At 73.3% G+C, this 55,039-nt stretch carries 57 protein-coding genes (2 of these 57 running past the window's edge); 12 read left to right on the plus strand and 45 right to left on the minus strand.

Annotation, left to right across the window (positions count from 1 at the left end; translation table 11 throughout):
• Nucleotides 1-281: the 5' portion of a glycerophosphodiester phosphodiesterase family protein gene (locus tag FQ330_RS04435; protein ID WP_146355608.1), read on the minus strand. Its footprint begins 694 nt before the window's first position; 281 of the gene's 975 nt are visible here — the first part of the coding sequence; the start codon lies at nt 279-281; the stop codon falls past the left edge of the window.
• 168 nt (nt 282-449) lie between these two features.
• Here FQ330_RS04435 and FQ330_RS04440 point away from each other — a divergent pair, with 168 nt between their 5' ends.
• Nucleotides 450-1,415, plus strand: coding sequence for a Bax inhibitor-1/YccA family protein (locus FQ330_RS04440; protein WP_192575845.1), 966 nt, complete (start codon nt 450-452; stop codon nt 1,413-1,415).
• Between the two features lie 145 nt (nt 1,416-1,560).
• On the opposite strand, the gene FQ330_RS04445 is transcribed toward FQ330_RS04440, so the two are convergent.
• The 15 genes from FQ330_RS04445 to FQ330_RS04515 form a co-directional block, all read right to left on the minus strand.
• A complete protein-coding gene (locus tag FQ330_RS04445; protein ID WP_146355612.1) occupies nt 1,561-1,959 on the minus strand; it encodes a VOC family protein in 399 nt (132 codons plus the stop codon).
• A gap of 98 nt (nt 1,960-2,057) precedes the next feature.
• Nucleotides 2,058-3,047, minus strand: coding sequence for a bile acid:sodium symporter family protein (locus tag FQ330_RS04450; RefSeq protein WP_225792687.1), 990 nt, complete (start codon nt 3,045-3,047; stop codon nt 2,058-2,060).
• Nucleotides 3,048-3,120: 73 nt separating this feature from the next.
• A complete protein-coding gene (gene sufU, locus FQ330_RS04455) occupies nt 3,121-3,561 on the minus strand; it encodes a Fe-S cluster assembly sulfur transfer protein SufU (protein ID WP_146355614.1) in 441 nt (146 codons plus the stop codon).
• Nucleotides 3,558-4,850, minus strand: coding sequence for an aminotransferase class V-fold PLP-dependent enzyme (locus FQ330_RS04460; RefSeq protein WP_225792688.1), 1,293 nt, complete (start codon nt 4,848-4,850; stop codon nt 3,558-3,560). Before FQ330_RS04460 ends, sufU begins: the two co-directional genes overlap by 4 nt.
• A gap of 75 nt (nt 4,851-4,925) precedes the next feature.
• The gene (locus FQ330_RS04465) at nt 4,926-6,215 is read right to left on the minus strand and encodes an RNA polymerase sigma factor (protein WP_146355957.1); all 1,290 of its coding nucleotides are present in this window, start codon (nt 6,213-6,215) and stop codon (nt 4,926-4,928) included.
• An 11-nt stretch (nt 6,216-6,226) separates the two neighbouring features.
• A complete protein-coding gene (locus FQ330_RS04470) occupies nt 6,227-6,589 on the minus strand; it encodes a YciI family protein (protein ID WP_146355616.1) in 363 nt (120 codons plus the stop codon).
• A 21-nt stretch (nt 6,590-6,610) separates the two neighbouring features.
• Complete coding sequence (locus tag FQ330_RS04475) at nt 6,611-7,060, minus strand: YciI family protein (RefSeq protein WP_128190492.1); 450 nt, start codon at nt 7,058-7,060, stop codon at nt 6,611-6,613.
• Nucleotides 7,061-7,102: 42 nt separating this feature from the next.
• Entirely contained in the window at nt 7,103-7,816 is a 714-nt protein-coding gene (locus FQ330_RS04480; RefSeq protein WP_128190491.1) for a hypothetical protein, read from the minus strand.
• 24 nt (nt 7,817-7,840) lie between these two features.
• On the minus strand, nt 7,841-9,412 hold the full coding sequence (gene guaA / locus FQ330_RS04485; protein ID WP_146355618.1) for a glutamine-hydrolyzing GMP synthase: 1,572 nt from the start codon (nt 9,410-9,412) through the stop codon (nt 7,841-7,843).
• Nucleotides 9,412-9,939: a DUF3817 domain-containing protein gene (locus FQ330_RS04490; RefSeq protein WP_225792689.1), complete on the minus strand. Its 528-nt coding sequence runs from the start codon at nt 9,937-9,939 to the stop codon at nt 9,412-9,414. The genes guaA and FQ330_RS04490 overlap by 1 nt, the downstream gene beginning before the upstream one ends.
• 10 nt (nt 9,940-9,949) lie before the next feature.
• Nucleotides 9,950-10,795, minus strand: a complete 846-nt coding sequence (locus tag FQ330_RS04495) for an SURF1 family cytochrome oxidase biogenesis protein (protein WP_164877203.1) — start codon at nt 10,793-10,795, stop codon at nt 9,950-9,952.
• Nucleotides 10,796-10,819: 24 nt separating this feature from the next.
• Entirely contained in the window at nt 10,820-12,604 is a 1,785-nt protein-coding gene (locus FQ330_RS04500) for a glycerol-3-phosphate dehydrogenase/oxidase (RefSeq protein ID WP_146355620.1), read from the minus strand.
• 38 nt (nt 12,605-12,642) lie between these two features.
• Entirely contained in the window at nt 12,643-13,767 is a 1,125-nt protein-coding gene (locus FQ330_RS04505; RefSeq protein ID WP_146355622.1) for a GuaB3 family IMP dehydrogenase-related protein, read from the minus strand.
• Between the two features lie 75 nt (nt 13,768-13,842).
• Nucleotides 13,843-14,559: a PadR family transcriptional regulator gene (locus tag FQ330_RS04510; protein ID WP_146355624.1), complete on the minus strand. Its 717-nt coding sequence runs from the start codon at nt 14,557-14,559 to the stop codon at nt 13,843-13,845.
• A complete protein-coding gene (locus FQ330_RS04515) occupies nt 14,556-15,422 on the minus strand; it encodes a DUF4097 family beta strand repeat-containing protein (RefSeq protein WP_146355626.1) in 867 nt (288 codons plus the stop codon). Before FQ330_RS04515 ends, FQ330_RS04510 begins: the two co-directional genes overlap by 4 nt.
• A 282-nt stretch (nt 15,423-15,704) precedes the next feature.
• On the opposite strand from FQ330_RS04515, the gene FQ330_RS04520 reads away from it, so the two are divergent.
• Complete coding sequence (locus FQ330_RS04520) at nt 15,705-16,604, plus strand: hypothetical protein (protein WP_146355628.1); 900 nt, start codon at nt 15,705-15,707, stop codon at nt 16,602-16,604.
• 118 nt (nt 16,605-16,722) lie between these two features.
• On the opposite strand, the gene guaB is transcribed toward FQ330_RS04520, so the two are convergent.
• On the minus strand, nt 16,723-18,231 hold the full coding sequence (guaB, locus tag FQ330_RS04525) for an IMP dehydrogenase (protein ID WP_128190092.1): 1,509 nt from the start codon (nt 18,229-18,231) through the stop codon (nt 16,723-16,725).
• Between the two features lie 243 nt (nt 18,232-18,474).
• Here guaB and FQ330_RS04530 point away from each other — a divergent pair, with 243 nt between their 5' ends.
• The 4 genes from FQ330_RS04530 to FQ330_RS04545 are packed head-to-tail and all read left to right on the plus strand — an operon-like array spanning nt 18,475 to nt 22,618.
• Nucleotides 18,475-19,848: a branched-chain amino acid ABC transporter permease gene (locus FQ330_RS04530; RefSeq protein WP_128190091.1), complete on the plus strand. Its 1,374-nt coding sequence runs from the start codon at nt 18,475-18,477 to the stop codon at nt 19,846-19,848.
• A gap of 1 nt (nt 19,849) precedes the next feature.
• Nucleotides 19,850-20,866 (plus strand): branched-chain amino acid ABC transporter permease, encoded by a 1,017-nt coding sequence (locus tag FQ330_RS04535; RefSeq protein ID WP_128190090.1) that lies wholly within the window; start codon nt 19,850-19,852, stop codon nt 20,864-20,866.
• Complete coding sequence (locus tag FQ330_RS04540) at nt 20,859-21,842, plus strand: ABC transporter ATP-binding protein (RefSeq protein WP_128190089.1); 984 nt, start codon at nt 20,859-20,861, stop codon at nt 21,840-21,842. The genes FQ330_RS04535 and FQ330_RS04540 overlap by 8 nt, the downstream gene beginning before the upstream one ends.
• Nucleotides 21,839-22,618, plus strand: a complete 780-nt coding sequence (locus FQ330_RS04545) for an ABC transporter ATP-binding protein (protein ID WP_146355630.1) — start codon at nt 21,839-21,841, stop codon at nt 22,616-22,618. Before FQ330_RS04540 ends, FQ330_RS04545 begins: the two co-directional genes overlap by 4 nt.
• A gap of 167 nt (nt 22,619-22,785) precedes the next feature.
• Here FQ330_RS04545 and FQ330_RS04550 read toward each other — a convergent pair whose 3' ends face one another.
• Nucleotides 22,786-24,060 (minus strand): ABC transporter substrate-binding protein, encoded by a 1,275-nt coding sequence (locus FQ330_RS04550; protein ID WP_128190087.1) that lies wholly within the window; start codon nt 24,058-24,060, stop codon nt 22,786-22,788.
• Nucleotides 24,061-24,301: 241 nt separating this feature from the next.
• On the opposite strand from FQ330_RS04550, the gene FQ330_RS04555 reads away from it, so the two are divergent.
• The gene (locus FQ330_RS04555; protein WP_128190086.1) at nt 24,302-25,435 is read left to right on the plus strand and encodes an AI-2E family transporter; all 1,134 of its coding nucleotides are present in this window, start codon (nt 24,302-24,304) and stop codon (nt 25,433-25,435) included.
• Between the two features lie 33 nt (nt 25,436-25,468).
• Here FQ330_RS04555 and rarD read toward each other — a convergent pair whose 3' ends face one another.
• Together rarD and groES are read right to left on the minus strand one after the other, a co-directional pair.
• On the minus strand, nt 25,469-26,392 hold the full coding sequence (gene rarD, locus FQ330_RS04560; protein ID WP_146355632.1) for an EamA family transporter RarD: 924 nt from the start codon (nt 26,390-26,392) through the stop codon (nt 25,469-25,471).
• A gap of 86 nt (nt 26,393-26,478) precedes the next feature.
• Complete coding sequence (gene groES, locus FQ330_RS04565) at nt 26,479-26,775, minus strand: co-chaperone GroES (protein ID WP_128190084.1); 297 nt, start codon at nt 26,773-26,775, stop codon at nt 26,479-26,481.
• A 127-nt stretch (nt 26,776-26,902) separates the two neighbouring features.
• Between groES and FQ330_RS04570 the strand changes: the two genes are divergently transcribed.
• Nucleotides 26,903-28,063: a class I SAM-dependent methyltransferase gene (locus FQ330_RS04570; protein WP_146355634.1), complete on the plus strand. Its 1,161-nt coding sequence runs from the start codon at nt 26,903-26,905 to the stop codon at nt 28,061-28,063.
• Between the two features lie 146 nt (nt 28,064-28,209).
• Here the strand turns inward: FQ330_RS04570 and FQ330_RS13505 are convergent, their stop codons facing one another.
• The 8 genes from FQ330_RS13505 to glmS form a co-directional block, all read right to left on the minus strand.
• Nucleotides 28,210-29,139 carry a hypothetical protein gene (locus FQ330_RS13505; RefSeq protein WP_225792690.1) on the minus strand — a complete coding sequence of 310 codons (930 nt, stop codon included), beginning with the start codon at nt 29,137-29,139 and terminating at the stop codon, nt 28,210-28,212.
• Between the two features lie 102 nt (nt 29,140-29,241).
• On the minus strand, nt 29,242-29,598 hold the full coding sequence (locus FQ330_RS04580; protein WP_146355636.1) for a DUF4190 domain-containing protein: 357 nt from the start codon (nt 29,596-29,598) through the stop codon (nt 29,242-29,244).
• A gap of 97 nt (nt 29,599-29,695) precedes the next feature.
• Nucleotides 29,696-30,757 (minus strand): tRNA (adenosine(37)-N6)-threonylcarbamoyltransferase complex transferase subunit TsaD, encoded by a 1,062-nt coding sequence (tsaD, locus tag FQ330_RS04585; protein WP_146355961.1) that lies wholly within the window; start codon nt 30,755-30,757, stop codon nt 29,696-29,698.
• A complete protein-coding gene (gene rimI / locus FQ330_RS04590) occupies nt 30,757-31,212 on the minus strand; it encodes a ribosomal protein S18-alanine N-acetyltransferase (protein WP_225792691.1) in 456 nt (151 codons plus the stop codon). Before rimI ends, tsaD begins: the two co-directional genes overlap by 1 nt.
• Nucleotides 31,209-31,775, minus strand: coding sequence for a tRNA (adenosine(37)-N6)-threonylcarbamoyltransferase complex dimerization subunit type 1 TsaB (tsaB, locus tag FQ330_RS04595; RefSeq protein WP_146355638.1), 567 nt, complete (start codon nt 31,773-31,775; stop codon nt 31,209-31,211). Before tsaB ends, rimI begins: the two co-directional genes overlap by 4 nt.
• Nucleotides 31,772-33,631, minus strand: a complete 1,860-nt coding sequence (gene tsaE, locus FQ330_RS04600; protein ID WP_146355640.1) for a tRNA (adenosine(37)-N6)-threonylcarbamoyltransferase complex ATPase subunit type 1 TsaE — start codon at nt 33,629-33,631, stop codon at nt 31,772-31,774. Before tsaE ends, tsaB begins: the two co-directional genes overlap by 4 nt.
• Entirely contained in the window at nt 33,631-33,996 is a 366-nt protein-coding gene (locus tag FQ330_RS04605; RefSeq protein WP_146355965.1) for a holo-ACP synthase, read from the minus strand. The genes tsaE and FQ330_RS04605 overlap by 1 nt, the downstream gene beginning before the upstream one ends.
• A gap of 33 nt (nt 33,997-34,029) precedes the next feature.
• Nucleotides 34,030-35,877 (minus strand): glutamine--fructose-6-phosphate transaminase (isomerizing), encoded by a 1,848-nt coding sequence (glmS, locus tag FQ330_RS04610; RefSeq protein WP_146355642.1) that lies wholly within the window; start codon nt 35,875-35,877, stop codon nt 34,030-34,032.
• Between the two features lie 33 nt (nt 35,878-35,910).
• On the opposite strand from glmS, the gene coaA reads away from it, so the two are divergent.
• Complete coding sequence (gene coaA, locus FQ330_RS04615) at nt 35,911-36,843, plus strand: type I pantothenate kinase (protein ID WP_128190450.1); 933 nt, start codon at nt 35,911-35,913, stop codon at nt 36,841-36,843.
• A gap of 153 nt (nt 36,844-36,996) precedes the next feature.
• Here the strand turns inward: coaA and FQ330_RS04620 are convergent, their stop codons facing one another.
• Nucleotides 36,997-37,950: an EamA family transporter gene (locus FQ330_RS04620; RefSeq protein ID WP_146355645.1), complete on the minus strand. Its 954-nt coding sequence runs from the start codon at nt 37,948-37,950 to the stop codon at nt 36,997-36,999.
• A gap of 95 nt (nt 37,951-38,045) precedes the next feature.
• On the opposite strand from FQ330_RS04620, the gene FQ330_RS04625 reads away from it, so the two are divergent.
• Entirely contained in the window at nt 38,046-38,600 is a 555-nt protein-coding gene (locus FQ330_RS04625) for a CGNR zinc finger domain-containing protein (protein ID WP_164877164.1), read from the plus strand.
• On the opposite strand, the gene glmM is transcribed toward FQ330_RS04625, so the two are convergent.
• The 4 genes from glmM to FQ330_RS04645 form a co-directional block, all read right to left on the minus strand.
• Entirely contained in the window at nt 38,590-39,942 is a 1,353-nt protein-coding gene (gene glmM / locus FQ330_RS04630; RefSeq protein ID WP_128190185.1) for a phosphoglucosamine mutase, read from the minus strand. The two genes, FQ330_RS04625 and glmM, sit on opposite strands and share 11 nt — an antisense overlap.
• A 3-nt stretch (nt 39,943-39,945) precedes the next feature.
• Nucleotides 39,946-40,425 (minus strand): 30S ribosomal protein S9, encoded by a 480-nt coding sequence (gene rpsI / locus FQ330_RS04635; RefSeq protein ID WP_128190184.1) that lies wholly within the window; start codon nt 40,423-40,425, stop codon nt 39,946-39,948.
• A gap of 20 nt (nt 40,426-40,445) precedes the next feature.
• Complete coding sequence (gene rplM / locus FQ330_RS04640; RefSeq protein ID WP_128190183.1) at nt 40,446-40,892, minus strand: 50S ribosomal protein L13; 447 nt, start codon at nt 40,890-40,892, stop codon at nt 40,446-40,448.
• Nucleotides 40,893-41,066: 174 nt separating this feature from the next.
• Complete coding sequence (locus FQ330_RS04645) at nt 41,067-42,512, minus strand: DivIVA domain-containing protein (RefSeq protein WP_146355647.1); 1,446 nt, start codon at nt 42,510-42,512, stop codon at nt 41,067-41,069.
• Nucleotides 42,513-42,616: 104 nt separating this feature from the next.
• Between FQ330_RS04645 and FQ330_RS04650 the strand changes: the two genes are divergently transcribed.
• Nucleotides 42,617-43,261, plus strand: coding sequence for an HAD hydrolase-like protein (locus tag FQ330_RS04650; protein ID WP_146355649.1), 645 nt, complete (start codon nt 42,617-42,619; stop codon nt 43,259-43,261).
• Between the two features lie 20 nt (nt 43,262-43,281).
• Here the strand turns inward: FQ330_RS04650 and truA are convergent, their stop codons facing one another.
• Nucleotides 43,282-44,106 (minus strand): tRNA pseudouridine(38-40) synthase TruA, encoded by an 825-nt coding sequence (gene truA, locus FQ330_RS04655; RefSeq protein WP_146355651.1) that lies wholly within the window; start codon nt 44,104-44,106, stop codon nt 43,282-43,284.
• Nucleotides 44,107-44,169: 63 nt separating this feature from the next.
• Between truA and FQ330_RS04660 the strand changes: the two genes are divergently transcribed.
• Entirely contained in the window at nt 44,170-45,948 is a 1,779-nt protein-coding gene (locus FQ330_RS04660; RefSeq protein WP_146355653.1) for a glycoside hydrolase family 15 protein, read from the plus strand.
• A gap of 50 nt (nt 45,949-45,998) precedes the next feature.
• Here FQ330_RS04660 and rplQ read toward each other — a convergent pair whose 3' ends face one another.
• The 11 genes from rplQ to FQ330_RS04715 form a co-directional block, all read right to left on the minus strand.
• The gene (gene rplQ / locus FQ330_RS04665) at nt 45,999-46,685 is read right to left on the minus strand and encodes a 50S ribosomal protein L17, sunset domain variant (protein WP_146355655.1); all 687 of its coding nucleotides are present in this window, start codon (nt 46,683-46,685) and stop codon (nt 45,999-46,001) included.
• A 36-nt stretch (nt 46,686-46,721) separates the two neighbouring features.
• Nucleotides 46,722-47,711 (minus strand): DNA-directed RNA polymerase subunit alpha, encoded by a 990-nt coding sequence (locus tag FQ330_RS04670; protein ID WP_128190177.1) that lies wholly within the window; start codon nt 47,709-47,711, stop codon nt 46,722-46,724.
• Between the two features lie 98 nt (nt 47,712-47,809).
• Nucleotides 47,810-48,208, minus strand: a complete 399-nt coding sequence (rpsK, locus tag FQ330_RS04675; RefSeq protein WP_128190176.1) for a 30S ribosomal protein S11 — start codon at nt 48,206-48,208, stop codon at nt 47,810-47,812.
• A 22-nt stretch (nt 48,209-48,230) separates the two neighbouring features.
• On the minus strand, nt 48,231-48,608 hold the full coding sequence (gene rpsM, locus FQ330_RS04680; RefSeq protein WP_128190175.1) for a 30S ribosomal protein S13: 378 nt from the start codon (nt 48,606-48,608) through the stop codon (nt 48,231-48,233).
• A gap of 142 nt (nt 48,609-48,750) precedes the next feature.
• Nucleotides 48,751-48,864, minus strand: coding sequence for a 50S ribosomal protein L36 (gene rpmJ, locus FQ330_RS04685; RefSeq protein ID WP_038503151.1), 114 nt, complete (start codon nt 48,862-48,864; stop codon nt 48,751-48,753).
• A 66-nt stretch (nt 48,865-48,930) separates the two neighbouring features.
• Nucleotides 48,931-49,152, minus strand: coding sequence for a translation initiation factor IF-1 (infA, locus tag FQ330_RS04690; RefSeq protein ID WP_128190174.1), 222 nt, complete (start codon nt 49,150-49,152; stop codon nt 48,931-48,933).
• 118 nt (nt 49,153-49,270) lie between these two features.
• Complete coding sequence (locus FQ330_RS04695; RefSeq protein ID WP_146355657.1) at nt 49,271-50,173, minus strand: methyltransferase domain-containing protein; 903 nt, start codon at nt 50,171-50,173, stop codon at nt 49,271-49,273.
• A 39-nt stretch (nt 50,174-50,212) separates the two neighbouring features.
• Complete coding sequence (locus FQ330_RS04700) at nt 50,213-52,093, minus strand: heavy metal translocating P-type ATPase (protein WP_146355659.1); 1,881 nt, start codon at nt 52,091-52,093, stop codon at nt 50,213-50,215.
• A gap of 88 nt (nt 52,094-52,181) precedes the next feature.
• Entirely contained in the window at nt 52,182-53,306 is a 1,125-nt protein-coding gene (locus tag FQ330_RS04705; RefSeq protein ID WP_146355661.1) for a mannitol-1-phosphate 5-dehydrogenase, read from the minus strand.
• A complete protein-coding gene (locus FQ330_RS04710; RefSeq protein WP_128189872.1) occupies nt 53,306-53,737 on the minus strand; it encodes a PTS sugar transporter subunit IIA in 432 nt (143 codons plus the stop codon). Before FQ330_RS04710 ends, FQ330_RS04705 begins: the two co-directional genes overlap by 1 nt.
• A gap of 8 nt (nt 53,738-53,745) precedes the next feature.
• Nucleotides 53,746-55,039, minus strand: the 3' portion of a protein-coding gene (locus FQ330_RS04715) for a PTS mannitol transporter subunit IICB (RefSeq protein ID WP_146355663.1). 281 nt of this gene lie beyond the right edge of the window; only the last 1,294 of its 1,575 coding nucleotides appear in the window; the start codon falls outside the window, past its right edge; its stop codon occupies nt 53,746-53,748.

Consider the following 55,039-nt stretch of genomic DNA (forward strand, 5'->3'; position numbering starts at 1 on the left):
ACCTCGGCCCAGGTGCAGTCCTCGACGAACCAGCCGGCGACCTCCTCGCCGTCGATCGTCTGCGTGCGGCGCCGGTCGGCGAGCTCCGGCCGGTCGGCGATGTCGGTGGTGGAGCCGAGCTCGCTGTCGTGCCGCACGACGAGCACGCCGTCGCGGGTGGCGACGAGGTCGGGCTCGACCGCGTCGGCGCCGAGCCGCGCGGCCAGCCGCACGGCCGTCTCGGTGTGCTCGGGCGCCCAGCCGGACGCGCCCCGGTGGGCGATGAGTCGAGTGGGCTGCACGGCGCCAGGCTAGGGCGCGCGGGTGAACGATCGGCGCGGTGCGGGTGAACGGCCTGCGCCTGGCGCGAACATGCCCGGATCCACAGGGAGATCTGGGCATCCGTCGCTACGCTGAACGCGTCCGCCCATGCGGCGGCAGCTCGACCTTCTCGAACAGGAGACCTTCCCTTGGCAGGCAACCCGGCGTTCCGCAACTCGCCCGCGTTCACCGAGAACACCCAGCGCGCCGCGCAGGCTGCTCCCGGTGGCCAGCAGGCGCCCTACGGCCAGCAGCAGTACGGCCAGCAGCCCTTCGGTCAGCAGCAGTACGGCCAGCAGCCCTACGGGCAGCCGATGCAGTACGGCCAGGCCCCTTACGGCCAGCCCTCGCCCGACCAGCTCGACCAGCAGTTCAACCGGCCGGCGGCGTCGCCGCTCGAGACCGAGCGGCTGACCTACGAGGGCGTCATCACGAAGACCGTGGTCACGCTCGGCGTCACCGCGCTCGGCTTCATCGTGACGCTCGGCATGCTGCTGATGACGGGCACCTCGCTGCCCTTCTACGTGCTCACGTACGGCGGCGCGCTCGTCGGCTTCGTGCTGGCGCTCGTCAACATCTTCAAGAAGGAGCCGAGCCCGGCGCTCGTGCTCGCCTACGCCGGCGCCCAGGGCCTCTTCCTCGGCGGCTTCTCGGGCCTGCTCGAGTTCGGCATGGGCCTCGACGGCATCATCTTCCAGGCGCTGCTCGCGACCGCCTGCGTGATCGCCGCGACGCTCGCGCTCTACGCGTTCCGCATCGTGCGCACGTCGCCGCGGATGAACAAGATCTTCTTCATCGTGCTGATCGGCTACGGCCTGTTCTCGCTGGTCAACTTCGGCATGATGCTCTTCGGCGCCACGGGCGACCTCGCCTTCGGCATGCGCTCGGCGCCGAGCCCGATCTTCGGCATCCCGTGGGGCGTGCTGCTCGGCGGCCTCGCGGTGCTGCTGGGCGCCTACTCGCTCGTCATGGACTTCGAGGGCATCGAGCTGGGCGTGAAGCGCGGCGTGCACAAGAAGTACGGCTGGTCGGCGGCGTTCGGCCTGACGATGACGATCATCTGGCTCTACGTCGAGATCCTGCGCATCATCGCGATCCTCCGCGGCAACAACTAGCGTCCGGAGCGCTCAACTTCGCGCAGCGAAGTTCAGCGCGGAGGACGCTAGATCGAGGAGCGCGCGACGAAGTCGCACGCGTATCGAGATCTCCCGCTCCGCAGGAAGGGCCCCCGGCACACCCCGGGGGCCCTTCCTCATGCCCTCACTGCTCCCGCGACGACAGCACGCAGAACTCGTTCCCATCGATGTCGGCGAGCACCGTCCACGACACGTCTGGCCCCTGGCCGACATCGATGCGACGTGCGCCGAGCCCCTCGAGCCGGGCGATCTCGGCGTCGCGGTCGTCGCTCGTGTGCGGCGCGAGATCCATGTGGATGCGGTTCTTCGTCGCCTTCTCGTGGTCGACGCGCACGAAGACGAGCCCGGGCGGGAACTGGTGGAACGTCAGCCGCTCGCCGAGTTCCTGCGCCCACTTCGGGATCACCACCGACTCGTCGTCGGTCTCGTAGATGACGTCCCAGTCGAGCGCGTCGGCCCACCAACTGGCCAGCCGCACGACATCGGTCGTCTCGATCACGTTCGAATACCAGCGCAGCGCCATCGCGGCCTCCTCGGAGTCGATGGGGCAACGCTACGCCCCGCCGCCCACAGCGGGGCGACGGGGCGGGGCGGGAGCGTGCGGGACGCGGAGCGGATGCCTCAGCTGGCGACCGGCTGGTCGTCGAGCGCGGGCGTCGTCGAGGCCGCGCCCTTCGGCGGGCGCCGCGACCAGTACGAGGCCAGCAGCGAGCCCGACACGTTGTGCCAGACGGAGAAGATGGCCGCCGGCAGCGCCGACTCGGGCGTGAAGTGGGTTCGGGCGAGTCCCGCGGCGAGGCCCGAGTTCTGCATGCCGACCTCGATCGCGACGGCGCGGCGGGCGCTCTCGTCGAGGTCCACGGCCTTCGCGGCGAGGAAGCCGAGGCCGTAGCCGATGCCGTTGTGGAGGATGACGACGAGCGCGACGAGCAGGCCGACCGAGAGGATCGTCGCGGCGGAGCCGGCGACGACCGCGAGCACGACGAGGGTGATGCCGACGACCGACACGAGCGGCAGCCACGGCAGGATGGCCCGCACGACCTTCGGCAGCAGCATCCGGAGCACGAGGCCGGCGATCACCGGCAGCAGCACGATCATGATGATCGACTGGAACAGGCCCCACGCGTCGACCGGCAGGTAGGAGCCGGCGAGCCACAGCACGAGCAGCGGCGTGAGCACCGGCGCGAGCAGCGTGGAGGCGGTCGTCATCGCCACCGAGAGCGCGGTGTCGCCCTTGGCGAGGTAGACCATCACGTTGGAGGCGGTGCCGCCGGGCGCCGAGCCGACGAGGACGACGCCGACGAGCAGCTCGGGCGGCAGCTGGAAGGCGAGCGCGAGCGCGATCGCGGCGAGCGGCATGACGACGTACTGCGCCACGACGCCGACGGCGAAGGCCTTGGGCTTCTTGGCGATGACGGCGAAGTCGACCGGCTGCAGCGTGAGGCCCATGCCGAGCATGATGATGCCGAGCAGCGTGTTGATCCACGGCCCGATCGGCAGGAAGGCCTGCGGGACGAGGATCGCGATCGCGCCGGCGGCGAGGACGATGAGCGGGAACCAGGTGCCGGCGACGCGCCCCACGCGCTCGCCGATCGTCATGGTGCGGGACATGGCAGACCTCCTATGGTGCTATCAGACAGCGAACCACAGCATGCATGCCGCTCGCGCGCAGGAGGCTTCGGCGTCAGCGCCCGAGCTCGGTGAGCGCCTCCTCGAGCGCGACCCACGCGAGCATCGCGCACTTCACCCGCATCGGGAACCTCGCGACCCCGGCGAACGCGACCGCGTCGCCGAGCACCGCCTCGTCGGGCTCGACCGCGCCGCGCGAGCGCAGCAGCTCGCGCAGCGCCTCGATGCGCGAGCGCACGTCGGCGATCGTGAGGCCGGGCGCGAGCTCGGCGAGCACCGACGCCGACGCCTGCGAGATCGAGCAGCCCTGCCCCTCCCAGCCGAGCGCGTCGATCGCGTCGCCGTCGAGCCGCACGCGCAGCCGGATCTCGTCGCCGCACGTGGGGTTGCGCAGGAAGCGCTCGCCGTCGAACGGCTCGAGCGCGCCCTCCCCCTCGCGGCGCTTCGCGTGCTCGAGGATGAGCTCCTGGTAGAGCCCCGCCAGCGGATCGCTCATGCTCGCCCCGCCCCGAAGTAGCCGCGCACGGTCGAGAGCACGTCGAGGAACCGGTCGACCTCGGCCTCCGTGGTGTGGAGGTAGGTGGATGCGCGGGTCGTCGCGGCGACGCCGAGGCGGCGGTGCAGAGGCTGGGCGCAGTGGTGGCCGACGCGCGCCGCGATGCCCGCGGCGTCGAGCACCTGGCCGACGTCGTGCGCGTGCACGCCGTCGACGACGACGCTCGCGAGCCCCGCGCGCTCGACGCCGGGCGGCGGCCCCACGAGCCGCACGCCCTCGATCGCGACGGCACCGGCCGCGAGCCGTTCGCCGAGCGCGACCTCGTGCGCCTCGATCGCCGCCATGCCGACGCCCTCGAGGTAGTCGACCGCTGCGGCGAGGCCCACGATCGCCGACACCGGCTGCGTGCCGGCCTCGAAGCGCTGCGGCGCGGGCAGGAACTCGCGCTCGGTCATCGTCACGGTCGTGATCATCGAGCCGCCCACGCGCGCAGGCGGCAGCGCGGCGCCGAGGCGCTCGGCGAGGTAGAGCACGCCGATGCCGCCGGGGCCGAGCATCTTGTGGCCGCTGAACGCGGCGGCGTCGACGCCGAGCGCGCCGAGGTCGACCCGGCGGTGCGGCACCGACTGGCACGCGTCGAGCACGACGAGCGCGCCGACGGCGTGCGCGGCGGCGACGATCGGCTCGAGCGGCGCGATGAGGCCCGTGACGTTCGAGACGTGCGCGACCGCGACGACCCGCGTGCGCTCCGTGATGAGCGCGAGCGCCGCATCCGCCGTCCACACCCCGTCGTCGTCGACCTCCACCCAGCGCAGCCGCGCGCCGGTCTCGTCGGCGAGCCGCTGCCAGGGCAGCAGGTTGGCGTGGTGCTCGGCCTCGGTCACGAGGATCTCGTCGCCCTCGCGGAGCGCCAGGGCAGGGTCGACGTCGGCGGCGCGGTTCGCCTCGGCGAGCGACAGCGCGACCGTGTTGAGCGCGTCGGTGGCGTTCATCGCCCAGGAGATCTCGGTCGGGCGGGCGCCGACGAAGCGCGCGACGCGGTCGCGGGCCGACTCGTAGTCGTCGGTCGCGAGCGACGCGAGGGTGTGCGCGCCGCGGTGCACCGCCGCGTTGTGCCGGGTGCGGAAGGCCCACTCGGCCTCGAGCACCTGCCGCGGCTGCTGGCTCGTCGCGCCGGAGTCGAGGTAGACGAGCGGCACACCCACGGGCTGCTCGGCGAGGATCGGGAAGTCGCCGCGGAGCTGCTGGATGCGCTCCTCGGTCAGGGCGGGCTGGGTTCCGATCGTCACGCTCCCAGGGTAGTCGCCGCCGCCCCGGCCGCCGCGGGCGGGCTGGCGCGAGCGCCCCTCGGCGACGTGCCCCGCTCAGCGCCCTGCGGCCGCCCGCGCGAGCAGCACGGCGCGCTCGCGGGCGTTCTGCGCCCGCTCCGCCGCGAGCGCGAACGCCTCCCGTGCCTCCGCGTCGCGCCCGAGGCGCGCGAGCAGCTCGCCGCGCACCGACGGCAGCAGGTGCCCGGTCCTGAGCGCCCGCTCCCCCGCGAGCGCGTCGACGATCGCGAGCGCCGCCGCCGGCCCCTCCGTCATCGACACGGCGACGGCCCGGTTGAGGGCCACGATCGGCGACGGCGACAGCTGCAGCAGCCCGTCGTAGGCGGCGACGATGCGCGCCCAGTCGGTCGAGGCGACGTCGGATGCGACGGCGTGGCACTCGGCGATGGCCGCCTGCAGCCCGTACGGGCCGAGGCCGCGGCCGAACCCCTCCGCCCGGCGCAGCGCCGCCCGCCCGCGGCGGATCGCCGCGCGATCCCACCGGCGCCGGTCCTGGTCGGCGAGCAGCACCGGCTCGCCGTCGGCGCCCACGCGTGCCGGGAAGCGGGCGGCGGTGAGCTCGAGCAGCGCCAGCAGCGCGTGCACCTCGGGCTCCTCCGGCTGCAGCGCGGCGAGGACGCGCGCGAGCCGCACCGCCTCGCGGGCGAGGTCTGGCCGCATCCACTCGTCGCCGGCGGTCGCGGCGTGCCCCTCGGTGAAGATGAGGTAGACGACGCCGAGCACCGCCCCCAGCCGCTGCGCCCGCTCGGCGCGGGCCGGCGTCTCGAACGGCACGCACGCCTCGGCGAGCGCCTGCTTCGCGCGCACGATCCGCTGCTGGATCGTCGCCACGGGCACGAGGAAGGCGCGCGCGATCTCGGCGGTCTCGAGGCCCGCGACGACGCGCAGGGTGAGGGCGACGCGCGCCTGCGGGCTCAGCACCGGATGGCACGCGGTGAGCACGAGCCGCAGCACGTCGTCGTCGATCGCGTCCGGATCCCAGGGCACCGCATCCGCCGCCTCGTGCTCGGCGCGCTCGAGGTCGTGCGCGATCGCGGCGAGGCGCTCGTCGTAGCGCTCGCGCCGGCGCCAGTGGTCGATCGCCTTGCGCTTCGCGACGGCGGTGAGCCAGGCCGCGCCGTTCCGCGGCGCACCCTGCGCCGGCCACTGCACGAGCGCATCCGCGAGCGCCTCCTGCGCGAGGTCCTCCGCGAGCGCGAAGTCGCCCGTGAAGCGCGTGAGCGTCGCGACGATGCGCGCCGACTCGATGCGCCAGACGGCGACGACAGCGCGGCGGGCCGAGTCGTCGGCCCGCCGCGCCCGGTCGTCGCCGGTCGCCGGCTCCATCACCGGCTCCGTCACCGGCGCAGGTCCTCCTCGCCGTGCACCCGCCGCAGCTCGAGCTTCGTGCCGGGCCCGAGCGGTGCCCGGCTCGCCCACTCGACCGCCGCGTCGCGCGAGGGCACGTCGATCACCCAGAAGCCGTTGCAGAGCTCCTTCGTCTCGCCGTAGGGGCCGTCGGTGACGAGCGGCGGGTCGGCCGAGAAGTCGACGACGATGCCGGTGCCGGGGCTCGCGAGGCCCTGCGCGCTGACGAGCACGCCCGCGTCGGCCATGGCCCGGTTGTACCGGCCCATCCGCTCGAGCATCGCCTCGAAGGGCGCGTCGCGGCGCTCGACGGCCGCGGCGTCCTCGTCGCGCATGATGAGCATGAACTGCATGAGCCGCTCCTCGCCCGCCGCTCAGCCCGCGACGCCGCCGGGCGCGTCCGCGGCCTTGCGAGCCGCCTGCTCCTCGCGCCAGCCCTCCTCCTTCTGCACCCACTCGTTGTCGGCCGGGAAGTCCTCGGGGCCGGTCACGCGTCGCACCTCGAGCTTGGCGCCGGGGCCGAGCGGGCAGCGGCTCGCCCACTCCGCGGCCTCCTCCTTCGACGACACCTCGAGGATCCAGAAGCCGTTGAACAGCTCCTTCGTCTCCCCGTACGGGCCGTCGGTGACGAGCGGCGGGTCGGCCGAGAAGTCGACGACGAAGCCCTCCGAGGCATCCGACAGGCCCTCGCCGGCGATGAGCACGCCCGCCTCCATCATCGACTCGTTGTACTTCCCCATCGCCTCGATGACCTGCTCGAAGGGGATCTCGCGATACGTGGCGACGGCGTCGTCGTCCGCGCGCATGATGAGCATGTACTGCATGGTTCCTCCTGTGATCCGGGGGCCGTCGTCCGACCCTCTCACTCACTGCGTCGAACGGGAACGGCTCGGATCGACATCGGTGGCGGATGCGCTCCGGCGGGCCCGGCGGTCGGGTCCGGTGGCCGCCGCCACGGTCCACCCCGCGGCGATGGCCGACGCCGCGACGATGCCCGACGGCAGGGTGCCGAGCGACGACATCGCCGCCGCGCCGAGCAGCAGCAGCATGGCGCCGGCGAGCTCCAGCGTCGCGAGGCGCGGGAACGCGCCGATCGCCCGCACGCGCAGGCCCACGAACGCGAGCGCGCCCGCGAGGGCGGTGCTGAGGGCGGGGACCATGGCGCGCTCGGCCCACATGGCGACGCGCGACGCCTCGTAGCTGACGCCGCCCGCGTCGTGCACGAGCGCGTCGACGAGCAGCAGCGCGAAGAGCACGATCGTGGGCGCGACCGCGATGATGCCGATCGCCGCCAGCTGGCCCGCGCGCTCGCGCGGCGCATCCCAGGTGGCGCGCACGATGAGCGCCGCCCAGCCGAGCGCGAGCGCGCCGAGCGCGACGATCCCGATCGCCGGCCACAGGAGCGCCGCCTGGTCGTCGCAGACCCAGTCCTCGCCGACGAACGCGCAGCCGAAGCGCAGTCGCGCCTGCAGGTAGCTGGCCGGCGACAGCCCGACGAGCACGCTGGCGACGAAGCCGATCACGAGCGTCCAGAGCGCCGTGGCGCGAGCCGCGCGCGTGCGCGCCGTGTCCCGGGTCATGCGCCCATCATGCTCCTGTCGGCGCTACTCCCACTCGATGGTGCCCGGCGGCTTCGACGTGACGTCGAGCACGACCCGGTTGACCTCGGGCACCTCGTTCGTGATGCGGTTCGAGATGCGCGCGAGCACGTCGTAGGGCAGCCGGGTCCAGTCGGCGGTCATCGCGTCCTCGCTCGAGACGGGGCGCAGCACGACGGGGTGGCCGTAGGTGCGGCCGTCGCCCTGCACGCCCACCGAGCGCACGTCGGCGAGCAGCACCACGGGGCACTGCCAGATCTCGCCGTCGAGGCCGGCGGCCGACAGCTCGGCGCGCGCGATCGCATCCGCCCGTCGCAGCGTGTCGAGGCGCTCCTCGGTGACCTCGCCGATGATGCGGATGCCGAGGCCGGGGCCGGGGAACGGCTGCCGGCCGACGATCGCCTCGGGAAGGCCCAGCTCGCGGCCGATCGCGCGCACCTCGTCCTTGAACAGCGCGCGCAGCGGCTCGATGAGCTGGAACTGCAGGTCGTCGGGCAGGCCGCCGACGTTGTGGTGGCTCTTGATGTTGGCCGCGCCGGTGCCGCCGCCCGACTCGACGACGTCGGGGTAGAGCGTGCCCTGCACGAGCCAGCGGATCGGCTCGCCGTCGGCGGCCGCCTCCGCGGCGAGGTCGCGCTCGGCCTGCTCGAAGACGCGGATGAACTCGCGCCCGATGATCTTGCGCTTCTCCTCCGGGTCGGTGACGCCCTTGAGGGCCTGCATGAACCGCTCCCGCGCATCCACCGTCACGAGCCTGACGCCCGTGGAGGCGACGTAGTCCTCCTCGACCTGGCGGCGCTCGTCCTGCCGCAGCAGGCCGTGGTCGACGAAGACGCAGACGAGCTGGTCGCCGATCGCCTCGTGCACGAGCGCGGCGGCCACGGCCGAGTCGACGCCGCCCGAGAGGGCGCACAGGACCTTGTCGGAGCCGACCTGCTCGCGGATGCGCGCGACCTGCTCCTCGATGATGTTCCCCGAGTCCCAGTCGCCCGGGAGCCCGGCGATCTCGTGCAGGAACGACGACAGCACGCGCTGCCCGTGCTCGGAGTGCTTGACCTCCGGGTGCCACTGCACGCCGGCCATCCTCCGCTCGCGGTGCTCGAACGCCGCGACCGGGGTGTCGGCGGTCGTCGCGAGCACCGTGAAGCCCTCCGGCGCCTCGGAGACCGAGTCGCCGTGGCTCATCCACACCGTCTGCGCCTCGGGCTGGCCGTGCAGCAGCGTGCCGGGCGCGTCGACGGTGACCGCCGTCGAGCCGTACTCGCGGTTGCCGGTGCGGGCGACCGTGCCGCCGAGCTGCGCCGCCATCACCTGGAAGCCGTAGCAGATGCCGAACGTCGGCACCCCGAGCTCGAGGATGCCCTCGTCGAGGCGGGGCGCGCCCGGCTCGTAGACGCTCGACGGGCCGCCCGAGAGCACGATCGCCGCCGGATCCTTGGCGCGCACCTCCTCGGCGGTGATCGTCGAGGGCACGATCTCGCTGTAGACGTCGGCCTCGCGCACGCGGCGCGCGATGAGCTGCGCGTACTGCGCGCCGAAGTCGACGACGAGCACGGGGCGCTGGGCGGTGTCGGACATCAGGACTCCCGGTGGGCGGAGGCGGTGGCGGATGCGCTGTCCCGGGCGGCCCTCTCGGCCTCCAGGCGAGCGACGTCGGCGAGCGCGATGCGGTCCATGCGGCGCTCGACGAAGAACGAGAGGAACGGCACGACGCCGCCGGCGGCCATCGCGAGCAGGCGCGCGAACGGCCAGCGCAGCAGGCTCCAGAGGCGGAACGACGCGAGCAGGTAGACGACGTAGATCCAGCCGTGCACGATGAGGATCGCGAGCGAGATGTTGAAGCCGTCGCCGAGCGAGACGATCTCGCAGCCCATGCCGCCGGGCACGAACAGCGAGTACCACTGGCACCCGTCGCCGGGCACGACCGGCTGCAGCGACAGCGGGCCGCCGGAGCCGCCCGAGAAGACCTCGACGTGGCTCGGCGCGTACTTCAGCACCATCTCGGCCACGAGCAGCAGCAGGAAGACGCCCGTCACCCACGACATCACGCGGTAGAGGGTGACCGCGGAGCGGATCTGCGGGAGCTGGTCGATGGGGCGCGGCACGGTGTCCAGCCTATCCGCGCGCGGGTGCGCCGCCGGCGGCGGCGGCGGCTGCCTCCGCGTCCTCGATCGCCTCGACCTCGCGCTCGAGGGCGTCCTTGACGAGCCGGTACCAGAGGTAGAAGGCGAAGAGCATGAAGGCGATCCACTCGACCGCGTAGAAGATGTTGAGCGCGTTCAGCTGGGTGTCGACGACGGGCCGCATCGACACGATCGGCTCGCCGCCCGCGTCGAGGGCGCCGGATGCGGCTGCCGACGGCTCGTCGAGGATCGCGTACGTGCCGTAGACGCGGCCGTCCCAGCCCTCCCACTCGTTGATGAGCGCCGCGACGCTCATCGCCTCGCGGGTGTCGCCCTGGATGTCGCCCATCGTGGGCGCCTCGGTCGGCATCAGCCGCCCGACCAGCTCGGCCGGCGCATCCGCCGCTCCCGCCGCGAGCGCGGCGGCGTGCGCCTCGGCCGCCGCCGGCTCGGCGAACCACGCGACCGCGACCGGCAGCGAGACGGGCTCCCCCGAGGGCTGCTCGGCGAGCACGCGGCCGATCACCCAGGTGCCCTGCGCGTCGTGCTGCGTGCGCCCGGCGAGGGTGTCGAAGTCGCCCGGCGCCCACGCGCCCGAGAACGACACCATGCGGCCGCCCGCCTCGGTGGTGAGGGATGCGTTCGGCTCGGCCACGCTCGTGAGCGGCACCGCGGTCTCGGTGTCGCGCTCGTCGGCCTGGCCCTGCTCGACGGCCCGCTCGATCTGCCACTGGCCGAGCAGCGCGAAGACGGCCGCGACCGCGAGGCAGCCCAGCAGCGCGGCGATCCAGCGCGGCCGCGCGGCGACCTGCAGGAAGGTGGGGATGGGGGCGCTCATGGGCACCCCCATCCTACCGGCGGATCAGGCCGCCGGCTCCTTCCGCGTGCCCACGGTGTCGGCCGTCGGCAGGGCGCTCAGCGGGATGATCTCGGGCGCCTCGGTGCGCGCGCGGTCGGCCGACTCGTCGTCCGGCAGCTGCTGGCTCGCGAGCTCGGCCGCCACGCGCTTGTTGTAGGTGTTGATCTCCTTCTCGATGCGCGCCTCGTCCCAGCCCAGCACCTCCGCCATGATGCGCGCGGCGACGGGCGCCGCCGCGACGCCGCGGTCCCACGACTCGATCGAGATGCGGGTGCGGCGGGCGAGCACGTCGTCGAGGTGCAGCGCGCCCTCGTGGGTGCAGGCGTAGCGCACCTCGGCGCCGATGTAGTCGTCGGCCCCCGGCAGCGGCTCGGCGAGCTGCGGCTCCTGCTTGATCATGTCGAGCAGCTCGTCGGTGAGCACGCCGTAGCGGTTGAGCAGGTGCTCGACGCGCGCCTTGTGCAGGCCGAACGCGCGCGCGATCTTCGCGCGCTTGTTCCAGGCGGCGCGGTAGCCGGTCGCGCCGAGCAGCGGGATCTGCTCGGTGCACGACTCGGGCACCTTGCCGTCGATGGCGCTCACGGCCTCGTCGATCGCATCCTTCGCCATCACGCGGTAGGTGGTCCACTTGCCGCCGGCGACGAGCACGAGGCCCGGCACCGTGTGCGAGACGTGGTGCTCGCGCGACAGGTTGGCGGTCGACGAGCCGTCGCCCGCCGCGAGCAGCGGCCGCAGCCCCGCGTAGACGCCCTCGACGTCGGCGCGGGTGAGCTTCGTCGCCAGCACCGTGTTGACGTTGTCGAGGATGTAGTCGATGTCGGCCGCGGCCGCCGCCGGGTGCGCCTTGTCGAGGTTCCAGTCGGTGTCGGTCGTGCCGAGGATCCAGTGGCGGCCCCACGGGATGACGAAGAGCACGCTCTTCTCGGTGCGCAGCAGCAGCCCCATCTCGGAGTGGAAGCGGTCGCGCGGCACCACGAGGTGCACGCCCTTCGAGGCGCGCACCTTGAACTCGCCGCGCTCGCCGACCATCGCCTGCGTCTCGCCCGTCCAGACGCCGGTCGCGTTCACGACCTGCTTCGCGCGGATCTCGAACTGCTCGCCGGTCTCGTAGTCGTGCGCCTGCACGCCGACGACCCGCTCGCCGACCTTCAGGAACCCCTCCGCCCGCACGCGGCTCGCGACGTGGGCGCCGTAGAAGGATGCGGTGCGCGCGAGCTCGGCGACGTAGCGGGCGTCGTCGACCTGGGCGTCGTAGTACGTGAGCCCGCCGACGAAGGCGTCGGGGTCGAGCGACGGGATCTGCTTGAGCACCTGCTTCTTCGTGAGGTGCCGGTGGATGGGCACGCCCGGCTTCATGAAGCCCGTGTAGCTGAAGATGTCGTACAGCGCCATGCCGGCGCCGATGTAGGCGCGCTCGATGAGCGGCTTCTCGAGCGGGTACAGGAACCGCACCGGCTTCGCGAGGTGCGGCGCGATGCGCTGCAGCAGCAGGCCCCGCTCGATGAGCGCCTCGCGCACGAGGCCGAAGTTCAGCTGCTCGAGGTAGCGGATGCCGCCGTGGATGAGCTTCGACGAGCGGCTCGACGTGCCCGACGCGAAGTCGCGCGCCTCGATCAGGCCCACGCGCAGGCCGCGGGTGACCGCGTCGAGCGCGGCGCCCGTGCCGACGATGCCGCCGCCGATCACGAGCACGTCGACCTCGCGGTCGCGCATGGTGGCGATCGCGGCGGCGCGCTCCTCCGGGCCGAGCTTCCTCGACCGGCTCACGCTGTTGGTGGTCTCCGACATGGCTCCTCCTTGGTTGCTCGCCCGAGTGCCGGGCGGATCTAGCGTGGCGGGTTGGCCTCCACGACCACGTCGATCCGCTGGAACTCCTTGAGGTCCTTGTAGCCGGTCGTCGACATGGCCTTGCGCAGGGCGCCCATGATGTTGGCGGTGCCGTCGGCCGACGGCGACGGGCCGTTCAGCACGACGTCGAGCTGGCCGACCTGGTCGACCTGCACGCGGTTGCCGCGAGGCAGCTTCTGGTTGTGCGCCTCAGGGCCCCAGTGCCAGCCCCGGCCCGGCGCATCCGTCGCCCGCGCGAGCGCGGTGCCGAGCATGACGGCGTCGGCGCCGCACGCGAGCGACTTCACGATCTGGCCCGACGTGCCGAGCGAGCCGTCGGCGATGACGTGCACGTAGCGGCCGCCCGACTCGTCGAGGTAGTCGCGGCGCGCGGCGGCGACGTCGCTCACCGCGGTCGCCATGGGCGCGGCGACGCCGAGCACCTTCTCGCTCGTCGACGCGGCGCCGCCGCCGAAGCCGACGAGCACGCCCGCGGCGCCGGTGCGCATGAGGTGCAGCGCCGCCGTGTAGGTCACGACGCCGCCGACCACGACCGGCACGTCGAGCTCGTAGATGAAGCGCTTGAGGTTGAGGGGCGCACCCGACTCGGCCGAGACGTGCTCGGCGCTCACCGTCGCGCCTCGGATCACCATGAGCTCGACGCCCGCGGCGAGCACGGTCTCGTAGTGCTCCTGCACCGCCTGCGGGCTCAGGCTGCCGGAGACGACCACGCCGGCGTCGCGGATCTGCGCGAGGCGGTCGCGGATGAGCTCGGGCTTGATCGGCTCGGCGTAGATCTCGCGCATGCGGTTCGTCGCGAGGTCGGCGGGGAGCCCGGCGATCTCGGCGAGCAGCGGCTCGGGGTCGTCGTAGCGGGTCCAGACGCCCTCGAGGTTGAGCACGCCGAGCCCGCCGGCCCTGCCGAGCGCGATCGCGGTGGCCGGGCTCATCACCGAGTCGGTGGGGGCGCCGAGCACCGGGATGTCGAACTTGAAGGCGTCGATCTGCCACTGCAGCGACACGAGGTCGCTGTCGCGCGTGCGCCGCGACGGCACGATGCTGATGTCGTCGAAGCCGTAGCCCATCCGGGCGCGCTTGCTGCGGCCGATCTCGATCTCCGTCACGCTCCCCAGCCTATCCCGGGCCGCCCCGGAGCCGACCCAGAGCCGCCCGGGAGCGCCCCCAGCGCCGCCCGATGGTCAGAGCACGCTCTTGATGCGCAGCAGCGCCGCCTCCAGCTCGTCGCGCACCCGGGTCGCGGCCGCGGCCGACATGCGCTCGCCGCGGTCGGCGCGCACCGCGTCGCGCACCTGCTGCCGGAAGTCGTTGAGCGCGAGGTCGACGTCGTGGATCGCGATGCGCGCGGCCGCCCGCCCGGGCGCCGACGGCGCATCCGCCCGCTCCTCCGGCTCCGGCCGCGGTGCGCTCCACGGGTTCTGCACCGGCCGCTCGGGGGGCGCGGATGCGTCGGGCCGGGCGGGCTCGGGAGGCCGCGGCGCGCTCGACCACGAGGGCGCGCTCGGCGCGCTGCGCGCATCGCGCTCGGCCGCGGCGAGGTCGGCCCGCAGCGCCTGCATGGCGCTCTTGACGCCCGCCCGCACGTCGGAGGCCATCCGCCGCACCGAGTCGGTGATCTCGCCCTCGAGGTCGCGCAGCTCGCCCTGCCGGGCGGCGAGCTCGGCGCGGCCCGCGTCGGTGATCTCGTAGGTGGTCTTGCGGCCGTCGGCGGTCTTCGTCAGCAGCCCCTCCTCCTCGAGCTTCGCGAGCCGCGGGTAGATGGTGCCCGCGCTCGGCGAGTACGTGCCGCCGAAGCGCTGCTCGAGCGCCTGCATGAGCTCGTAGCCGTGGCGCGGCGCCTCGGCGAGCAGGCTCAGCAGGTAGAGGCGGAGCGCCCCGTGGCCGAAGACGGGCGTCATGCGTCCCTCCGAACGACCGTGATGTCGCCCGAGACGGTGTTGGCCGAGAAGCCGAAGGCGCTCGCGCCATCGATCGTCTCGCTGCCGCCGCGCTTCGGCAGCGAGCGGCCGACGACGGTGCCGCGGCCCGAGACGGTGCGCGTGGTGGCGCGCACGCCCTGGCCGGCGTCGAGCCGCAGCGTCACGTCGGCCGAGACGGTGTTGGCCGAGATGCTGCGGGGCGAGCCGTGCACGTCGAGCAGCACCTCGCCGCTGACGGTGTCGACGCCGATGTCGGTGAGGGCGCCGCTCGCGGTGACGTCGGCTGAGACCGCGTGCACCGAGAGGGAGCCCGCGCCGCCCGAGACCTCGACGTCGCCGGAGACGGTGTTGAGGTCGAGGTCGCCGCGGTGCGACTCGACCTGCAGCGGGCCCGACACGGTGCTGAGGGTCGCCTGGCCGCTGAGGCCCGAGACGAGGGCGGATGCGCTCACCTGGCCGAGCGACAGCGCCACCTGCCGGGGCACGAGGATGCTCAGCTCGACCCGGGCGCGCACGCCCACGAGGGCCTTGACCGACTCCCACACGTCGTCCCAGCTCACGCGCGGGTGCGCGATCGAGAGCCGCCCCTGCTCGAGCGTGACGGTGAGGTCGCGCCCCTCGACCTTGTGCACCTCGACGCGCGCGGTCGGCTCGTCGTGCCCGACGATGTCGACGCTGCCGCCGACCACGCCGACGCGCAGCGACTGCACCGCGTCGAGGTCGATCACGCGGCTCTGTCCCTCGGCGATCGTCCACCGCTCGGTGATCGCATCGGCGCCCGAGGCGCCCGCGCCCGATGCGCTGCGCGGCCTCGTGTCGCCGCTCTCCCACTGCTGCTCCATGCTGAGCTCCTCCCGCTCACTCGCGATATATCGCGTCTGCTGCGACACACGATATATCGCGTTTTCGCGCCGCACAACCCCCTCCTGCCCGACGCAGCCGCGCTCATCCGCGCCCCTCACGCTCCTCGCCGCACCGGTGCATCAGCGACTGGGGCAGCCACCCCACTCGGCGAGCGCGGCGAGCTCGCGGGCAGCGACGGTCGCCGCGGGCCGCGACAGCGGTTGTGCACAGCGCGGCGCTCAGCCGGCGACGCGCGCGGACGGATGCGGCACGGTGCGCGCATGGACCTCGACATCCTCGCCGCCGACGCCGGGGAGCCGATGCGCCTCCGGCGCGCTCCCGACCTGCGGCGCATCCGGCGCGGCGCCTACGTCGACCGGGCGGCGTACGCGGCGCTCCCCGAGCACGGCCGGCACGCGGTCGCGGTGCGCGCCGTCGCCCTCACGCGTCCCGGCGCGGTCTTCGCCCGCGAGTCGGCGCTCGCCCTCGCCGGGCTGCCGCACGGGCGGCCGCGCGAGGTGTTCACGATCGGCGACCCCAGTGCCTCGGGTCGCCGCCACGGCGTGGTCAGCGCACGCGTCGCCATCGCCGACGACGACGTCATCGTCGAGGACGGCATCGCGCGCTGCACCACCGCATACGCGCTCGCGCACCTCGCGCGGGTCGGACGCCAGGTGGACGCGGTGAGCGCGCTCGACGAGGCGCTCCGGCTCGAGGCGGTCACGAAGGACGAGGTGACGGATGCGCTCGGCCGCCAGGGCGCGCGGGGCCGGCGACGCGCGTCCTGGGTGGTCGCGTTCGCCGACCCGCGCTCGCAGTCGGTGGGTGAGTCCTGGAGCCGCGTGGCGATCCACCGCATCGGCGCGCCGGCACCGCAGCTGCAGGTCGAGGTCGCGACGCGGCTCGGCGCCCGCTACCCCGACTTCCTCTGGGAGCGGCCCGGGATGCGGCCGCTGGGCGGCGAGTTCGACGGCGCGTGGAAGTACGGCGTGATCGCGGAGGCGGACGGCGTGCAGCCGGTCGACGCGGTGATCGCCGAGAAGCGCCGCGACGACGCGCTGCGCGAGCACATCGACACGCTCCACTGGATGTGGGACGCGGCGCAGCGCCCGGAGCTGCTGCGCGCGATGCTCGCGCAGGCGCACCTGCCCGTGCGCAGCGCCCTGCTGCCCGGCTGGTGAGCCCCCGCGCCGCGCCGGCGCCGCCGACTGGGGCGGCTGCGCGCCGCTGGGGCGGGCGCGCCGGCCCCGCTCGGGCGCGAGCGCCCCACTCGCCGAGGCGGCAGCGCGACGCGCGCGGCTAGCGGCGGTAGTTCGGCGCCTCGACCACCATCTGGATGTCGTGGGGGTGCGACTCCTTGAGGCCCGCGGCGGTGATCTGCACGAAGCGGCCCTTCTGCTGCAGCTCCTCGATCGTGCGCGCGCCCGTGTAGAACATCGACTGCCGCAGGCCGCCGACGAGCTGGTACGCGACCGAGCCGAGCGGGCCGCGGTAGGGCACCTGGCCCTCGATGCCCTCGGCGATCAGCTGCTCGTCGCTCGGCACGTCGGCCTGGAAGTAGCGGTCGCGCGAGTACGACGTCTTCTTGCCGCGCGTCTGCATCGCGCCGAGCGAGCCCATGCCGCGGTACGTCTTGAACTGCTTGCCGTTCACGAGCACCAGGTCGCCCGGGCTCTCGTTGGTGCCGGCGAGCAGCGAGCCGAGCATGACCGACGAGCCGCCGGCGACGAGCGCCTTCGCGATGTCGCCCGAGTACTGCAGGCCGCCGTCGGCGATGATCGGGATGCCCGTGCCCGCGTCGTGCGCGGCGCGCGCGGCGTCGTAGATGGCCGACACCTGCGGCACCCCGACCCCCGAGACGACGCGGGTGGTGCAGATCGAGCCCGGTCCGACGCCGACCTTCACGGCATCGACGCCCGCCTCGATGAGCGCCGCGGCGCCCTCGTAGGTCGCGACGTTGCCGCCGATGATGTCGATCTCGGCGAAGCGCGGGTCGCCCTTCAGCCGCGCGACCATGTCGAGCACGCCCTGGCTCTCGCCGTTGGCGGTGTCGACGACGATCACGTCGACGCCGGCCTCCGCGAGCGCCTCGGCCCGCTCGAACGCGTCGCCGAAGAAGCCGATCGCGGCGCCGACGCGGAGCCGCCCGTGGGCGTCCTTCGTCGCGTTCGGGTACTGCTCGACCTTGTCGAAGTCCTTCACCGTGATGAGGCCGCCGAGGCGCCCGTCCTCGTCGATGAGCGGCAGCTTCTCGAGCTTCGTCTGGTGGAAGATCTCGAAGGCGTCCTCGCGGGAGATGCCGACCTTCGCGGTCTTGAGCGGCGACGGGGTCATCACGTCGCGCACGAGCGTCGTCGCGAACTCGTCGCGGGGCACGAAGCGCATGTCGCGGTTCGTGACGATGCCGACGAGCACGCCCGTCTCGTCGACGACCGGCAGGCCCGAGACCTTGAACTCGCCGCAGATGCGGTCGACCTCCTCGATCGTCGCGTCGGCGTGCGTCGTGACGGGATCGGTGATCATGCCCGACTCCGACCGCTTCACGCGGTCGACCATCCCGGCCTGGTCGGCGATCGAGAGGTTGCGGTGCACGATGCCGATGCCGCCCTGGCGGGCCATGGCGATGGCCATGCGGTCCTCGGTCACGGTGTCCATCGCGCTCGACACGAGCGGGATGGCGAGGCGGATGCGGCGGGAGAGCCGCGTGCCGGTGTCGGCCTCGCTCGGGATCACATCCGTGCGGCCCGGCAGCAGCATGACGTCGTCGTAGGTGAGGCCGATCGGCCCGAACGGGTTGCGCATCTCCATCGCCTCCATCGTATCGATTCGGTTACGGTCCAGCGGCATCCCGGTGAAGAACGGCGCAGGGCTCTGCAATTGGACGATCGGCGGTCCAGGCGGCCGCTACTGTGTCACCACCGATGTAACGGGCATCCTGCGAACCGCATTCCTGCGGCCCCGCCCGCCCCACAGCATGGAGGACATGTGAAGACGTCCAGCAGACCGCGACGGAGCGGGCTGCGGCGAGCGATCGCCGTTGCCCTGGCCGTCATGGGGATGGTGGCAGGAGGCGCGACCGCGGTCGCCGCCGCTCCCCTCCCCGCGACCGAGCAGCCCAGCCCGTTCAGCTTCAACGGCATCATCCGGGACGGCCAGGAGCCGGTCGAGGGCGTCGCGATCACCGTCACCGGCAACGGGGTGGATGAGACGGCCGAGACGGGCGCGGACGGCCGGTGGTCGGTCGGCGTGCCCGAGCGCGGCACCTACACCGTCTCGATCGACACGTCGACGCTGCCCGAGGGGCTGACGCTCCGCGATCCGTCGTTCGAGAGCCGCGAGTTCGAGATCGGCGGCTCGAGCTCGGTGGGCGTGCTGTTCCCGTTCGGCGAGTCCTCGGGCGGCTCCGGCGGCACCGGCGGCAACACCGGCACCGGCGGCAACACGGGCACGGGCGGCGAGGGCGGCACGGGCGGAGAGCCCGCGACCGGCGGCGAGGGTTCGCCGGGCGGCGAGACCTCCACGGGCACCTCCTCGAACGACTTCGGCTCGCAGCTGCTCTCGCGCATCATCTCGGGCCTCAACTTCGGCCTGCTGCTGGCCCTCGCCGCGATCGGCATCACGCTCATCTTCGGGACCACCGGCGTCAACAACTTCGCGCACGGCGAGCTGCTGACCTTCGGCGGGATCGTCTTCTACGTCACGACGACGCTCGTGAACTGGCCGGCCTGGATCGCGATCGTCTTCACGCTCGCCGCCTCCGCGGCCTTCGGCTGGCTGCACGACTGGGGCATCTTCAAGCCGCTGCGGCGCCGCCGCGTGGGGCTCGTGCAGGTGCTGATCGTGACGATCGGCCTCTCCATCGCGCTGCGGTACTTCTACCAGTTCCTCATCGGCGGCGGCACGTACGGCCTCTCGGTCGACCGCGGCCCGGTCCTGCAGATCGGCCCCGTGCTCATGACGACGTCGAACGTCGTCAGCACCGTCATCGCGATCGTCGTGCTCATCGCCGTCGGCCTCTTCCTCACCCGCACGCGCATCGGCAAGGCCACGCGCGCGGTGAGCGACAACGCGAGCCTCGCCGCCGCATCCGGCATCGACGTCGACCGGGTCATCCGCATCGTCTGGGTGCTCGCGGGCCTCCTCACCGGCGGCGCGGGCATCCTTTACACCTACTTCATCGGCGCGAACATCAAGTGGGACGTGGGCTTCACGATCCTTCTGCTGCTCTTCGCCGGCGTCACCCTCGGCGGCCTCGGCAGCGCCTTCGGCGCGCTCGTCGGCGCGGTGATCATCGGCCTCGTCACCGAGATCTCGACGCTGTTCATCGCACCCGACCTGCGCTACGCGATCGCGCTGCTGGTGCTCATCCTCGTGCTGCTCTTCCGACCGCAGGGCATCCTGGGTCGACGGGAAAGGATCGGCTGACATGGACTTCCTCAGCATCCTCAACACCGCTGCGGGCGAGATCCTCTCCCCCACCACGGCCGCCTTCGCGCTCGCGACCATCGGCCTGAACATCCACTTCGGCTACTCGGGCCTGCTGAACTTCGGCCAGGCCGGCTTCATGGCGATCGGCGCGTACGCGTTCGCGATCTTCACGATGATGGCCGACCCGACCGCGACGCTCGGCTGGCCCGCGTGGCTGTCGTTCCTCACCGCGGTGATCGTCGCGATCGTGGCGGCGGTGGTGTTCGCGCTCATCCTCGGCATCCCGACGCTGCGGCTGCGCGGCGACTACCTCGCGATCGTCACGATCGCGGCCGCCGAGATCATCCGCTTCACCGTGCGCACGCAGGACCTCACCGCCGTCACGGGCGGCTCGCAGGGCCTGCGCGGTCAGGACTACAAGGGCGACTTCGACGCCATGAACCCCCTGACCGGCACGACCTACGGCTTCGGCCCATGGACGGCGACCGCCTACGACACCTGGGTGCGCATCATCGCGTGGTCGCTCGTGATCGTCGCGCTCGTGCTCGTGTGGCTGCTCATGCGCAGCCCGTGGGGCCGCGTCATCAAGGGCATCCGCGAGGACGAGGATGCGGTGCGCTCGCTCGGCAAGAACGTCTACAGCTACAAGATGCAGGCGCTCGTGCTCGGCGGCACGATCGGCGCGATCGCCGGCGTGATGTTCGTGCTGCCCCGCGCGGTGCAGCCCGACAACTTCGCGACCACGATGACCTTCTACATCTGGACGGCGCTGCTGCTCGGCGGCGCGGCCACGGTGTTCGGGCCGCTGCTCGGCTCGATCCTCTTCTGGGTGCTGCTGTCGTTCACCGGCGGCGTCATCAACGTGCTCCACGGCATGGGCCTCTTCGGCGACATGTCCGGCTCGCAGGCCGGCCAGATCCGCTTCGTGCTCATCGGCGTCGCACTGATGCTGCTGGTGGTCTTCCGACCACAGGGCATCCTCGGCAACAAGAAGGAGCTGTCGTTCCATGTCTGACACGACCACACCTCCCCGCACGCATCCGCTCGTCGAGGGCGAGGTGGCCCCCGGCTGCAAGAAGGTCGACGCGATCGTCGTCGCCGACGGCGTCGTGCGGCAGTTCGGCGGCCTCACGGCCGTCGACGTCGAGCACGTCGAGATCCCGCGCGGCATGATCACCGCGCTCATCGGCCCGAACGGCGCCGGCAAGACGACCTTCTTCAACCTGCTCACCGGCTTCGACCGCCCCAACAAGGGCACCTGGTCGTTCGAGGGGCAGTCGCTCGCCCACGTGCCGAGCCACAAGGTGGCACGGCGCGGCATGGTGCGCACCTTCCAGCTGACGAAGTCGCTCGGCCGCCTGACGGTGCTGCAGAACATGCTGCTCGGTGCGCGCGACCAGCGCGGCGAGGGGATGTTCGCGGCGCTCGTGAAGCCGCTGTGGAAGGCGCAGGAGCAGGCCAACACCGAGCGGGCCGACGCGCTGCTCGCCCGCTTCAAGCTCGACGCGAAGCGCGAGGACTACGCGGCGTCGCTCTCGGGCGGCCAGCGCAAGCTGCTCGAGATGGCGCGCGCGCTCATGAGCGAGCCGACGCTCGTCATGCTCGACGAGCCGATGGCCGGCGTGAACCCCGCGCTCACCCAGTCGCTGCTCGACCACGTGAAGGGCCTCAAGGACGACGGCATGACGGTGCTCTTCGTCGAGCACGACATGCACATGGTGCGCCACATCTCGGACTGGGTGATCGTGATGGCCGAGGGCCGGGTCGTCGCCGAGGGCCCGCCCGAGACGATCATGCAGAACCAGGCCGTGGTCGACGCCTACCTGGGCGCCCACCACGACACCGACCTCGGCACGCTCACGAACCAGCAGGTGGCGCAGATCCACCACGACGCCGACGCGGACGTCGACGCCGACGACGCATCCGCGCCGACGACGGATGCGTCGACCGCGTCCACGACGGACGCCGACCAGGAGGAGGGCAGGCGATGACCGCGACCCCCGTGCTCGAGACCAAGGAGCTGGTGGCCGGCTACCTGCCGGGCGTCAACATCCTCAACGGCTGCTCGATCGTCGCCAACCAGGGCGATCTGATCGGCATCATCGGCCCGAACGGCGCCGGCAAGTCGACGCTGCTGAAGGCGGTGTTCGGCCAGGTGAACATCCGCGAGGGCAGCGTGCTGCTGAACGGCGACGACATCACCGGCCTCAAGGCCGACCGGCTGGTCGGCAAGGGCGTCGGCATGGTGCCGCAGAACAACAACGTGTTCCCGTCGCTCACCATCGAGGAGAACCTCGAGATGGGCCTGTTCCAGCAGCCGCGCATGTTCAAGGAGCGCTTCGAGTTCGTCGGCGGCCTCTTCCCCGAGCTCGTGAAGCGTCGCAAGCAGCGCGCCGGCAGCCTCTCGGGCGGCGAGCGGCAGATGGTCGCGATGGGCCGCGCGCTCATGATGGACCCGGCGGTGCTGCTGCTCGACGAGCCGAGCGCGGGCCTCAGCCCCGTGCGCCAGGACGAGACCTTCCTGCGCGTCGCCGAGATCAACAGCCACGGCGTGACGATCGTCATGGTCGAGCAGAACGCGCGACGCTGCCTGCAGATCGCGCACCGCGCGTACGTGCTCGACCAGGGCAAGGACGCGTACACCGGCACCGGACGCGAGATGCTGAACGACCCGAAGGTGATCCAGCTCTACCTCGGCACGCTCGCGACCGACGTCGAGGAGAAGGCGCGCACGACGTCGCAGCCGACGGTCGACCCGGGCGTCTGAGGCGCCGGGACGGCACGAGGAAGGGCCCCGCTCGCGAGAGCGGGGCCCTTCCTCGTGGAGTGGTGGTCTCGACTCGTGCGGCGCCCTGCGGGCGCTGCACGGCTCGACCGGCGGGGGGACGCGAAGAGGGCCCCGCCGGAGCGGGGCCCTCTCGTCGCAGGGGCGGGTCACTCGTTGAGCGAGCCCTCCTCGGCGTTCAGGAAGGTGTACTTGTTGTCGGCGCCGTACTGGTAGATGCCGATGAAGGCCTCCGTCGGGTCGCCGTTCTCGTCGAACTCGATCGGACCCGAGGGGCCGTCGTAGTCGATGTCCTCGCCGGCCTCGATCAGCTCCAGGCACTCGGCCACGTCGGTGCACTTCGTGCCCTCGGTGGAGACCGCCTGCATGTTGTCGCGGATCGTGATCGGGTCGGCGCTGCCGCCCTGCGCGGCCGCGAGGGCTGCCAGGATCACGGCGTCGTACGACTCGGGGCCGTAGGAGAAGTCGCCCAGCTCGGGGTCCTGCTCCAGCAGGCGGTCCTTGAAGCCCTCGTCGGCGGGGTTGCCGGGCAGCGTGCCCTTGGCGCCCTCGAGCGTGCCCTCCGGGAAGTTGTAGTCGTTCGACAGGTTGCCGTCGACGAAGTACATGCCGGAGGACGGGAAGCCCTGCGTCGCGAGCTCGGGCACGATCTGCGCCGTCTCGGCGAACGCGATGATCGCGATCGCGTCGGGGTCGCCCTGCATGAGCTCCGACACCTGCGACGTGAAGTTCGTGTCGCCCGGGTTGTAGAGCACGTTGCCGGTGACCGTGCCGCCGGCGGCCTCGACCGCCATCGCCGCGTTCTCCTGCAGGCCCGTGCCGTACGGGTCGTTGATGGTGATGAACCCGACGCTCGCGGCGCCGTCGCCCGTCATGAGGTTGCCGAGCACGCGGCCCTGCAGCACGTCTGAGGGCGCGGTGCGCCAGTAGAACCCGTCGTCCTCGTAGTCGGAGAAGTCGGGCGACGTGTTGGCCGGCGAGATCTGCACGACCTGCGCGTCGATCAGCTGGTCGATGAACGTGAAGGACACGCCCGACGACGCCGCGCCGATGACGACGTCGGCACCGGCCGAGACGAGCTCGCCCGCCGAGGCGGTGGCGATGTCGGTCGTGGTGTCGCCGGAGTCGCGGTGCTGCACGTCGACCTCGAACTCGAAGCCAGCGGCCTCGAGGTCGGCCGCCGCCAGGTCGACGCCCGCGAACTCGGGCGGGCCGAGGAACGCGAGGTTGCCGGTCTGGGGCAGGATCGTGCCGACGACGAACGAGGTGTCGACCTCGCCGCCCTCGTCGGGCCCTGCGGATCCGGACGGCGCCGGCGTGGTGCCGCCGCCGGCGCAGGCTGCGAGCAGCAGGACGCCGGCGGTCGCGGCGCCGAGCGCCGCGGCACGACGGGGGTGCCCGGTGGTGCGAAGGAAGGACTGCATTGTGCTCCTAATTCCTCTGGAGGTGCGCGCTTGAGCGTGCATTGGCACAACAGTAGGCGAGCGGCGGACCGTTTTCGGCCGATCCGCGTTACGTCCTGGTAACGGTCTTGGCGCATCCGACCCCCGCTCGGGCGATGCTCGGGCGGTGCTGAGCAATTGCGGATGCGCACGGCAGTCCCCGCCTCGCGACCAGCGCGCAGGCACGCGCGGGTAGCGTTGCCGCGACGGCGAGGAGCGCGACATGGGACTGTTCAGGCAGAGGACCGCCACCGAGGTCGAGCTGGCGGACCGGAGCGATCGGGCACGGCTGTGGGGCGACACCTTCGGCCGGTTCGCGACGCGGGCGCTGCAGGGCATCATCGTCGTCGTCGCGGTCGCCGGCGTCGTGTTCGCGATGACGCAGCTGACGCTCGTCATCATCCCGGTGACGATCGCGCTCATCCTCGCCTCGGCGTTCGCGCCCGTGATGCGCTGGATGCGCCGCAAGGGCGTGCCGAGCGGGCTCGCGACCGCGGGGGCGATGCTCGCGATCGCGCTCGCGCTCGGCGGCGTGGTGTGGCTCGTCGTGAACGCCGTGCGCTCGCAGCTCGACGAGCTCGTGGCGCAGACGTCCGAGGGCATCGACCAGGTGATCGACTGGGTCTCGACCCTCCCCTTCGCGCCCACCGACGAGCAGATCCAGCAGGGCCGCGACGCGGTCGTCGACTTCCTCACGAGCTCGCAGTTCGGCTCGGGCGCCGTCGCCGGCGCCGCCGCCGCGGCCAACTTCCTCACCGGCCTCGTGCTCATGCTGGTGGTGCTGTTCTTCTTCCTCAAGGACGGCCCGCGCATCTGGGAGTTCCTGCTGCGGCCGCTCGAGGGCGAGCGCTACGCCCGCGGCAAGCGCATCGGCCGCCGCACCGTCGACACCCTCGGCGGCTATGTGCGCGGCACGGCGACGGTCGCGCTCGTCGACGCGGTCGGCATCGGCGTCGTGCTCGCCTTCGCGCAGGTGCCGCTCGCCCTCCCGCTCTCGGTGCTCGTGTTCCTGCTCGCGTTCATCCCGCTCGTGGGCGCGACCGTGGCCGGCGCGCTCGCGACCCTCGTGGCGCTCGTCGCGAACGGCCCCGTCGTGGCGCTCGTGGTCCTCGCGGCCGTCGTGCTCGTGAACCAGCTCGAGGGCAACTTCCTCCAGCCGGTCGTGATGGGGCGCTCGCTGCAGATCCACGAGCTCGTCATCCTCATCGCCCTGACCGTCGGCACGGTGCTCGGCGGCATCGTCGGCGCCGTGCTCTCGGTGCCGATCGCGGCCGTCGCGTGGGGCATCGTGCAGGTGTGGGACGGCGAGGACCGCCCGGCCAGGATGTTCCGGCAGAAGCGGCCGGAACCGGCGTAGCCGCTCGCCGCGCGCCTGGGTCCGCGCCGCGCGTCAGGCCGCGGCGGGCTCGGGCCGCGGGCGGCGCGCGTGGCGGCCCAGCAGGTCGAGCGACACGAGCGCGAGCGACGCCCAGACGAGCGCGAAGCCGATCCAGCGCTCGAGCGGCATCGGCTCGAGCATCACGAAGGCGCCGAAGAGGAACGAGATGATCGGCGCGAGGTACTGCGTGAACGCGAGCGCCGTGAGCGAGATGCGGCGGGCTGCGGCGGCGAAGGCGAGCAGCGGCACCGCCGTGATGACGCCGAGCCCGACGGTGCCCCCGATGCCGGCGGCGCCGTTCGCGCCGACCGTCACGCCCTGCAGCGAGATCGCGATGCCCATCATCACGAGCGCGGCCGGCAGCGCCGCGACCGTCTCGATCGTGAAGCCCGAGAGCGCGTCGACCGAGCCGCCCACCCGCTTCTTGATGAGCCCGTAGACGCCGAACGAGAGGGCCACCGTCAGGCCGATCCAGGGCACCTCGCCGTAGCCGACGACCATCACGAGCACGCCGAGCGCGCCGAGCCCGACCGCGACCCACTGCACGGGCCGCAGCCGCTCGCCCAGGAAGGCGACGGCGAGCACGACGCTCACGAGCGGGTTGAGGAAGTAGCCGAGGCTCGTCTCGAGCACGCGGTCGCTCAGCACGCCGATGAAGAAGGCCGTCCAGTTGACGAGCACGGCGCAGCCGGCGAGCACGAGCGAGACGGTGTCGCGGCGGCTGCGCAGCACGCCGGCGAGCCTGCTCCAGCCGCGGGTGGCCGCGACGAGCGCGAACCCGACGACCACCGAGGCGATCACCCGCCAGCCGATGAGCTCGAAGCCGTCGATGCCCTTCGTCAGCTGCAGGTAGACGGGGACGACGCCCCAGAAGGCGTACGCGAAGACCGCGTACCAGATGCCGGCGCGCGTGCGCCCGCCCGGGTGCTCACCCATCCGACCCTCCCGAGGCCCGTGGTCCGTGGTGGAACTGCGACGGCGGCGCCCCGCGAGGGGGCGCCGCCGTCGATCTCAGCGGAGCGTCAGCGCTCGACGATCGCGAGCACGTCGCGAGCCGAGAGCACCAGGTACTCGTCGGCGCCGAACTTGACCTCGGTGCCGCCGTACTTGGAGTACAGCACCTTGTCGCCCACGGCGACGTCGATCGGGACGCGGTTGCCGTTGTCGTCGACACGACCCGGACCCACGGCCACGACCTCGCCCTCCTGGGGCTTCTCCTTGGCGGTGTCAGGGATGACGAGACCGCTGGCGGTGGTCGTCTCTGCCTCGACCTGCTTGATGACGATGCGGTCCTCGAGCGGCTTGATGGAAACCGACACGGTTGCCTCTTTCTGTCAGATCCTGGGGTGCGCCCGGCAGTGCCGGGCACCTGAGCAAGCCTAGGCGGTCGGCTGGCACTCGGTCAACATGAGTGCCAGCCGCGCCGCGGGTGCTTGGATGAGTGCGATGGATGCCGAGGAGCTGCGACTGCTGCTGTCGAAGGACGGCCTCGCGCTGCTCGAGCGCGCCGAGGCGGGCCTCGACGGCGACGTCGTGCGCGAGGTGACGCGGCTCCGCGCCGAGGGGCACGATCCCCGGCTCGTCGCCGCCGTGCTCACCCAGGCCCGCCTGCGCCGCCGCGCCCGGGCGAAGTTCGGCGAGTTCGCGAGCGGCATGCTCTTCACCGAGGCCGGGCTCGAGCAGGCCACGCGGCTGCGCGTCGCCGCGCACCACGCGGGGCGGATGCGCCGGGCCGGCATCGTCTCGGTGGCCGACCTCGGGTGCGGCATCGGCGCCGACGCGCTCGCGTTCGCGACGCTCGGGCTCGAGGTCACGGCCGTCGAGCGCGACGAGGTGACCGCCGCGATCGCGACCTACAACCTCGCCGCGTGGCACGCATCCGTCGTGCACGGCGACGCGCTCGACACCCCCGTCGACGCGGAGGCGCTGTGGTTCGACCCCGCCCGCCGCGACGGCGCGCGGCGCCTCAGCGACCCCGCCGACTGGTCGCCGCCGCTCGACGCCGTCTTCGCGCGCGCCGCCGCGCAGCCGGCGGGCGTGAAGCTCGCGCCGGGCATCGACCGCGACCTGCTGCCGCCGGACGCGGAGCACCAGTGGGTCACCGACGGGCTCGACACCGTCGAGGCGGTGGTGTGGACCGGGCGGCTCGCCCGGCCCGGCGTCGCGCGCAGCGCGCTCGTGCTCGGCGACGGCGTCGCCGAGGAGCTCGCCGGCGACCCGAGCCACCCCGAGCCCGGCGAGCTCGACGCGTGGCTGTACGAGCCGGCCGGCGCCGTCATCCGCGCCGAGCTCATCGGCGCGCTCGCCGAGCGGCTCGATGCCCGCGCGGTGAGCGACGGCATCGCCTACCTGACGGCCGCGCGCCACGTCGGGACGCCGCTCGCGCAGGCGTTCCGGGTGCGCGAGACGCTCCCCCTCGACGAGCGCCGGATCGCGCAGCGCCTGCGCGAGCTCGGCATCGGCGAGCTCGAGATCAAGAAGCGCGGCGCCGACATCGACCCCGCGGCGCTGCGGAGGCGGCTCAAGCTGCGCGGCGACGCGCGCGCCACGCTCATCCTCACGCGGATCGCCGGGCGGCATCGCGCGGTGCTCGCCGACCGGGCCTGAGACCGACGAAGCCTGAGCACGACGAAGCCCCCGGCCGCTGGGGCCGGGGGCTTCGCTGGACGACGAGGTCTCGTGACGCGCGCAGCATGCGGCGCGCTCCTCGACCTGAGCCCTCCGCGCTCACCGCGAGGGTGAGCGCTCCGGGCTCACATCGAGCTGATCTCCATGAGGTACGGGATCCAGTTCACGGCCATGATGATGCCGATCACGAGGCAGATGATGAAGATGATCGAGCCGGCGATCGCGGCGATCATCGGCCACGGCTTCGCCTCGGGGTTCTTCTTCATCGCGACGAAGCCGAGGATCGCGCCGATGAGCGCGAACAGCCAGCCGGAGCCGGCGAACCACATGCCGAGGAAGCCGAGGCCCGTGAGCACGAGCGCGGCGATCGTGATGCCCTTGAGCTTCTTCTCGCCCGCCGGCGCTGCGCCGAACGGCTGCTGCTGGGCGTAGCCGGTGGCGGCGGGGTCGCCGTAGGACTGCGAGTAGGAGGGCTGCTGGCCGTAGGCGGCGTCGGCGGGAGCGCTCGCGCCGTACGCCGGCTGCTGGCCGTAGCCCGGCGCCTGCTGGCCGTAGGCGGCCTGCTGGCCGTAGCCGGGCTGCTGCCCGTAACCCTGCTCGGCCGGCGCCGACTGCCCGTAGGCGGCCTGCTGGCCGTAGCCCTGCTCGGGGGTCGACTGCCCGTAAGCCGGCTGCTGCTGGCCGTACGCGGGCTGCTGGCCGTAGGCCTGGTCGCCGCCGGGCTGCTGGCCGTAGCCGGGCTGCTGGCCGTAGGACGGCGCGCTCGCGCCGTAGGAGGGGGCGCTGCCGCCGTAGGCGGGCTGCTGGCCGTAGCCGGCCTGGCCGTCCTGCGGAGCCTGCTGGCCGTAGCCCGGCTGCTGGCCGTAGGCGGGCGGCTGGGCGTGGTCGCCCTGGCCCTGGGCTGCGTCGCGCGGCTGGCCGAACGACGGGGCCTGCTCGGGCTGCTGCCCGAAGTCGGCCGCGGGCTGGGCGCTGTCGGCATCGCCGGGCTGTGCGGCGCCCTCCTGGTCGGGGCGACGGAAGCGGTCGTCGGCGGGCGGGTACTGGTCGCTCACGGGATCCTCCTTGCGATGCGCGACTGCGCGTGGTTCACCGTACCCTGCCGCCGAGGCGCGAAGCCTGGAAGCGGGCCGAACGGCAGCTCGGCGCGTCGGCGCTCAGACCCCGGGCATCCCCTGCATGCCCCCGACCACGGTGACGATCATCGCGATGCCCGCGACCGTCGCGGCGATCAGCGCGACGAGCGTCACGGCGCCCAGGATCACGGCCCAGGCAGCGAGCAGCCTGCCGTCGTCGCCCGAGCGCCGGATGCGCGACAGCGCGACGAGCCCGAGCACGATCGCGGCGATCGAGCCGAGGCCGACGAGGATCGTCGTGCCGGCGGCCGCCGAGGCGATCGCCCAGATCGCGAGCGCGTCGGTCCTCGGGCCCGGATGCGTGGGCGAGCGGAAGGGCGCGGGCGCCGTCGGCGCGGGCGCCGGGCCCCATCCCGGCTGCTGCCACGCCATGCTCATGCCCGCTCCTCGTCGGCTCGCGGCCGCGCGAGCCGATCGGCGCGCGGCGCAGGGCGATCCTGCCAGGCCGACCTGTGCGTCCGCCCGGTCGCGCCGCTCACGCCGTGACCTGCACGGTGCTCGCGTCGAGCGTCGACTCGGCGGCGAAGCCCGCGGGGCTCGGTGCGTCGCCGCGCGCGACGAGCATCGCCCCGACGGCCGCGATCATCGCCCCGTTGTCGGTGCACAGGTCGAGCGGCGGGATCCGCAGCGCGACGCCCGCCTGCTCGCAGCGCTCGGCCGCGACCGCGCGCAGGCGCCGGTTGGCGACCACGCCGCCGCCGAGCAGCAGGCGCGGGATGCCGTGCGCCGCGCACGCGTCGAGCGCCTTCGCCACCAGCACGTCGACCACCGCCTCGCGGAAGCTCGCCGCGACATCCGCCACGGGCAGCGGCTCCCCCGCAGCCTCGGCCCGCTCGACGTGGCGCGCGACCGCCGTCTTCAGCCCCGAGAACGAGAAGTCGAAGCGATGGCGGTCGCGGTCCTTCGGCGCCGTGAGCCCGCGCGGGAAGCGGATCGCCGCCGGGTCGCCGTCGACGGCGGCGCGGTCGATGGAGGGCCCGCCGGGGTAGGAGAGCCCGAGCAGCCGCGCGGTCTTGTCGAAGGCCTCGCCCGCCGCGTCGTCGATCGTCTCGCCCAGCAGCTCGACGTCGCCCGCGAGGTCGCGCACGAGCAGCAGCGACGTGTGGCCGCCCGAGACGAGCAGCGCGACGGTCGGCAGCTCGAGCGGCTCGCCCGACAGCACGTCGGCGGCGACGTGGCCGACGAGGTGGTTGACGCCGTAGAGCGGCAGGTCGCGCGCGGCGGCGAGGCCCTTCGCGGCGCCGATGCCCACCATGAGGGCGCCGGCGAGGCCGGGCCCGGCGGTGACGGCGACCGCGTCGAGGTCGTCGAGGGTGAGGGATGCGTCGGCGAGCGCGGCGAGGATCGTCGGCTGCAGCTCCTCGAGGTGGGCGCGCGCGGCGATCTCGGGCACGACGCCCCCGAAGCGCGCGTGCAGCTCCATCGACGAGGCGATCCGGTTCGCGAGCAGCTCGGTGCCGCGCACGATGCCGACACCCGTCTCGTCGCAGCTCGTCTCGATGCCGAGCACCACCGGCGGCCGCTGCCCCTGCACCATCACGCCGACTCCCGCTTCATGACCACCGCATCCACGTCCTCCGGCTGGTAGTAGCGCGGCCGCACGCCGATCTCGCGGAACCCGACCGACTCGTAGAGGCCGCGCGCGACCGGGTTGTCGGCCCGCACCTCGAGGAACAGCTCGCGCACGCCGCGCCGGCCCGCCTCGGCGAGCAGCTCGGCGAGCAGTGCGCGCCCGATGCCGCGCCCGCGCGCGTCGGCGGCGACGGCGATCGTCTGCACGTCGCCCTCGACGCCCACGGCGCGCAGGCCCGCGTAGCCGACCATGCGGCCGTCGTCGCCCTCGTCGACGGCGATGACGTAGCGGCCCCAGTCGCTCGCGATCTCCTGCTGCATCGTGGCACGCTCCCACGCGCTCGCGCCGAACGACGCCTGCTCGATCGCCATGATCGCGTCGAGGTCGCCGGCGCCGGCGGTGCGGATCACGACGCTCACTGGCTCACCCGCTTCGGGCCGGCCGACGGCGTCGCGTCCGCGTCGCGCAGGTACAGCGCCTGCTGCACCTCGGCCGCCCCGCGCACCGCGGCGCGGGCGAGCAGCGCGGCGTCGACCGCGTCGGCGTCGAGGCGGGGCGCGCCGGCGTGCGCGGCGGCCGGCGGCGGCACCGCGTCGGCGGGCGCGAGGTGCGGGCCGTCGACGACCAGGCCGTCGACGACCGAGCTCCACGCGCGCTCCCGGCGCCGCACATCCGTCGTCACCTGCGCCGTGCCCTCGGTGATGCCCCCGTGGCTCGCGATGCCGACGCACCGCACGCCGAGGCCCATCGCCGCCGCGCGCGCAGCCGCGATGCCGACGCGCAGGCCCGTGAAGGCGCCCGGCCCCATGCCGGCGACGACGAGCTCGATGCGGTCCCGGCGGCCGGCGAGCGCGCGCTCGAGCATGGGCCCGAGGTGCTCGGCGTGGCGCCGCGCGTCGCCCTGGTGCTCGCGGAAGACGACGTCGTCGCCGTCGACGACCGCGACCGAGGTGCCGAGCGAGGTGTCGATGGCCAGGATCACGGTGCCTCCTCCGTCGGGACCGGGGCGGTGAGCGAGCGCACGCGCGCGGCGTCCCAGCCGGGGCCGTGGCCGCGCAGGCGCACCGAGCGGGGCGACTCGTCGTCGCCGTCGGCCTCGCCGCGGTCGATCTCGACGCGCAGCCAGCTCTCGAGCGCGTGCTCGAGCGGCGCGCCCCACTCGGCGACCGTGATGGCGCCGTCGAGGTCGAGGTCGAGGTCGTCGAGCTCGGCCTCGTCGCCCAGCCGGTAGGCGTCGACGTGCTGCAGGTCGGGCCCCGCGGCGGTGCGGTGCGTGCGGGCGATGACGAACGTGGGGCTCTGCACGGTGCCGCGCGCGCCGAGCGCCCGGCCGATGCCGCGGGTGAGGGTGGTCTTGCCCGCGCCGAGCGGGCCGATGAGCAGCACGGCGTCGCCGGCGCGCAGCGCCGCGCCGATGCGCTCGCCGAGCAGCTCCATCGCGTCGGCGTCGGCGACCGATCCGGCGACCTCGACCGCCACGCGCGGGCCGATCATGCCGGTGAGCTCGGGGGCGGATGCGTGCTCGAGCACGACCGGGTCGCCGACGCGGGCAGGGCGGTCGCCGACGTCGAGCACGACCTGATCCATCGCCACCCGCCCGCGGATCGGGTGCGCGCCGTCGCCGCCGACGACCGCTGGGCGGCCGGTGGCGCTGCGGGTGACGCCGTCGGCGTAGCCGAGGCCGACGAGCGCGAGCGTCGTCGCGCTCGTCGTGACGTACTCGCCGCCGTAGGAGACGCCGAGGCCGGGCTCCACGCGCTTGACGCCCACGAGCTCGCCCACGAGGCGGCGGGGCTCGCCGTCGAGCCCGAGCTCGAGCACGCGCCGGGGCGCCGTCTCGGGGCCCGCGGCGACGACGCCCGCGCCCCGGCCGGCCGCGCCCATCCGGGTCACGACCTCGTACGTGATCGTGCGCGCCGCGCGCGCCCACGCGTCGGCGCTCGGCTCGCCCGCCGCCGGGTCGCCCCACAGCACGCCGTCGCCCGTGCGCGGCGGCTCGACCCTGATGCTGCACGCGCCGACCGCGGCGACGTGCGCGAGCTCGCCGCCGAGCAGCACCGGGGCGCCGACCGCCGGCAGCAGCCCGTCGTCGAGCCCGACCTCGGCGACGCCGTCGACGAAGGCGGCGCTCGCGCGCATCGCGGGCCTGAGGCCCAGGGCCGCGGCCTCCGACCCGTCGCCCGCGCCCGGCCCGCTCGGGTCGACGCCGTACGCAGCCATGCCGATGCGCACGAGGTCGAAGCGGGCCTCCGGCAGCGCGATCGCGGCCGCCGAGCTCGCGAGGTGCCGCAGCTCGAGGCCGAGCGGCTCGGCCTCGGCGAGCGCCGACGCGAAGTCGCGCACCTGCGCGAGGTCGGCGTCGCGGCTCGTGCCGGCGAGGTGCGACATCGCGCCGCGGATGCGTGCGCCCCCGGCGGCGAGCGCGATCGCGCGCGCGATCGCCGCCGCGCGGTCGCCGCGCGCGATGCCGTTGCGGCCGAGGCCGGTGTCGAGCTTCAGGTGGATGACGGCGCCCGCGGCGGCGGCCGCCTCGAGCTGCGCGATCGAGCTCACCGCGACCTCGACGCCATGGCGCGCGGCGAGCGAGAAGTCGACGCCCGGCCCGTGCAGCCACGCGAGGATCGGCGCGTCGATGCCGGCGGCGCGCAGCCGCAGCGCTTCCGCGAGATCGACGACGCCGAGCATGGCGGCGCCGCCGTCGAGCATCGCGCGGGCGGATGCGACGGCCCCGTGGCCGTAGCCGTCGGCCTTCACGACGCCGCACACGGGCGTCGCCGCCCGCGCGGCGAGCGCGCGCACGTTCGCGGCGATCGCCGCCGTGTCGACCTCGATGCGCATCAGGACTCCGCGATGACCGTCGCCGTGGCGACGCCCGCGTCGTGGCTCATCGAGACGTGCACGCGCGTCGCACCGATCGCGGCCGCGCGCTCGGCAGCGGTGCCGCGCAGGTCGAGGCTCGGCTCGCCGCCGGGGCCCTGGACCACCACCAGGTCGACCCAGCGCATCCCCGAGTTCGCGCCGAGCGCCTTGAACGCGGCCTCCTTCGCGGCGAAGCGCGCCGCGAGCGACGGCAGCGACCGCTCGCGGCCGTCGACGAGCAGCTCGTCGGGCGCGAAGAGCCGCTCCTTGAGCCGCGGCGTGCGCGTGACGGCGCGCTCGAAGCGCGCCAGGTCGACGACGTCGACGCCGAGCCCCACGATCACGAGCCGACCCCGGTCATCCACCGACGAGCCGGATCACTCGACCGTGACCGACTTCGCGAGGTTGCGCGGCTGGTCGACGTCGAGGCCCTTCGCGGTGGCGAGCTCGAGCGCGAAGATGTGCAGCGGCACGACCTGCAGCACGGGCTCGAGCATCGGCAGCGTCAGCGGCACGCGCAGCACCACGTCGGCGTACGGCAGCACCGCGGCGTCGCCCGCCTCGGCGACCGCGATGACGCGGGCGCCGCGCGCGCGGATCTCCTGGATGTTCGAGACGATCTTCGAGTGCAGCAGCGGCTCGTTGCGCGGGCTCGGCACCACCACGAAGACGACCTGGCCGGGCTCGATGAGCGCGATCGGGCCGTGCTTCAGCTCGCCGCCGGCGAAGCCCTCGGCGTGGATGTAGCTGATCTCCTTGAGCTTCAGCGCGCCCTCGAGCGCCACCGGGTAGCCCACGTGGCGGCCGAGGAACAGCACCGAGCGGGTGTCGCTCATCCAGTGCGCGAGCTCGTGCACCGACTCCTGCTCGGCGAGCACCTGGCGCAGCTCGTCGGGCAGCTCGCGCAGCTCTCCGACGACCTCGGCGATCTGCTCCTCCGTCATCGTGCCGCGCACGCGCGCGAGGTGCAGGCCGAAGAGCAGCTGGCCGATCACCTGCGCGAGGAACGCCTTCGTCGACGCGACGGCGACCTCGGGGCCGGCGTGCGTGTAGAGCACCGCCTCCGACTCGCGCGGGATCGTCGCGCCCTGCGTGTTGCAGATCGAGAGCGTGCGGGCGCCCTGCGCGACCGCGTGCTGCACGGCCATCTTCGTGTCCATCGTCTCGCCCGACTGCGAGATCGAGATGACGAGCGTGTGCTCGTCGAGCACCGGGTCGCGGTAGCGGAACTCGTGCGCGAGGTCGACCTCGACGGGCACGCGCGCCCACGTCTCGATCGCGTACTTGCCCACGAGGCCCGAGTAGCTCGCCGTGCCGCACGCCACGATGACGATGCGGTGGATGCCCTGCAGCACCTCGTCGGTCAGCACGCCCAGCTCGCCCAGGTCGACGCCGTGGTCGGTCAGGCGGCCGCGCATGGTGTTCTCGACGGCCTCCGGCCCCTCCGAGACCTCCTTCGCCATGAACGACGGCCAGCCGCCCTTGTCGGCGGCCGAGGCGTCCCAGTTGACCTCGAAGCGCTTCGGCTCGCTCGGGGCGCCGTCGAAGTCGGTGACGGATGCGCTGTCGGCGGTGATCGTGACGATCTGGTCGTTGTCGAGCGCGGCCGCGTCGGGCGTGAACTTCACGAACGCGCTCACGTCGCTGCCGAGGAAGTGCTCGCCCTTGCCGTAGCCGACGAGCAGCGGCGAGTTGTGCGAGGCGCCGACGACGACGCCCGGCTGCTCGGCGTGCATCGCGAGCAGCGTGAACTGGCCCTCGAGCCGGTGCACGACCTTGCGCATCGCGAGCGTGAGGTCGCCCGTCTCGCGGTAGGCGCGGCCGAGCAGCTTCGCCGCGGCCTCGGTGTCGGTCTCGCTCGCGAAGACCTCGCCAGCCGCCTCGAGCTCGGCGCGCAGCTCGGCGAAGTTCTCGATGATGCCGTTGTGGATGAGCGACAGCCGGCCCTCGTCGCCGAGGTGCGGGTGCGCGTTCTCGTCGGTCGGCCCGCCGTGCGTGGCCCAGCGCGTGTGGCCGATGCCGGTCGACGACTCGGGCAGCGGTGCGTCCGAGAGGCTGTCGCGGAGGACCTTGAGCTTGCCGCCCTTCTTGCGCAGCGCGACGCGGTCGCCGTCGATCACCGAGACGCCGGCGCTGTCGTAGCCCCGGTACTCGAGCCTGCTGAGACCCTCGAGCAGCACGTCGACCGTGCTGCGCTCACCGGTATAGCCCACGATGCCGCACATGCCTCCGATCCTACCGGCGGTAGGCTCCGTGCGATGTCCCAGCCGATCCAGTCGCCGTTCGTCGAGATCGAGCGCCGCGATTGGGCGCGCCTCGCGCCCCGCATGCCCAACCCGCTCACCGAGGCCGAGGTGCGGCGGCTCCGCGGCACCGGCGACCGGCTCGAGCTGCGCGAGGTGGCCGAGGTGTACCTGCCGCTGTCGCGCCTCGTGAGCCTCTACCAGGAGTCGGCCGCCCGCCTGCACCGCGAGACCACCGAGTTCCTCGGCGCCACGGCGCATCCCACCCCCTTCGTCATCGGCGTGGCCGGCAGCGTCGCGGTCGGCAAGTCGACGACCGCCCGCCTGCTCAAGGAGCTGCTGAGCCGCTGGGAGGGGTCGCCGAAGGTCGACCTCATCACCACGGACGGCTTCCTGCACCCGAACCGCGTGCTCGAGGAGCGCGGGCTCATGCAGCGCAAGGGCTTCCCCGAGTCGTACGACCGGCGGGCGCTGCTCGGCTTCGTCTCGCGCGTGAAGTCGGGCGAGGCCGAGGTGCGCGCGCCCGTCTACTCGCACCTGTCGTACGACATCGTGCCGGGCGAGGAGATCGTGGTGCGGCGGCCCGACGTGCTCATCGTCGAGGGGCTCAACGTGCTGCAGCCGCCGCCGTCGGGGTCGCACCTGGCGGTGTCGGACCTGTTCGACTTCTCGATCTACGTCGACGCGCGCACGAGCGCGATCCGCCAGTGGTACGTCGACCGCTTCTTCGCGCTCAAGGCGAGCGCGTTCCAGGATCCGCAGTCGTACTTCCACCGCTTCGCGGACATGTCGGATGCGCGGGCGAGGGCCTACTCGACCGACGTCTGGGACTCCATCAACGGCCCGAACCTCGTCGAGCACATCCTGCCGACCCGGCCGCGCGCCGACCTGGTGCTGCGCAAGGACGACGACCACACCATCCGCTCGGTGCTCCTCCGCAAGGTCTGACCCCGCCGCAGCGCGGCGCCTCCCGCGATCGAGTGGCGCCTCCCGCGATCGAGTGGCGCGTCCCAGCATCGAGTGGCGCCTCCCAGCATCGAGTGGCGCCACTCGATCGCCGCGGGCGCCACTCGATGTCGGGAGGCGCCACTCACGGGCGGGCTAGGGGCTCGGGATGCCCTCGACGATCGCCGGGGAGTCGGAGACGCGCGGGCGGTCGACCTGGCCGAGCTTCACGAGCACGACGCCCGCGATGATCGCCGCGGCGCCCAGCCACTGCATGCCGCTCGGCAGCAGCCACAGCAGCACGGCGGTCCAGAGGATCCCGAACATCGGCTCGGAGTAGCCGACGAAGCTCGCGAGCGTCGCGCCGAGCCGCCGCGCGCCGAGGATGCCGAGCACGTAGGCGGCGGCGGTCGCGACGAGCACGAGCAGGAGCAGCACCGTCCACGCCGGCAGGGTGGCGCCCGCGAGCACGACGGGCCGAGCCGTGGCGACGAACGGCAGCAGGCCGCTCGCCGAGGCCGCGACGAGCACGACGGCGCCGACGATGAGCCCGAGGCCGGCGAGCGCGATCGGCGGCAGCTCGGAGTCGGCCTTCGACGCGGCGATCCAGTAGCCGGCGTTGCCGACCGCGGCGCCGAGCGCGAGCAGCACCCCGAGCGGGTGCAGCGCCTCGCCGCCGACGCCCGAGACGAGCGCGAGGCCGACGAGCGCGACGCCCGCCCCGGCGAGCGTGAGCATCGCCGGCGCGCGGCGGCTCACCGCCCAGGTGAAGAACACGAGCAGCACCGGCCCCAGGAACTCGATGAGCAGCGCGAGCGAGGGCTCGATGTAGGCGACGGCGCTGAAGAACGCGAGCTGGCACAGCGCGACCGCGAGGAGCCCGAGCACGAGCACCTCCCGCCACGACCGCAGCACCGCGCCCCACCGGCCGCGCAGCAGCCACAGCGTCGGCACGAGCAGCACGAGCGCGCCGCCCGCGATGCGCGCGGTCGTGACGGCGCCCGGGCTCCAGCCGCCCGCGAGCAGCGCGGAGGCGAAGATGCCGGAGAGGCCGAAGGAGGCCGAGCTCGCGAGGGCGAACGCGAGCCCGATGGGGCGACGGGGCTGCATGGGCGGCTCACAGGGGTGCGAAGGGCTAGCATCGTGCTCACCACGGCGGGCACACGTCACGGCCGTTGGCCCTGACAGTCGTGATCGTAGCCGAGGTGACCGTGTCGCTCCCCTACCCCCGAGAGCTGATCCGCTCCCTGGAGTTCATCGCCGACGTCTGCAACCGCAGGCGCGCGGGCGAGCTCGACTCGGCGGCGAGCCTGCGCGCGATCTGCGCGGAGTGGGGCTTCCCCGGCGCGAGCTCCGCGACGCGCGCGGACGCCGAGGCGACGTGGGCGCACCTGCCGGCCGTCGAGCGGATGTGGGACGGCGAGCGCGACGCGGTCGCGGGCCTCGTCAACCGCGTGTTCGACGAGACCGGCGCCCGGCCGCACCTCGTGCGGCACGACGGCTCCGACTGGCACCTGCACGGCCTACCGGCGGGCTCGCCGATCGCCGACCGGATCGCGGTCGACGCCGCGATGGCGATCGCCGACCTCGTGCGCGCCGACGACCTCGAGCGCTGCCGGCGCTGCGCGGACAGCCGCTGCGACCGCATGCACCTCGACCTGTCGCGCAACCGGTCGCGGCGCTTCTGCTCGACGACGTGCCAGTCGCGCACCAACGTCGCGGCCTTCCGCAGCCGTCACGCGGCCGACGTCAGGACGTGACCGACAGCTCCTGGCGCACGAGGTCGGCGAGCTCGTCGGCGATCGTCTGGGCGATGTGGCGCTCGTGCGCCTCGACCATGACGCGCACCATCTTCTCGGTGCCCGACGGGCGCAGCAGCACGCGGCCGTTGCTGCCGAGCTCGTGCTCGGCGCGCGCGACGGCCTCGGCGATCGGCCGGTTGCCGCGCAGGCCCAGCCGGTCGACGCCCGGCACGTTGACGAGCACCTGCGGGTAGACCTCCATCACCGAGGCGAGCTCGGCGAGCGTCTTGCCCGTGCGCACCATCTCGGCCGCGATCTGCAGGCCGGTCAGCACGCCGTCGCCGGTGGTGGCGTAGCGGGAGAAGATGATGTGGCCCGACTGCTCGCCGCCGAGCGCGAGGCCGTACTCGCCGAGCGCCTCGAGCACGTAGCGGTCGCCGACGGCCGTCTGCACGAGCTGGATGCCGTGCTCGTCCATCGCGACCTTGAGGCCCAGGTTCGACATCACGGTCGCGACCAGGGTGTCGTCGGTGAGCAGGCCCCGGCGCTTGCCGGAGAGCGCGAGCAGCGCCATGATCTGGTCGCCGTCGACGACGTCGCCGTTCGCGTCGATCGCGAGGCAGCGGTCGGCGTCGCCGTCGTGGGCGATGCCGAGGTCGGCGCCCGACGAGAGCACGAGGTCGCGCAGCTGCTCGAGGTGGGTCGAGCCGACCTCTCGGTTGATGTTGGTGCCGTCAGGGTCGTTGCCCATGACGGTCACCTTCGCGCCCGCGTCGGCGAAGGCGCGCGGGCTGACGCCGGCGGCCGCGCCGTGGGCGCAGTCGAGCGCGACGTGCAGGCCCTGCAGGCTCACCTCGAGCGTGCCGAGCAGGTGCACGAGGTAGCGGTCCTCGGCGTCGGAGAAGCGGCGGACCGTGCCCACCTCGGCGCCGATGGGGCGCAGCGGCGGAGCGCCCAGCGCAGCCTCGATCTCGTCCTCGACCGCGTCGGGCAGCTTGCGCCCGCCCTTGGCGAAGAACTTGATGCCGTTGTCGGGCGCGGGGTTGTGCGACGCCGAGACCATCACGCCGAAGTCGGCGTCGATGTCGCCGATCAGGTAGGCGGCCGCAGGCGTCGGGATGACGCCAGCGTCGAGCACGTCGACGCCGCTCGACGCGAGCCCCGCCGACACCGCGGCGACGATGAACTCGCCCGAGATGCGAGGATCCCGCGCCACGACGGCGACAGGGCGCCGCCCCTCCTGCCGGGCTGTTCGCCCGAGCACGAGTGCGGCGCCCTGTGCGAGCGCCAGCGCCGACTCCGCCGTGATGTCGAGGCCTGCGAGACCTCGAACCCCGTCTGTGCCGAAGAGGCGCGACATGGATCAGCGCTTCGAGTACTGCGGCGCCTTGCGGGCCTTCTTGAGACCGGCCTTCTTGCGCTCGATGACGCGAGCGTCGCGCGAGAGGAAGCCGGCCTTCTTGAGCTCCGGTCGGTTGTTCTCGACGTCGATCTCGTTGAGCGCACGAGCGATGCCCAGGCGCAGCGCACCGGCCTGGCCCGAGGGGCCGCCGCCGGAGATGCGGGCGATCACGTCGTAGCTGCCGGCGAGCTCGAGCAGCGTGAACGGGTCGTTGATGAGCTGCTGGTGCAGCTTGTTCGGGAAGTAGTCCTCGAGCGTGCGGCCGTTCACGGTGAACGAGCCGGAGCCGGGGATGAGGCGCACGCGGGCGATGGCCTGCTTGCGACGGCCGACGGCCTGGCCGCCGATGTTGACGACGCGGGGCGCCTTGGGAGCCTCAGCTGCCGGCGTCTCGGTCGAGAAGCTCTCGGGAGCCTCGATGGAGTCTGCGATCTTCGCCATGTCTGGTGTCTCCTCGCGCCCTACTGGGCGACCTGGTCGAACGTGTAGGGGGTCGGCTGCTGCGCCGCGTGCGGGTGCTCGGGGCCTGCGTAGACCTTGAGCTTCTTGATCTGGGCGCGGCCGAGCGAGTTCTTCGGCAGCATGCCGCGGATGGCCTTCTCGACGGTGCGGACGGGGAAGCGCGCGAGCATCTCCTCGTAACCGGTGGCCTTGAGGCCGCCCGGGTAGCCGGAGTGGCGGTAGGCGACCTTCTTGGCGAGCTTCTGCCCGGTGAGCGCCACCTTCTCGGCGTTCACGACGATGACGTAGTCGCCCATGTCCATGTGGGGGGCGAACGTCGGCTTGTGCTTGCCGCGGAGCATGGCGGCGGCGTGGCTGGCCAGCCGGCCGAGGACCACGTCGGTGGCGTCGATGACGACCCAGTCGTGCTGGACGTCACTCGCCTTGGGCGAGTAGGTGCGAGTCATTGGTGCCTCACTGATCGAATGGATGGTCGTGAATCCCACTCCGAGGCGTTCGCCGGCGCGATGCGCGCGAACCATCCGGTGGAGGGCTCATTCGGGCACGCGCAGGCTGCACGCACCAAGGATCGAGCATACGCGGCGCGGGGCCGCGCGGTCAAGCCGTCGGCGCGCCGCCGCTCACCGGTCGATCGACGGGTCGTACTCGTCCCGCTCCTCGTGCCACACGACGTCGACGACCTCCTCGCGCGTGGCGGGCTCCTCGAGCGCCTCCCCCTCGACCGGCTCGTCCGCCTCATGGTCGCCCGCGGGCGCATCGACGTCGAGCGTCAGGTCGTCGAGCGGGTCGCCGTCGGGGGCGGATGCGGTGAAGGCGTCGGGCACGACGGCCCGGTCCTCCGCGGCGACCGTCGGGAGCGCCGCCGACGGCGCATCCGCCTCGTCCGCATCGCGCGCGTCGGCGGCGGGGCGCTCGTCGCGCTCGGCGCCCGCCGAGCTCCAGGTGCGCGGGTCGGCGGCGTCGGCGACGTGCATGAGCGACTGCACCTCGGCCATGAAGCCCGACAGCTGCGACTGCTGGTAGCGCAGGCCCCGCGCGCGGTCCTCGGCCTCGCGCAGCACGTCCTTCGTGTGCGTCGCGACGGTCTCGACGATCGACTGCGCACGTCGGCGCGCCTCGTCGAGCATCGCCGAGGCGCGCGCCTTCGCGCTCGCCTCGATCTGCGCCGCCTGCGCCTTCGACAGCTGCTCGTAGGCCTCCGACTGCTCGGCGACGTGCTTCGCGTGCGCGAGCGCGGAGGCGACCTTGTCGTTCGCGTCGGCGGTGATGCGCTCGGCGTGCGAGACGGCCTGGTTGTGCAGGCGCAGGAACTCCTGCTGCGCGTCGTCCTGCCGCCGGGTGAGCGCCGCGTCGAGCTCGACCCTGCGCGCCTTCGCCTCCCGCACGATGCGGTCGGCGTCGAGCTTGAGGTCGTCGGTCTCGCGCGTGACCTGGGCGCGCAGCGCGGCGGCGGCCCGCTCGGCCTCGCCGAGCAGCACCTGCGCCTCGCGATCGGCCTGCGCGACCTTCTCGCCGAGCGAGCCGAGCTCGGCCTCGATCCGCGCGCGGTGCGCGGTCTGCTCGGTCTCGCTGCGGCGGCGTGCGAGCTCGGCCTCGTGCTGCGCCTCCTGCAGCACGCGCTGCGCCTCCTCCTGCGCGTCGCGGCGGATGCGGTCCCGCTCGGCGTTCGCATCGTCGAGCACGCGCTGCGCGGAGGTCGAGGCGTTGGTGACGAGCGTCGACGCCTGGTCCTCGGCGACGCGCAGGATCTCGGCGAAGCGCACGCGGGTCTGCCGCCCGTCGGCGGCGTCGGCGCCCTCGTCCTCGTCGGAGGCCGCGTCGTCGTCGAGGGTCTGCACCTGCTGGGCGAGGCGCAGCATGCGCGACTCGGCCTGGTCGGCGCGCGCGACGGCCGCGTCGAGGTCCTCGGTGAGGTGCTGCAGCCGCGCCTCGCTGTCGAGCGCCGCCTGGTCGCGGCCCCGCTCGACCTCGGCGAGGGCCTCGCGCAGCTGCGCGAGGGCGGCGTCGACCTGCTCGCGGTCGTAGCCGCGGAAGGCCTGATCGAATGCGTGCGGCTGCTCGGCCATGACTGCGCTCCGGCTCCTGCCGAGCTCTGCCTCGGCCGCCCTCCATCCTAGGCGCCGGGCGGGATCCGGACGGCGAGATCTGATCTCTGGGATGATGGAGGGACATGACTCCCCGCGGCATCATCTTCGACCTCGACGGCACCCTCACCGACTCCAAGCAGGGCCTCCTCGCGAGCCTGCGGCACATGCACGAGGCCGTCGGCTGGGAGGTGCCGAGCGAGACCGAGCTCGTGCGCTGGCTCGGCCCGCCGCTCGTCACCGTGCTCGCGGAGTCGGGCCGCTCGCCCGCCGAGATCGACGCTGCGCTGTCGGTCTTCCGGGCTCGGATGGCCGACGGCGGCCTCGTCGACTCGACCCTCTACCCGGGCGTGGATGCGCTCATCGCCGACCTGCACGGCGCCGGGCGGCAGCTCGCGGTCGCGACCCACAAGATCCAGCGCGACGCCGAGGCGGTGATCGAGCACTACGCCCTGCGCCACCGCTTCCGCGGCGTGCACGGGCGCATCGACGGGGAGGCCGGCCACTCGAAGGCCGAGGTGATCGCGCGCGCGATCGACTCGATCGGGCTGCCCGCGGACGCCGTCGTGATGGTCGGCGACCGCGTCAACGACATCGCGTCGGCGCGCGAGCTCGGCATCCGCTCGATCGGCGTCGCCTACGGCTACGGCGGCCACGCCGAGCTCGCCGAGGCCGGCGGCGACCGGATCGTCGACTCCGTCGACGAGCTGCGCGAGGCCCTCGCCGCCTGAGGCCGGCTCGAGCAGGATGCTCAGTCGTCGAGGTCCGCCTCGCTCCGCCGCGCCCGCGCGCGATCGGCCTGCGCCGCGAGCTCGGCGTCGGGCGGGTAGCCGACCGCGACGAGCGTGAGGCCGCGCGCGGGCATGAGGCCCGTGAGCGCCGAGCGGCGGCGCTCCTGCAGCAGCGCCTCGGCCCGCGCGAGCCCGAGCCGGCCCTCGCCCACCCGCACGCACGCGGCGACGAGCGCCCGCACCATCGAGTGGCAGAACGCGTCGGCCGTGAGCGACGCGATCAGCAGCTGCCCGTCGCGGCGCCACGTGAACTCGCGCAGCTCGCGGATCGTGGTCGCGCCCTCGCGCGGGCGGCAGAAGGCGGCGAAGTCGCGCAGCCCCACGAGCGCCTCGGCGCAGCGCGCCATCGCGTCGGCGTCGAGCGGCTGCGGCACGTGCGCGGCCGTGCGCCGCTCGAGCGGGTCGGCCGGCCCCGTCACGATCCGGTAGCGGTACGAGCGGGAGACCGCAGAGAAGCGCGCGTCGAAGCCGGCGGGCGCGAGCGAGACGCGCCGCACCACGAGGTCGCCCTCGCGCGACGCGAGCCGCGAGAGCCGCAGCGCGAGCCGCTCGCCCTCCTGGGCCGTCGCGGGCGCGAGCGCGGCGGGCACGTCGGCGTGCGCGACCTGCCCGCTCGCGTGCACCCCCGCATCCGTGCGCCCTGCCACCGTCACCCGCACCGGCTCGCGCGCCACGGTCGCGAGCGCCCGCTCGAGCTCGCCCTGGCAGGTGCGCAGCCCCGGCTGCGCCGCCCAGCCCGCGAAGCCGCCGCCGTCGTACGCGAGGTCGAGGCGGATGCGCGGCATGCGGCAAGCCTATGCAGGAGCCGCGTGGACGGGACGCGGAGGCGCGCTCGGTAGCCTCGCCGCATGCCCCAGCCCATCGAGGACTACGCCATGATCGGCGACCGGAGCACGGCGGCGCTCGTGGGCCGCGACGGCGCGATCGACTGGCTCTGCCTGCCCCACTTCGACTCCCACGCGTGCTTCGCCGCGATCCTCGGCGATCGCGAGCACGGGCACTGGCGCATCGGCCCTGCGAGCGAGGCGACCTCCACCCGCCGCTACCTGCCGGGCAGCCTCGTGCTCGAGACGACGCACGAGACCGCGACGGGCACGGTGCGCGTGACGGATGCGATGCCCACCGGCGACGACCGGGCCGACGTCGTGCGCGTGATCGAGGGGGTCGCGGGCGAGGTCGAGCTCGAGCAGGAGCTCGTCGTGCGCTTCGGCTACGGCGCCGTGCCGCCCTGGTTCCGGCGCGAGCACGACCGCGGCGAGGAGGTGCTCGTCGCCATCGCCGGTCCCGACCGGCTCGTGCTGCGCGGCGCCCCGCTGCCGCGGGCGCACGAGCACGCGCACCGCGCGACCTTCACCGTGCGCGAGGGCGAGCGGTTCGTGCTCGACCTGTGCTGGCAGCACTCCTGGCAGCCGATCGCGGCGCCGGTCGGCGAGCCCGAGGTGCTCGAGACGACGGTCGCCGAGTCGGCCGAGTGGCTCGCCGAGCTCGACTACGAGGGCCCCTACCTCGAGGCCGTGCAGACGAGCGTGCTCGTGCTCCGGGCGCTGACCGACCAGACGACCGGCGGCATCCTCGCCGCGCCCACCACCTCGCTGCCGGAGGACCCCGGCGGCGAGCGCAACTGGGACTACCGCTTCACCTGGCTGCGCGACGCATCCCTCACCGTCGACGCGATGCTCGCGGTGCGGCTCACCGGCAGGGTGGGGCTCTGGCGCGACTGGCTGCTGCGGGCGATCGCCGGCGACCCGGAGGACATGCGCATCATGTACCGGCGCGACGGCGGCCGCGACCTGCTCGAGCGCGAGCTGCCGCACCTGCCGGGCTACGGCGGCGCGGCGCCCGTGCGCATCGGCAACGGCGCTGCAGACCAGCGCCAGCACGACGTGCTCGGGCAGGTCATGCTCACGCTCCAGCGGCTCCGCGCGATCGGGCTCGACGACACCCACGACTCGTGGCACCTGCAGCGGGCGCTGCTCGACGAGCTCGCGACGCACTGGGAGCGACCCGACCACGGCCTGTGGGAGATGCGCGGCCAGCCCCAGCGCTTCACGCACTCGCGCGCCATGATGTGGGCCGCGTTCGACTGCGGCGTTCGGGCCGTGCAGGAGGGAGGATGCGACGGCGACCCGACGCGCTGGATCGCGCTGCGGGATGCGCTGCGGGAGGAGGTGCTCACGGAGGGCTTCGACGAGACGACCGGCTCGTTCCGCCAGCACTACGGCACGAGCGACGTCGACGCCTCGCTGCTGCAGCTGCCGACGATCGGGATCGTCGACGCCGACGACCCCCGGTTCCTCGGCACCGTCGCGCGCATCGAGCAGGAGCTGCTCGTCGACGGGCTGCCGCTGCGCTACCGCACGACGGGCCTCGACGGCCTCGCCGGCGACGAGCACCCGTTCGTGCTGTGCGGCTTCTGGCTCGTGATCGCCTACGCCCAGTGCGGGCGCCTCGACGACGCCACCGCGCTCATGGACCGCCTCGTGGCGCTGCGCAACGACGTGGGCCTGCTCGCCGAGGAGGTCGACCCGGCGTCAGGCCACCACTGGGGCAACTTCCCGCAGGCGTTCTCGCACCTGGGGCTCGTGCTCGCGGCGGCCGAGCTCGCCCGCGCCGACGCGGGCCGCTGAACGACGAGCGGGGGCCCCGCGATGCGGAACCCCCTCTCGTGTGCGAGGTGCTACTTGCCGGCCTCGGTGAAGCCGGCGGCCTCAGCTGCCTCAGCGGTGCGGAACCACACCTCGGCCACGGTCTGCTCGTACCACTGGCCGTCGGGACGGTGGAACTTCATCGAGTTCGCGTTGCCCTTGATCTCGAAGCCCTCCGGCCCGGAGCCGTCCTCGAGCGCGAGCGCGGAGTCCGGGCCGAAGTCGGTCGTCTCGGCCTCGGTCGCCTCGACCTCGGCGTCAGCGGCCTTCGCCTCCTCGGCCTTCGCCTCGGCGGCCTCCTGGTCGGCGGCGGCCGACGACGCGGCGGCGGCAGCCTTCGACTTCGACGGCTTCTTCGAGACCGGCTCGAGCACGAGCTCGATCTGCGCCATGGGGGCGTTGTCGCCCTTGCGGAAGCCGAGCTTCGTGATGCGGGTGTAGCCGCCCTCGCGCTCGGCGACGAGCGGAGCGATCTCGGTGAAGAGCTCGTGCACGACGCCCTTGTCGCCGATCACGGCGAGCACGCGACGGCGCGCGTGCAGGTCGCCGCGCTTCGCGAACGTGATGAGTCGCTCGGCGATCGGACGCAGGCGCTTGGCCTTCGTCTCGGTCGTCTTGATCGACTTGTGCGTGAACAGCGCGGCCGCGAGGTTCGCGAGCAGCAGGCGCTCGTGCGCCGGGCCGCCTCCGAGGCGGGGACCCTTGGTGGGCTTGGGCATGGTTCGTATCCCTCTAGTTCTTCAGTCGGCCCGCGTTCAGCGAGCGTCCTCGTCGTAACCGCTGTAGAAGTGCGCGCCGTCGAAGCCGGGCACGGCGTCCTTGAGCGACAGGCCGAGCTCGACGAGCTTGTCCTTGACCTCATCGACCGACTTCTGGCCGAAGTTGCGGATGTTCATCAGCTGCGTCTCGCTCAGCGCCACGAGCTCGGACACCGTGTTGATGCCCTCGCGCTTGAGGCAGTTGTACGAGCGGACCGACAGGTCGAGCTCCTCGATCGGCGTGGCGAGCTCGCCGGAGCCGATGGCCTCCGCCGGCGCCTGGCCGATCTCGATGCCCTCAGCCTCGGCGTTCAGGTCGCGCGTCAGGCCGAAGAGCTCGACGAGCGTGCGGCCGGCCGATGCGATCGCGTCGCGCGGCGTGATGGCCGGCTTCGACTCCACGTCGACGACGAGCGAGTCGAAGTCGGTGCGCTCACCGGCACGCGTCGCCTCGACGCGGTAGGTGACCTTGAGCACGGGCGAGTAGATCGAGTCGATCGGGATGACCCCGGCCTCGGCGAACTCGTCGCGGTTCTGCGCCGCCGAGACGTAGCCGCGGCCGCGCTCGATCGTCAGCTCGAGCTGCAGCTTCGCCGAGTCGTTCAGCGTCGCGAGCACGAGCTCGGGGTTGTGGATCTCGACACCGGCGGGAGCCGTGATGTCGGCGGCCGTCACCGTGCCCGCGCCCTGGCGCGAGAGGTAGGCGACCACGGGCTCGTCGTGCTCCGACGAGACCACGAGCTGCTTGATGTTGAGGATCATCTCGGTGACGTCCTCCTTGACACCGGCGATCGTCGAGAACTCGTGCAGCACGCCGTCGAGGCGGATGCTCGTGACGGCGGCGCCCGGGATGGACGACAGCAGGGTGCGGCGGAGGGAGTTGCCGAGGGTGTAGCCGAAGCCGGGCTCGAGCGGCTCGATCGTGAATCGCGAGCGGTGCTCGGCGATGGACTCCTCGGTGACAGTGGGGCGCTGGGCGATCAGCACGTGTCGGTTCCTTTCGGTCGCGAGTCCGCTATATGACTCGCGTGTTCAGTGACGGCGGAATGCCGGGCAGGCGTGATTCGCCTGCCCGGCAGGAGCGACTAGTTGCGGCGCGGCTTCGGCGGGCGAACGCCGTTGTGCGCCTGCGGCGTCACGTCGTGGATCGCGCCGATCTCGAGGCCAGCGGCCTGGAGCGAGCGGATGGCCGTCTCGCGGCCGGAGCCCGCGCCCTTGACGAAGACGTCGACCTTCTTCATGCCGTGGTCCTGCGCCTGGCGCGCGGCCGACTCGGCGGCGAGCTGCGCGGCGTAGGGCGTCGACTTGCGCGAGCCCTTCATGCCGACAGCGCCACCGGAGGCCTGCGTGACGACGGCGCCGGTGATGTCGGTGATCGAGACGATCGTGTTGTTGAACGTCGACTTGATGTGGGCCTGGCCCACCGCGATGTTCTTCTTGTCCTTCTTGCGCGGCTTGCGAACCGCGGACTTGGGAGCTGCCATGTTCCTCTACCCTCCGAGCGGCCTAGCGGCCGGCCTTCTTCTTGCCGGCGACCGTCTGCTTCTTGCCCTTGCGGGTGCGCGCGTTCGTCTTGGTGCGCTGACCGCGCACGGGGAGGCCGCGACGGTGGCGGATGCCCTCGTACGAGCCGATCTCGACCTTGCGGCGGATGTCTGCTGCCACCTCGCGGCGCAGGTCGCCCTCCACCTTGAACGTGCCCTCGATGTGGTCGCGCAGGGCGACCAGCTGATCGTCGGTCAGGTCCTTGACGCGGATGCTGCGGTCGATGCCGAGGGCCTCGAGCGTTGCGACCGACCGGGTGCGGCCGACGCCGAAGATGTACGTCAGTGCGATCTCCACGCGCTTCTCGCGCGGGATGTCGACACCTGCGATGCGTGCCATCGTGTGTCTCCTAAGGAGTATGGGAGGTGTGGTGCAGCGGAGGTGCCTGGGCCTCCCCCCAAGGTGTCCCTCTCGAAGAGAGCTCTGACCGCTGCAGGATCGTGTTCAGTTGTGCGTGCCGCTCAGCGAGCGAGCCGGGGGCTCAGCCCTGGCGCTGCTTGTGGCGCGGGTTGTCGCAGATGACCATCACGCGACCGTGCCGGCGGATCACCTTGCACTTGTCGCAGATCTTCTTGACGCTGGGGTTGACCTTCATGTGTTCGCTTCCTCGCTGGCCTCGTGCTCGCGCGGTCGCGCGAGCCGTTCCTTGCCCGGCAGCCGGTTACTTGTAGCGGTAGACGATGCGCCCGCGGGTGAGGTCGTAGGGGCTGAGCTCCACGATCACCCGATCGCCCTGCAGGATGCGGATGTAGTTCTGCCGCATCTTGCCGGAGATGTGTGCGAGCACGATGTGCCCGTTCGAGAGCTCCACGCGGAACATCGCGTTGGGGAGCGCCTCGTTCACCGAGCCTTCGATCTCGATGACGCCGTCTTTCTTGGCCATAGCCTCTTCAATACTGGTTGCCGGTCGTGCGAGTGGCACGCGCAGAGCGCGCATGACACCAACGGTCGACTCTACGCGGGAAGTGCCCGCTCGCGCAAGCCGGGCGTGTCGCCGCGCCTCACGCTCCAGCGCGTTGCACGACGATGGCGCCCCACAGCATCGAGCGGTCGCGCCGCGCGCGCTTCGCCGCCTCGTCGTCCATCGTGGTCGCGAAGGTGCGCGCGATGACGGGGCCGCCCGGCACGACCGCGCGCAGCGCCGCCTTCCGGAGGTCGCGCACCCACCGCTCGTTGGCGCCGTCGATGACGTTCGAGAGCGAGATGGCGTCGTACGTGCCCGGGGCGATCCGCTCGAGGTGGTCGAGCACCGGCTCGGCGGTCCACGCGACCGACGCCGGGTCGACGGCCGGCGCGCGGTGCCCGGGCAGCTCCTCCCCCAGCAGCAGCCGCCACGCGAACGGGTTGCCGGCGGGCGCGTGCTTGCGCAGCGCGCGGGCGATGCGGCCGCGGATCGCCTCGTCGAAGTGGGGCGGGATGGGCGTGGCGAAGTCGCGCAGCACGAGGGCCGACAGCGCTCCGGCCGGGCCGAGCATCGTCTTCAGGATCGAGGCGAGCGTGCGGTTGTCGAGCCGCTCCTTCCAGTGCGCCTCGGCGCGCATCGGGTCGGTCTCCTGCAGGAACGCGCGCACGCGGCGGCGGCTCCACGCGGGGCTCGCGGCGCGCACCATGCCGCGCCCCACGTCCATGAGCCGCTCCGCCGACCCGGGCTCGAACGCGCCGCCCGCGACCCTGCGCCGCGCGTAGTCGGTCTGCTCGCGGTTGGCGCCGATCGCGGTCACCCGGTGCCCGGCGCCCGCGAGCGCCGCGACGAGCTCGCCCGCGCCCGCCGACGCGAGGACCCGGCTGCCGGGCGCGATCTCGTCGAGCTCGATGGCCGCATCCGCCCAGTCCCAGCCGTGCAGCAGCCGCTGCCTGGGGTTGGCGCTCGAGCGCCCCTGGCGCCGCGCGCCGCGCGTCAGCATCCCGGCCCCGTCGTCAGCATCGCGGCCCCGTCCCGATCGTCACGGCTCCATCCTCACAGACCTCGCCGCCGGAGCGCCCGGGCGCTCGACCGCCGGCCCCGGGTGCCGCTCGCGGCGCGGTCCGAGCGCGCGCAGCGCCCCGAGGATCGCGATGAGGTCGACGAGCTCCTGCAGCCACGCGCCCGCGATCGCCGGCAGGTGCCCGAGGGCCGCGACCGCCATCAGGCCGACCGAGATCGCGATGCCGAGCCAGATGCTCTGGAGCGCGATGCGCACCGTGTCGCGCGCGATCCGGGCCACGCGCTCGACCGCGCCGACGTCCTCGACGAGCACGACCGCGTCCGCCGAGTCGCTCGCCGCCGTCGCGCCCCGCGCGCCCATCGCGATGCCCACGTCGGCGACCGCCAGCACGGGCGCGTCGTTGATGCCGTCGCCGACCATCACCACGGGACGCCGGGTCGCGCCGCGCACCGCCTCGACCTTGTCTGCCGGCAGGCAGTCGGCCTGCACGCGGTCGATGCCGACCTCGCGCCCGACGTGCTCGGCGGTCGCGCGCGCGTCGCCGGTGAGCATGAGCATCTCCGCGCCGCCCGCGCGCAGCGCCGCCACGGTCGCGGCCGCCTCCGGCCGCAGCCGGTCGCGCAGCACGAGCGCCCCGCCGTCCTCGCCGCCGATCGCCACGTACACGGCGACCTGCCCTGGCTCGAGCCGCTGCTCGGGCACCGCCCCGGCGAACCGCTCGACGTAGGCGCGCTTGCCCACGACGACGTGCTGCCCCGCGACCGTCGCCTCGACGCCGTTCGTCGCCGTCTCCCGGGCGTCGGATGCGTCGGGCACCGCGAGCGCTCGGGCCTCGGCCGCGCGCAGCACGGCCCCCGAGAGCGCGTGCGTCGAGTAGCGCTCCGCGGCCGCCGCGAGCGACAGCGTGCGCGACGGGTCCGCCGCGCGCACCTCCTCGAGCTGCGGCTCGCCGCCGGTCAGCGTGCCGGTCTTGTCGAAGACGAACGTCTGGGCGCGCGCGAGCCGCTCGAGCACGTCGCCGCCCTTCACCACCACGCCCGCGCGGGCGGCGCGGCTCATGCCGGCCATGAACGCCACCGGTGCCGCGATGAGCAGCGGGCACGGGGTGGCGACGACGAGCACCTCCGCGAAGCGCGTGGCGTCGCCCGAGAGCCACCAGGCGGCGCCGGCGATCGCGAGCGCGCCGACGGTGAAGGGCACCGCGTAGCGGTCGGCGAGCCGCACCGTGCGCGCCTTCTGCTCGCTCGCCTGCTCGACGAGCCGCACGATGGCCTGGTACTGGCTGTCGACGGCGGCGCGCTCGGCACGCATCCGCACGGCGGCCGCGCCGTTCACGGCGCCGGAGGGCACCGCGCCGCCGACCGCCACCTCGACCGGCAGCGACTCCCCCGTGAGCGACGACAGGTCGAGCTCGGCCGGCACGTCGAGCAGCACGGCGTCGACCGGCACGATCTCGTTCGGCTTCACGACCAGCACGTCGCCGATCGCGACCTCGCCGACGTCGACGGTGTCGAGCCGCCCCTCGCGCTCGATGTGCGCCCGCGACGGGGCGCGCTCGAGCAGCCGCGACAGGTCGGCGCGCGCCCGGTGGGCGGCGTAGTCCTCGAGCGCCTCGCCGCCCGTGAGCATGAGCACGACGATGAGCGCGGCCCAGTGCTCCCCCACGAGCACGGTCGCGGTGACGGCCACGATCGCGAGCAGGTCGATGCCGGCGTGCCCGGCGAGCAGGTCGCGCACCATCCCGACGGCAGAGCGCGCCGCCATCGCGGCCGCCCAGCCGCCGACGACCCACGGCACGAGCCACGCCGCGGGCGTGAGCGCGAGCAGGCCCCCCGCGGCGGCGACGAGGAGCGTCGCCGCCACGAGCGGGTAGCTGCGCAGCAGCGCGACGAGGCTCATGGCCTCACGCTAGCGGCGGCCGGGAGCGCCCGGCCAGGGCGACCGGGCAGCGCGACCGAGCGGTGCGAGCCTGCTGGCCGGCGCCCCCTCAGCGCGCCTGCGCCTCGGCGACCGCGGCCACGAGCTGCGGCGCGAGCGGGTGATCCGCCTCGATGCCCATCACCTGCGCGACGAGGGCCGCCGGCTCGAGCTCGGCGAGCAGCCGCTGCAGCTCGACCGCCTCCTCGTCGCCCGGCGCGTCGAAGCGCAGCGCCGTGCCGATCGCCGCGACGAGCGCGTCGGCCGGCTCGCCCCGCTCGAGCAGCTGCGCCGCGGGCTCCACGAACCGCTCGTGGCGCGAGAGCTTGCGCAGCGGCTGCCGCCCGATGCGCTCGCACGTGTCGGGCAGCGCCGGGTTCTCGAACCGCGCGAGCGCGCGCTCGACGTAGGCGCCGTGCTGCGCGGCGTCGAAGCCGAACCTCGCGACCAGCAGCCGCGACGTGTCGGCGAGCGCCGCCTCGACCGCGTGCCGGATCTCGGGGTGCTCGAGCGCCTCGGCGATGGTCGGGATGCCGCGCATCCATCCCGCGTAGGCGGTGGTCGCGTGCCCGGTGTTGACGGTGAAGAGCTTGCGCTCGATGAAGGGCGCGAGGTCGTCGACGAAGTGGGCGTCGGGGATGCTCGGCTCGCTGCCCGCGAACGGCCGCCGGTCGATCGACCACTCGAAGAAGTCCTCGACGACCACGTCGAGCCCGTGCGGGTCCTGCGGCGGGATGATGCGGTCGACGGCCGTGTTCGCGAACACCGCGCGGCCGGCGAGCTCGGGCGCGTCCTCGAGCACGTGCTCGCGGAGCGTGTCGGAGGCGCCGATCGCGTTCTCGCACGCCATCACCGTCACCGGGTCGCCGGAGCGGAGCGCGAGCCCCGCGCGGATCACCGGCGCGATGAAGCGCATCGCGCTCGGCCCCACGGCGCACGTGACGACGTCGGCCTCGGCGACCGCCCGCGCGGCCGCGTCGGGGTCGGCCTTCGAGTCGATGCCCGTGAAGCCCGTGACCGTGTGCACGCGCGCCTCGGGCCCGACCTCGCGCACCTGGTACGCATCCGCCGCCTGGAGCATCGCGATCAGCTCGGCGTTGACGTCGACGAACGCCACCTCGTAGCCGGCGCGGTGCAGGATCAGCCCGACGAAGCCGCGGCCGATGTTGCCGGCCCCGAAGTGGACGGCGCGCATCACTCGTTGACGTCGCCGAGCAGTTCGAGGATCGCCGCCGCGTCGGGCGCCGCCTCGAGCTTGGCCACCTCGTCCTCGTCGGCGAACACCACCGCGATCTTCGACAGGATCTCGAGGTGCCCGCCGTCCTTGCCGGCGATGCCGACCACGAACCGCACCGGGTTGCCGTCCCAGTCGAGCGGCGTCTCGTAGCGCGCCACCGACAGCGCGGAGTCGAGGATCGCGTCCTTCGACTCGTTCGTGCCGTGCGGGATGGCGAGCAGGTTGCCCATGTAGGTCGAGACGCTCCGCTCGCGCTCGCGCATCGCCTCGGCGTAGTCGGGCGTCACGGCCCCGGCGGCGACGAGCATGTCGGCCGCCTCCTGGATCGCCTCGTCCTTCGTGGTGGCGCGAGGGCTGGTGGTGATCTGGTCGACGGACAGGACGGGCATGGGACTCCTCAGTCGGTGGCGTTGGCTTCGGCGACGAGCCTGACGACGTCGTCGTACTTCGGGCTGTTCATGAAGTTCTCGACCGACACGTGCGTCGCGTGCGGGTTGCGCTGCCGCGCGCGGGCGGTGAGGTCCTGGTGCGTGATGATGAGGTCCTCGCCGCCGTCGAGGTTGGCGATCGCGACGTTCTTCACGTCGACGTCCTCGAGGCCCGCCTTCTTGAACTTGCTGCGCAGCACGCTCGCGCCCATCGCGCTCGACCCCATGCCCGCGTCGCAGGCGAAGACGATGCGGTGGATGGGCTCGTGCGCGTCCGAGGGTGCGGTGCGGTCGGTCGCGGTGGCGGTCGCGGCGCCCGCTGCGCCCGCGGCCGTGAGGCCCGACAGCGCCTCGGACGGACGGCCCTTGTTGGCCTGCGTCTGCGCGACCGCGGCGCCGAGCGCGTCGTCGCCGGCGGCCTCGCGCTCGAGGTCGCGCTTGCGGCTCGCTCGCAGGATGACGGCGGCGACGGCGAAGGTCACCGCGGCCGCGATCACGACCGACAGCAGCACGCCGACGAGGTTGCCGCCGCCGACGAGCAGCGCCTGCGCGCCGACGGCGAAGATGCTGCCGGGCGCCGCGGGACCGGCGAGGCCGGTGCCGAGCAGCATGTTCGTCGCGACGCCCGAGGCGCCGCCGAGCACGAGCGCGGCGATGAGGATCGGCTTCATGAGCGCGTAGGGGAAGTAGACCTCGTGGATGCCGCCCAGGAACTGGATGATGGCGGCACCGGGCGCCGTGGCGCGCGCGGCGCCGACACCGAAGACCGAGAACGCCAGCAGCAGGCCGAGGCCCGGACCGGGGTTGGCCTCGAGGAGGAAGAGGATCGAGCTGCCGTCGGCGGCCACCTCGGTGGTGCCGAGCGGCGTGAGCACGCCGTGGTTGATGGCGTTGTTGAGGAAGAAGACCTTCGCCGGCTCGATGAGCAGCGAGGCGATCGGCAGCAGGCCCGTCTCGACGAGCCAGCCGACGGCGCCGCCGACGACCGACATGATCCAGTTCACGACCGGCGCGACGACGTAGAAGCCGACGAGGCCCATCACGAACGCGACGATGCCGGCCGAGAACATGTTGACGAGCATCTCGAAGCCGGCCTTGACCTTGCCGTCCCACAGCTTGTCGAGCTGCTGCATGACCCAGGCCGAGAGCGGGCCGAGGATCATCGCGCCGATGAACATGTGCACCTGGCCGAGCTCGCCGCTGCCCTCGGGCTGCGCGGCGTTGAACTGGGCGATGAGCCAGTCGGAGCCGGCGATCGCGCCC

It is taken from the genome of Agrococcus sediminis, assembly GCF_007923295.1.
Taxonomy (GTDB): domain Bacteria; phylum Actinomycetota; class Actinomycetes; order Actinomycetales; family Microbacteriaceae; genus Agrococcus; species Agrococcus sediminis.

Coding starts and splice junctions, on each gene's coding strand:
- FQ330_RS04445 (WP_146355612.1), bottom strand. CDS start 1,959: ATGGCGCTGCGCTGGTATTCGAACGTGATCGAGACGACCGATGTCGTG.
- FQ330_RS04450 (WP_225792687.1), bottom strand. CDS start 3,047: ATGTCCCGCACCATGACGATCGGCGAGCGCGTGGGGCGCGTCGCCGGC.
- sufU (WP_146355614.1), bottom strand. CDS start 3,561: ATGAGCGATCCGCTGGCGGGGCTCTACCAGGAGCTCATCCTCGAGCAC.
- FQ330_RS04465 (WP_146355957.1), bottom strand. CDS start 6,215: ATGGAGCCGGCGACCGGCGACGACCGGGCGCGGCGGGCCGACGACTCG.
- FQ330_RS04470 (WP_146355616.1), bottom strand. CDS start 6,589: ATGCAGTTCATGCTCATCATGCGCGACGAGGACGCCGCGGCCGTCGAG.
- FQ330_RS04475 (WP_128190492.1), bottom strand. CDS start 7,060: ATGCAGTACATGCTCATCATGCGCGCGGACGACGACGCCGTCGCCACG.
- FQ330_RS04480 (WP_128190491.1), bottom strand. CDS start 7,816: ATGACCCGGGACACGGCGCGCACGCGCGCGGCTCGCGCCACGGCGCTC.
- guaA (WP_146355618.1), bottom strand. CDS start 9,412: ATGTCCGACACCGCCCAGCGCCCCGTGCTCGTCGTCGACTTCGGCGCG.
- FQ330_RS04495 (WP_164877203.1), bottom strand. CDS start 10,795: ATGAGCGCCCCCATCCCCACCTTCCTGCAGGTCGCCGCGCGGCCGCGC.
- FQ330_RS04500 (WP_146355620.1), bottom strand. CDS start 12,604: ATGTCGGAGACCACCAACAGCGTGAGCCGGTCGAGGAAGCTCGGCCCG.
- FQ330_RS04510 (WP_146355624.1), bottom strand. CDS start 14,559: ATGACGCCCGTCTTCGGCCACGGGGCGCTCCGCCTCTACCTGCTGAGC.
- FQ330_RS04515 (WP_146355626.1), bottom strand. CDS start 15,422: ATGGAGCAGCAGTGGGAGAGCGGCGACACGAGGCCGCGCAGCGCATCG.
- FQ330_RS04520 (WP_146355628.1), top strand. CDS start 15,705: ATGGACCTCGACATCCTCGCCGCCGACGCCGGGGAGCCGATGCGCCTC.
- guaB (WP_128190092.1), bottom strand. CDS start 18,231: ATGGAGATGCGCAACCCGTTCGGGCCGATCGGCCTCACCTACGACGAC.
- FQ330_RS04530 (WP_128190091.1), top strand. CDS start 18,475: ATGGGGATGGTGGCAGGAGGCGCGACCGCGGTCGCCGCCGCTCCCCTC.
- FQ330_RS04535 (WP_128190090.1), top strand. CDS start 19,850: ATGGACTTCCTCAGCATCCTCAACACCGCTGCGGGCGAGATCCTCTCC.
- FQ330_RS04540 (WP_128190089.1), top strand. CDS start 20,859: ATGTCTGACACGACCACACCTCCCCGCACGCATCCGCTCGTCGAGGGC.
- FQ330_RS04545 (WP_146355630.1), top strand. CDS start 21,839: ATGACCGCGACCCCCGTGCTCGAGACCAAGGAGCTGGTGGCCGGCTAC.
- FQ330_RS04550 (WP_128190087.1), bottom strand. CDS start 24,060: ATGCAGTCCTTCCTTCGCACCACCGGGCACCCCCGTCGTGCCGCGGCG.
- FQ330_RS04555 (WP_128190086.1), top strand. CDS start 24,302: ATGGGACTGTTCAGGCAGAGGACCGCCACCGAGGTCGAGCTGGCGGAC.
- rarD (WP_146355632.1), bottom strand. CDS start 26,392: ATGGGTGAGCACCCGGGCGGGCGCACGCGCGCCGGCATCTGGTACGCG.
- FQ330_RS04570 (WP_146355634.1), top strand. CDS start 26,903: ATGGATGCCGAGGAGCTGCGACTGCTGCTGTCGAAGGACGGCCTCGCG.
- FQ330_RS04580 (WP_146355636.1), bottom strand. CDS start 29,598: ATGAGCATGGCGTGGCAGCAGCCGGGATGGGGCCCGGCGCCCGCGCCG.
- tsaD (WP_146355961.1), bottom strand. CDS start 30,757: ATGGTGCAGGGGCAGCGGCCGCCGGTGGTGCTCGGCATCGAGACGAGC.
- tsaE (WP_146355640.1), bottom strand. CDS start 33,631: ATGCGCATCGAGGTCGACACGGCGGCGATCGCCGCGAACGTGCGCGCG.
- glmS (WP_146355642.1), bottom strand. CDS start 35,877: ATGTGCGGCATCGTGGGCTATACCGGTGAGCGCAGCACGGTCGACGTG.
- coaA (WP_128190450.1), top strand. CDS start 35,911: ATGTCCCAGCCGATCCAGTCGCCGTTCGTCGAGATCGAGCGCCGCGAT.
- FQ330_RS04620 (WP_146355645.1), bottom strand. CDS start 37,950: ATGCAGCCCCGTCGCCCCATCGGGCTCGCGTTCGCCCTCGCGAGCTCG.
- glmM (WP_128190185.1), bottom strand. CDS start 39,942: ATGTCGCGCCTCTTCGGCACAGACGGGGTTCGAGGTCTCGCAGGCCTC.
- rpsI (WP_128190184.1), bottom strand. CDS start 40,425: ATGGCGAAGATCGCAGACTCCATCGAGGCTCCCGAGAGCTTCTCGACC.
- rplM (WP_128190183.1), bottom strand. CDS start 40,892: ATGACTCGCACCTACTCGCCCAAGGCGAGTGACGTCCAGCACGACTGG.
- FQ330_RS04645 (WP_146355647.1), bottom strand. CDS start 42,512: ATGGCCGAGCAGCCGCACGCATTCGATCAGGCCTTCCGCGGCTACGAC.
- FQ330_RS04650 (WP_146355649.1), top strand. CDS start 42,617: ATGACTCCCCGCGGCATCATCTTCGACCTCGACGGCACCCTCACCGAC.
- truA (WP_146355651.1), bottom strand. CDS start 44,106: ATGCCGCGCATCCGCCTCGACCTCGCGTACGACGGCGGCGGCTTCGCG.
- FQ330_RS04660 (WP_146355653.1), top strand. CDS start 44,170: ATGCCCCAGCCCATCGAGGACTACGCCATGATCGGCGACCGGAGCACG.
- rplQ (WP_146355655.1), bottom strand. CDS start 46,685: ATGCCCAAGCCCACCAAGGGTCCCCGCCTCGGAGGCGGCCCGGCGCAC.
- rpsK (WP_128190176.1), bottom strand. CDS start 48,208: ATGGCAGCTCCCAAGTCCGCGGTTCGCAAGCCGCGCAAGAAGGACAAG.
- rpsM (WP_128190175.1), bottom strand. CDS start 48,608: ATGGCACGCATCGCAGGTGTCGACATCCCGCGCGAGAAGCGCGTGGAG.
- rpmJ (WP_038503151.1), bottom strand. CDS start 48,864: ATGAAGGTCAACCCCAGCGTCAAGAAGATCTGCGACAAGTGCAAGGTG.
- infA (WP_128190174.1), bottom strand. CDS start 49,152: ATGGCCAAGAAAGACGGCGTCATCGAGATCGAAGGCTCGGTGAACGAG.
- FQ330_RS04695 (WP_146355657.1), bottom strand. CDS start 50,173: ATGCTGACGCGCGGCGCGCGGCGCCAGGGGCGCTCGAGCGCCAACCCC.
- FQ330_RS04700 (WP_146355659.1), bottom strand. CDS start 52,093: ATGAGCCTCGTCGCGCTGCTGCGCAGCTACCCGCTCGTGGCGGCGACG.
- FQ330_RS04705 (WP_146355661.1), bottom strand. CDS start 53,306: ATGCGCGCCGTCCACTTCGGGGCCGGCAACATCGGCCGCGGCTTCGTC.
- FQ330_RS04710 (WP_128189872.1), bottom strand. CDS start 53,737: ATGCCCGTCCTGTCCGTCGACCAGATCACCACCAGCCCTCGCGCCACC.